This is a genomic window from Shinella sp. G-2 (genome assembly GCF_050172695.1).
Lineage (GTDB): Bacteria > Pseudomonadota > Alphaproteobacteria > Rhizobiales > Rhizobiaceae > Shinella.
The window spans coordinates 1-55,529 of the sequence record NZ_JBBEYH010000013.1; the positions used below are offsets into that span (position 1 = coordinate 1).

General features: G+C 65.5%; 56 protein-coding genes (1 of these 56 running past the window's edge). 27 read left to right on the plus strand and 29 right to left on the minus strand.

The genetic code is table 11. The annotated features are described in order from the left end of the window. A partial coding sequence (locus V8U06_RS18525) for an NAD(P)(+) transhydrogenase (Re/Si-specific) subunit beta (protein WP_427141930.1) occupies positions 1-1,183 on the plus strand: 1,183 nt, incomplete at its 5' end. 105 nt (positions 1,184-1,288) lie between these two features. Here the strand turns inward: V8U06_RS18525 and V8U06_RS18530 are convergent. Further along, positions 1,289-2,374 carry an extracellular solute-binding protein gene (locus tag V8U06_RS18530; protein ID WP_427141931.1) on the minus strand — a complete coding sequence of 362 codons (1,086 nt, stop codon included), beginning with the start codon at positions 2,372-2,374 and terminating at the stop codon, positions 1,289-1,291. Between the two features lie 41 nt (positions 2,375-2,415). Beyond that, on the minus strand, positions 2,416-3,438 hold the full coding sequence (locus tag V8U06_RS18535) for an agmatine deiminase family protein (RefSeq protein ID WP_427141932.1): 1,023 nt from the start codon (positions 3,436-3,438) through the stop codon (positions 2,416-2,418). 96 nt (positions 3,439-3,534) lie between these two features. Between V8U06_RS18535 and V8U06_RS18540 the strand changes: the two genes are divergently transcribed. Further along, positions 3,535-4,419: a LysR family transcriptional regulator gene (locus V8U06_RS18540; RefSeq protein ID WP_427141933.1), complete on the plus strand. Its 885-nt coding sequence runs from the start codon at positions 3,535-3,537 to the stop codon at positions 4,417-4,419. A gap of 110 nt (positions 4,420-4,529) precedes the next feature. On the opposite strand, the gene V8U06_RS18545 is transcribed toward V8U06_RS18540, so the two are convergent. From V8U06_RS18545 to V8U06_RS18565, 5 genes are read right to left on the minus strand one after another with little or no spacing between them, the layout of a single operon-like run. Then, complete coding sequence (locus V8U06_RS18545) at positions 4,530-6,191, minus strand: ABC transporter ATP-binding protein (protein WP_427141934.1); 1,662 nt, start codon at positions 6,189-6,191, stop codon at positions 4,530-4,532. Positions 6,192-6,198: 7 nt separating this feature from the next. Further along, positions 6,199-7,014, minus strand: a complete 816-nt coding sequence (locus V8U06_RS18550) for an ABC transporter permease (protein WP_427141935.1) — start codon at positions 7,012-7,014, stop codon at positions 6,199-6,201. A gap of 3 nt (positions 7,015-7,017) precedes the next feature. Continuing rightward, a complete protein-coding gene (locus tag V8U06_RS18555) occupies positions 7,018-7,965 on the minus strand; it encodes an ABC transporter permease (protein ID WP_427141936.1) in 948 nt (315 codons plus the stop codon). 36 nt (positions 7,966-8,001) lie between these two features. Further along, positions 8,002-9,561, minus strand: coding sequence for an ABC transporter substrate-binding protein (locus V8U06_RS18560; protein WP_427141937.1), 1,560 nt, complete (start codon positions 9,559-9,561; stop codon positions 8,002-8,004). 43 nt (positions 9,562-9,604) lie between these two features. Continuing rightward, entirely contained in the window at positions 9,605-10,738 is a 1,134-nt protein-coding gene (locus V8U06_RS18565; RefSeq protein ID WP_427141938.1) for a trans-sulfuration enzyme family protein, read from the minus strand. A gap of 232 nt (positions 10,739-10,970) precedes the next feature. On the opposite strand from V8U06_RS18565, the gene V8U06_RS18570 reads away from it, so the two are divergent. Together V8U06_RS18570 and V8U06_RS18575 are read left to right on the plus strand one after the other, a co-directional pair. After that, positions 10,971-11,453, plus strand: a complete 483-nt coding sequence (locus V8U06_RS18570; protein ID WP_226922048.1) for an Lrp/AsnC family transcriptional regulator — start codon at positions 10,971-10,973, stop codon at positions 11,451-11,453. Between the two features lie 154 nt (positions 11,454-11,607). After that, positions 11,608-12,096 (plus strand): hypothetical protein, encoded by a 489-nt coding sequence (locus V8U06_RS18575; protein ID WP_427141939.1) that lies wholly within the window; start codon positions 11,608-11,610, stop codon positions 12,094-12,096. 3 nt (positions 12,097-12,099) lie between these two features. Here V8U06_RS18575 and V8U06_RS18580 read toward each other — a convergent pair whose 3' ends face one another. Further along, entirely contained in the window at positions 12,100-12,741 is a 642-nt protein-coding gene (locus tag V8U06_RS18580) for a response regulator (RefSeq protein WP_226922046.1), read from the minus strand. Then, positions 12,738-14,108 (minus strand): sensor histidine kinase, encoded by a 1,371-nt coding sequence (locus V8U06_RS18585; RefSeq protein WP_427141940.1) that lies wholly within the window; start codon positions 14,106-14,108, stop codon positions 12,738-12,740. Before V8U06_RS18585 ends, V8U06_RS18580 begins: the two co-directional genes overlap by 4 nt. 273 nt (positions 14,109-14,381) lie before the next feature. Between V8U06_RS18585 and V8U06_RS18590 the strand changes: the two genes are divergently transcribed. Continuing rightward, positions 14,382-14,969, plus strand: a complete 588-nt coding sequence (locus tag V8U06_RS18590) for a hypothetical protein (protein WP_427141941.1) — start codon at positions 14,382-14,384, stop codon at positions 14,967-14,969. A 60-nt stretch (positions 14,970-15,029) separates the two neighbouring features. Further along, positions 15,030-15,818 carry an EAL domain-containing protein gene (locus tag V8U06_RS18595; protein ID WP_427141942.1) on the plus strand — a complete coding sequence of 263 codons (789 nt, stop codon included), beginning with the start codon at positions 15,030-15,032 and terminating at the stop codon, positions 15,816-15,818. Between the two features lie 86 nt (positions 15,819-15,904). Here V8U06_RS18595 and V8U06_RS18600 read toward each other — a convergent pair whose 3' ends face one another. Genes V8U06_RS18600 through V8U06_RS18610 form a run of 3 tightly spaced genes read right to left on the minus strand, consistent with a single transcriptional unit; the run spans position 15,905 to position 19,318 of the window. Further along, entirely contained in the window at positions 15,905-16,753 is an 849-nt protein-coding gene (locus V8U06_RS18600; protein WP_427141943.1) for a transporter substrate-binding domain-containing protein, read from the minus strand. A 54-nt stretch (positions 16,754-16,807) separates the two neighbouring features. Continuing rightward, a complete protein-coding gene (locus tag V8U06_RS18605; RefSeq protein WP_427141944.1) occupies positions 16,808-18,007 on the minus strand; it encodes an amidohydrolase family protein in 1,200 nt (399 codons plus the stop codon). Between the two features lie 24 nt (positions 18,008-18,031). Further along, positions 18,032-19,318, minus strand: a complete 1,287-nt coding sequence (locus tag V8U06_RS18610) for an NAD(P)/FAD-dependent oxidoreductase (RefSeq protein WP_427141945.1) — start codon at positions 19,316-19,318, stop codon at positions 18,032-18,034. Positions 19,319-19,420: 102 nt separating this feature from the next. Here V8U06_RS18610 and V8U06_RS18615 point away from each other — a divergent pair, with 102 nt between their 5' ends. After that, positions 19,421-20,305 carry a MurR/RpiR family transcriptional regulator gene (locus V8U06_RS18615; RefSeq protein WP_427141946.1) on the plus strand — a complete coding sequence of 295 codons (885 nt, stop codon included), beginning with the start codon at positions 19,421-19,423 and terminating at the stop codon, positions 20,303-20,305. A gap of 18 nt (positions 20,306-20,323) precedes the next feature. Here the strand turns inward: V8U06_RS18615 and V8U06_RS18620 are convergent, their stop codons facing one another. The 4 genes from V8U06_RS18620 to V8U06_RS18635 form a co-directional block, all read right to left on the minus strand. Further along, positions 20,324-21,103, minus strand: a complete 780-nt coding sequence (locus V8U06_RS18620) for an ABC transporter ATP-binding protein (RefSeq protein WP_427141947.1) — start codon at positions 21,101-21,103, stop codon at positions 20,324-20,326. Further along, on the minus strand, positions 21,096-21,824 hold the full coding sequence (locus V8U06_RS18625) for an ABC transporter permease (protein WP_427141948.1): 729 nt from the start codon (positions 21,822-21,824) through the stop codon (positions 21,096-21,098). The genes V8U06_RS18620 and V8U06_RS18625 overlap by 8 nt, the downstream gene beginning before the upstream one ends. Further along, positions 21,824-22,543: an ABC transporter permease gene (locus V8U06_RS18630; RefSeq protein ID WP_427141949.1), complete on the minus strand. Its 720-nt coding sequence runs from the start codon at positions 22,541-22,543 to the stop codon at positions 21,824-21,826. Before V8U06_RS18630 ends, V8U06_RS18625 begins: the two co-directional genes overlap by 1 nt. A 303-nt stretch (positions 22,544-22,846) precedes the next feature. Beyond that, positions 22,847-24,148 carry an MFS transporter gene (locus V8U06_RS18635; RefSeq protein WP_427141950.1) on the minus strand — a complete coding sequence of 434 codons (1,302 nt, stop codon included), beginning with the start codon at positions 24,146-24,148 and terminating at the stop codon, positions 22,847-22,849. Between the two features lie 317 nt (positions 24,149-24,465). On the opposite strand from V8U06_RS18635, the gene V8U06_RS18640 reads away from it, so the two are divergent. Genes V8U06_RS18640 through V8U06_RS18675 form a run of 8 tightly spaced genes read left to right on the plus strand, consistent with a single transcriptional unit; the run spans position 24,466 to position 30,627 of the window. Then, entirely contained in the window at positions 24,466-25,509 is a 1,044-nt protein-coding gene (locus V8U06_RS18640) for a hypothetical protein (protein ID WP_427141951.1), read from the plus strand. A gap of 20 nt (positions 25,510-25,529) precedes the next feature. Beyond that, the gene (locus V8U06_RS18645; protein ID WP_427141952.1) at positions 25,530-26,450 is read left to right on the plus strand and encodes a DUF6282 family protein; all 921 of its coding nucleotides are present in this window, start codon (positions 25,530-25,532) and stop codon (positions 26,448-26,450) included. Beyond that, positions 26,447-27,208, plus strand: coding sequence for an HpcH/HpaI aldolase family protein (locus V8U06_RS18650; protein ID WP_427141953.1), 762 nt, complete (start codon positions 26,447-26,449; stop codon positions 27,206-27,208). Before V8U06_RS18645 ends, V8U06_RS18650 begins: the two co-directional genes overlap by 4 nt. A gap of 11 nt (positions 27,209-27,219) precedes the next feature. Further along, positions 27,220-27,552, plus strand: coding sequence for a cupin domain-containing protein (locus tag V8U06_RS18655; protein ID WP_226922032.1), 333 nt, complete (start codon positions 27,220-27,222; stop codon positions 27,550-27,552). Between the two features lie 12 nt (positions 27,553-27,564). Beyond that, positions 27,565-28,992: an NAD-dependent succinate-semialdehyde dehydrogenase gene (locus V8U06_RS18660; protein WP_427141954.1), complete on the plus strand. Its 1,428-nt coding sequence runs from the start codon at positions 27,565-27,567 to the stop codon at positions 28,990-28,992. A gap of 20 nt (positions 28,993-29,012) precedes the next feature. Continuing rightward, positions 29,013-29,336, plus strand: a complete 324-nt coding sequence (locus V8U06_RS18665) for a hypothetical protein (RefSeq protein WP_427141955.1) — start codon at positions 29,013-29,015, stop codon at positions 29,334-29,336. Next, positions 29,333-29,731 carry a RidA family protein gene (locus V8U06_RS18670; RefSeq protein WP_427141956.1) on the plus strand — a complete coding sequence of 133 codons (399 nt, stop codon included), beginning with the start codon at positions 29,333-29,335 and terminating at the stop codon, positions 29,729-29,731. The genes V8U06_RS18665 and V8U06_RS18670 overlap by 4 nt, the downstream gene beginning before the upstream one ends. Next, the gene (locus V8U06_RS18675; protein ID WP_427141957.1) at positions 29,728-30,627 is read left to right on the plus strand and encodes an amidohydrolase family protein; all 900 of its coding nucleotides are present in this window, start codon (positions 29,728-29,730) and stop codon (positions 30,625-30,627) included. Before V8U06_RS18670 ends, V8U06_RS18675 begins: the two co-directional genes overlap by 4 nt. 72 nt (positions 30,628-30,699) lie before the next feature. On the opposite strand, the gene V8U06_RS18680 is transcribed toward V8U06_RS18675, so the two are convergent. Further along, positions 30,700-31,194, minus strand: a complete 495-nt coding sequence (locus tag V8U06_RS18680) for an IclR family transcriptional regulator domain-containing protein (protein ID WP_427141958.1) — start codon at positions 31,192-31,194, stop codon at positions 30,700-30,702. A 161-nt stretch (positions 31,195-31,355) separates the two neighbouring features. Between V8U06_RS18680 and V8U06_RS18685 the strand changes: the two genes are divergently transcribed. The 6 genes from V8U06_RS18685 (at position 31,356) to V8U06_RS18710 (ending at position 37,936) form a co-directional block, all read left to right on the plus strand. Continuing rightward, the gene (locus tag V8U06_RS18685) at positions 31,356-32,729 is read left to right on the plus strand and encodes an aminotransferase (protein ID WP_226922026.1); all 1,374 of its coding nucleotides are present in this window, start codon (positions 31,356-31,358) and stop codon (positions 32,727-32,729) included. Beyond that, the gene (locus V8U06_RS18690; RefSeq protein ID WP_226922025.1) at positions 32,726-33,823 is read left to right on the plus strand and encodes an ABC transporter ATP-binding protein; all 1,098 of its coding nucleotides are present in this window, start codon (positions 32,726-32,728) and stop codon (positions 33,821-33,823) included. The genes V8U06_RS18685 and V8U06_RS18690 overlap by 4 nt, the downstream gene beginning before the upstream one ends. A gap of 32 nt (positions 33,824-33,855) precedes the next feature. Next, entirely contained in the window at positions 33,856-34,890 is a 1,035-nt protein-coding gene (locus V8U06_RS18695) for an ABC transporter substrate-binding protein (RefSeq protein WP_226922024.1), read from the plus strand. A gap of 101 nt (positions 34,891-34,991) precedes the next feature. Continuing rightward, positions 34,992-36,140: an ABC transporter permease gene (locus V8U06_RS18700; protein ID WP_226922023.1), complete on the plus strand. Its 1,149-nt coding sequence runs from the start codon at positions 34,992-34,994 to the stop codon at positions 36,138-36,140. Positions 36,141-36,144: 4 nt separating this feature from the next. Next, positions 36,145-36,966: an ABC transporter permease gene (locus V8U06_RS18705; protein WP_427141959.1), complete on the plus strand. Its 822-nt coding sequence runs from the start codon at positions 36,145-36,147 to the stop codon at positions 36,964-36,966. Between the two features lie 337 nt (positions 36,967-37,303). Next, the gene (locus V8U06_RS18710; protein WP_427141960.1) at positions 37,304-37,936 is read left to right on the plus strand and encodes a DUF1062 domain-containing protein; all 633 of its coding nucleotides are present in this window, start codon (positions 37,304-37,306) and stop codon (positions 37,934-37,936) included. Positions 37,937-38,165: 229 nt separating this feature from the next. On the opposite strand, the gene V8U06_RS18715 is transcribed toward V8U06_RS18710, so the two are convergent. Further along, positions 38,166-38,387, minus strand: a complete 222-nt coding sequence (locus V8U06_RS18715) for a hypothetical protein (RefSeq protein ID WP_427141961.1) — start codon at positions 38,385-38,387, stop codon at positions 38,166-38,168. Positions 38,388-38,481: 94 nt separating this feature from the next. Beyond that, positions 38,482-39,900: a PLP-dependent aminotransferase family protein gene (locus V8U06_RS18720; RefSeq protein ID WP_427141962.1), complete on the minus strand. Its 1,419-nt coding sequence runs from the start codon at positions 39,898-39,900 to the stop codon at positions 38,482-38,484. A gap of 113 nt (positions 39,901-40,013) precedes the next feature. On the opposite strand from V8U06_RS18720, the gene V8U06_RS18725 reads away from it, so the two are divergent. Together V8U06_RS18725 and V8U06_RS18730 are read left to right on the plus strand one after the other, a co-directional pair. Further along, the gene (locus V8U06_RS18725; protein ID WP_427141963.1) at positions 40,014-40,877 is read left to right on the plus strand and encodes a DMT family transporter; all 864 of its coding nucleotides are present in this window, start codon (positions 40,014-40,016) and stop codon (positions 40,875-40,877) included. 43 nt (positions 40,878-40,920) lie between these two features. Next, positions 40,921-42,549 (plus strand): ABC transporter substrate-binding protein, encoded by a 1,629-nt coding sequence (locus V8U06_RS18730; protein WP_427142026.1) that lies wholly within the window; start codon positions 40,921-40,923, stop codon positions 42,547-42,549. 152 nt (positions 42,550-42,701) lie between these two features. Here V8U06_RS18730 and V8U06_RS18735 read toward each other — a convergent pair whose 3' ends face one another. The 7 genes from V8U06_RS18735 to V8U06_RS18765 all read right to left on the minus strand — a co-directional run bounded on the left by V8U06_RS18735 (position 42,702) and on the right by V8U06_RS18765 (position 51,506). Continuing rightward, a complete protein-coding gene (locus V8U06_RS18735; RefSeq protein ID WP_427141964.1) occupies positions 42,702-44,831 on the minus strand; it encodes a right-handed parallel beta-helix repeat-containing protein in 2,130 nt (709 codons plus the stop codon). Positions 44,832-44,979: 148 nt separating this feature from the next. After that, a complete protein-coding gene (locus V8U06_RS18740; protein ID WP_226922015.1) occupies positions 44,980-45,159 on the minus strand; it encodes a hypothetical protein in 180 nt (59 codons plus the stop codon). Positions 45,160-45,288: 129 nt separating this feature from the next. Further along, complete coding sequence (gene minE / locus V8U06_RS18745; protein WP_226922014.1) at positions 45,289-45,552, minus strand: cell division topological specificity factor MinE; 264 nt, start codon at positions 45,550-45,552, stop codon at positions 45,289-45,291. Next, entirely contained in the window at positions 45,549-46,364 is an 816-nt protein-coding gene (gene minD / locus V8U06_RS18750) for a septum site-determining protein MinD (protein ID WP_427141965.1), read from the minus strand. The genes minE and minD overlap by 4 nt, the downstream gene beginning before the upstream one ends. 26 nt (positions 46,365-46,390) lie before the next feature. Next, the gene (gene minC / locus V8U06_RS18755; RefSeq protein WP_427141966.1) at positions 46,391-47,152 is read right to left on the minus strand and encodes a septum site-determining protein MinC; all 762 of its coding nucleotides are present in this window, start codon (positions 47,150-47,152) and stop codon (positions 46,391-46,393) included. Between the two features lie 447 nt (positions 47,153-47,599). Continuing rightward, a complete protein-coding gene (putA, locus tag V8U06_RS18760) occupies positions 47,600-51,262 on the minus strand; it encodes a trifunctional transcriptional regulator/proline dehydrogenase/L-glutamate gamma-semialdehyde dehydrogenase (protein WP_427141967.1) in 3,663 nt (1,220 codons plus the stop codon). Positions 51,263-51,296: 34 nt separating this feature from the next. Further along, the gene (locus V8U06_RS18765) at positions 51,297-51,506 is read right to left on the minus strand and encodes a hypothetical protein (protein WP_226922010.1); all 210 of its coding nucleotides are present in this window, start codon (positions 51,504-51,506) and stop codon (positions 51,297-51,299) included. Between the two features lie 207 nt (positions 51,507-51,713). Here V8U06_RS18765 and V8U06_RS18770 point away from each other — a divergent pair, with 207 nt between their 5' ends. From V8U06_RS18770 to V8U06_RS18780, 3 genes are read left to right on the plus strand one after another with little or no spacing between them, the layout of a single operon-like run. Beyond that, complete coding sequence (locus V8U06_RS18770) at positions 51,714-52,154, plus strand: Lrp/AsnC family transcriptional regulator (RefSeq protein WP_371826662.1); 441 nt, start codon at positions 51,714-51,716, stop codon at positions 52,152-52,154. A 4-nt stretch (positions 52,155-52,158) separates the two neighbouring features. Further along, a complete protein-coding gene (locus V8U06_RS18775) occupies positions 52,159-52,683 on the plus strand; it encodes a cytochrome C oxidase subunit II (RefSeq protein ID WP_427141968.1) in 525 nt (174 codons plus the stop codon). Between the two features lie 55 nt (positions 52,684-52,738). Beyond that, complete coding sequence (locus V8U06_RS18780; RefSeq protein WP_427141969.1) at positions 52,739-52,930, plus strand: DUF3008 family protein; 192 nt, start codon at positions 52,739-52,741, stop codon at positions 52,928-52,930. Positions 52,931-52,933: 3 nt separating this feature from the next. Here the strand turns inward: V8U06_RS18780 and V8U06_RS18785 are convergent, their stop codons facing one another. Then, positions 52,934-53,188 (minus strand): WGR domain-containing protein, encoded by a 255-nt coding sequence (locus V8U06_RS18785; protein WP_427141970.1) that lies wholly within the window; start codon positions 53,186-53,188, stop codon positions 52,934-52,936. Between the two features lie 88 nt (positions 53,189-53,276). Next, the gene (locus tag V8U06_RS18790; RefSeq protein WP_427141971.1) at positions 53,277-53,735 is read right to left on the minus strand and encodes a MarR family winged helix-turn-helix transcriptional regulator; all 459 of its coding nucleotides are present in this window, start codon (positions 53,733-53,735) and stop codon (positions 53,277-53,279) included. A gap of 80 nt (positions 53,736-53,815) precedes the next feature. Here V8U06_RS18790 and hmgA point away from each other — a divergent pair, with 80 nt between their 5' ends. Further along, positions 53,816-55,144 carry a homogentisate 1,2-dioxygenase gene (gene hmgA, locus V8U06_RS18795; protein WP_427141972.1) on the plus strand — a complete coding sequence of 443 codons (1,329 nt, stop codon included), beginning with the start codon at positions 53,816-53,818 and terminating at the stop codon, positions 55,142-55,144. A 2-nt stretch (positions 55,145-55,146) separates the two neighbouring features. Here the strand turns inward: hmgA and V8U06_RS18800 are convergent, their stop codons facing one another. After that, on the minus strand, positions 55,147-55,529 hold the 3' portion of the coding sequence (locus V8U06_RS18800; RefSeq protein ID WP_427141973.1) for a DUF2585 domain-containing protein. Its footprint extends 178 nt past the window's final position; only the last 383 of its 561 coding nucleotides appear in the window; the start codon falls outside the window, past its right edge — the gene reads right to left on this strand; it ends in the stop codon at positions 55,147-55,149.

Genomic DNA, 55,529 nt, shown 5'->3' on the forward strand with positions numbered 1-55,529 from the left:
GCAGCTCGTCGCGGCGCTCCATTCCTTCGTCGGCCTTGCCGCCGTCTTCATCGGCTTCAACGCGCATATCGAGGCGGCGCATGTCGCCGGTCTCGACGAGGCCGCCCGCTCCGCGCTGACCGGGTTTGCGGCGATCCTCGCCCACAAGGAGCCGGTCGAATTGTCTATCATGAAGGTCGAGGTCTTCCTCGGCGTCTTCATCGGCGCCGTCACCTTCACCGGGTCGGTCATCGCCTTCGGCAAACTCGCCGGCAAGGTGGACGGCAAGGCGAAGAAGCTGCCCGGCGGCCATGCGCTCAATGCCGGCGCGGCGCTGCTTTCGCTTCTCCTGCTCATCCTCTACGTGAATGGCGCCGGCGCGTGGACGCTCATCCTGATGACGCTCGCCGCCTTCTTCATCGGCTATCACCTGATCATGGGCATCGGCGGCGCCGACATGCCTGTCGTGGTCTCCATGCTGAACAGCTATTCCGGCTGGGCGGCCGCCGCCATCGGCTTCACGCTGGGCAACGACCTTCTCATCGTCACCGGCGCGCTGGTCGGCTCCTCGGGTGCGATCCTCTCCTACATCATGTGCAAGGCGATGAACCGTTCGTTCATCTCGGTCATCCTCGGCGGCTTCGGCGGGACGACGGGTCCGGCGATGGAAATCACCGGCGAGCAGGTGGCGATCGATTCGGAAGGCGTCGCCGCCGCGCTCAACGATGCCGACAGCATCATCATCGTGCCGGGCTACGGCATGGCGGTGGCGCAGGCCCAGCAGTCGGTCTCCGAACTGACGCGCAAGCTGCGCGCGGCCGGCAAGACCGTGCGCTTCGCCATCCACCCCGTTGCCGGCCGCCTGCCGGGCCACATGAACGTGCTGCTCGCCGAGGCCAAGGTGCCCTACGACATCGTTCTGGAAATGGACGAGATCAACGAGGACTTCCCGAACACGGACGTCGTCATCGTCATCGGCTCGAACGACATCGTCAATCCGGCCGCCCAGGAAGACCCGAACTCACCGATCGCCGGCATGCCGGTGCTGGAAGTGTGGAAGGCCAAGCAGGTGTTCGTCTCCAAGCGCGGCCAGGGCACCGGCTATTCCGGCATCGAGAACCCGCTGTTCTACAAGGACAACACGCGCATGTTCTACGGTGACGCCAAGAAGAGCCTCGATCAGCTCCTGCCGTCCATCGCCTGACGGAAGACGGGCAACCGGCGGACGGCCGGCGCCAAGCCGGTCGTCATGAAAAATGCCCCCGCAGCGGCTGCTGCGGGGGCGTTCGCATGTCAGGGGCAAGGCTGCTTACCGCAGCCCCTTCGCCCGGTCCCAGGCCTGCGACCACATCTTCAGGGCCTTCTGGCTCAGCGCCTTGGGAAGGTGCAGCCGCTTCTGCGCCTCCTCGGAAGGATAGAGGTCGGCATTGGAGCGGAGCTTTTCGTCAAGCAGCGGGAGTGCGGCCCTGTTGGCGGTCGAAAAGCCCGTTTCCGTGGCGGCCACTGCGGCGATTTCCGGCCGCAGGAAGAAGTCGATGAAGGCATGCGCGGCCTCCGGATGCGCCGCATTGGCCGGAACGGCGAGCACGTCGGCCCAGACGAGATTGCCTTCCTTGGCGAGGCGGTAGGTGATGGTGAAGGGCTTGCCCGCCTCCTTCGCCCGGCTGCTGGCGATCAGCATGTCGCCGGAAAACCCGATGGCGAGGCAAAGGCCGCCGTCGGCGAGATCGTTGACATAGCTGGAGCTGTGGAACTTGCGCACATAGGGGCGAACCTTCGCGACGACCTCCACCGCCTTTTCAAGCTCGTCCCTGTCGGTCGTGTCGGGGTCCAGCCCCAGATAGATCAGCGCCAGGCCCAGCACCTGTTCGGCATCATCCAGCATGCCGACGCCGCAGGAGGCGAACTTTTCAACGATGGCGGGATCGAAGACCATGCGCAGCGAATCGACCGGCGCGTCCGGCATGATCGCCTGAACCTTCTCCACATTGTAGCCGACGCCGGTGGTGCCCCACATCCACGGCACGTTATGGGCGTTGCCGGGATCGACGCTTTCCCCGCGTGCAAGGGCCGCCGGATCGAGGTTGCCGAGATTGGGCAGGCGGGCGGGGTCGAGCGGCGCCCAGACGCCGACCGGCAGCTGGCGCAGGAAATGCGGGGAAAGGTTGACGGTCACGAGGTCGTAACCGGACTTCCCCGTCAGCATCTTCGTCTCCACGATATCGTTGGAATCGAAGAGATCGTAGGAGACCTTGATGCCCGTCTCCTTCTCGAACGCGGCGATGGACTGCGCGCTGAAATAGGATTCCCAGGAATAGAGGTAGAGCACCTTTTCTTCCGCCCCCGCGGGGGCCGCAAAAAGGCATGCCGTCGCAAGCGCGAGCCAGCGTTTCATCGTCTTTCTCCGTTGCTGTTGGTGGGGTGGTATCGGGCCGTTTACAGCGGCTGTTCCTGTGTAATGCAGTGGATCGCGCCGCCGGCGGGAACGACCGCGCCGACATCGACGGTCACGATGCGCCGGTCCGGGAAGGCGCGGGCTACGGCCGCCTTGGCCTCTTCGCCGGAGGGCGTGCCGTAGGTCGGCATCACCACGCCACCATTGGTCAGCGCGAAATTGATGTAGGAGCGGGCGAAGACCTCGCTGGTCGCTTCCACGTCATAGGCCTCGGGAATGGGAATGACCTCGAAACTGCGGCCGCGCGCGTCCGTCTGGCTGGCGAGCGCTGCCAGATTGTCGGCGAGGATGCGCCCGTGCAGGTCGTTCGGGTCGGGATTGTATTCGAACATCACGACGCCCGGGCGCACGAAGCAGCACATGCCGTCGACATGGCCGTCCGTCTCCAGATCGAGCGGATCGCCGGGCAGCCAGACCACCTTTTCAAGGCCGAGCATGCGCAGAAGCTCCGTTTCCACCCAGGCCTTGGACAGGCCGGGATTGCGATTGGGATGAAGCAGGCTCGTCTCGGTGACGATGAGCGTGCCGTCGCCGTCACAGGCGAGCGATCCGCCCTCGCAATGGAGGAAGGACTGAAAGATGTCCGCCTGTTGATGGGCGAGCACGCGGCCGGCGAGCGCATCGTCGGCGTCGAAGGGCGCGTGTTTTTCGCCCCAGGCATTGAACCGCCAGGAGACGCCGGCAAGGCCGCCATCGTCGCGCTTCAGGAAGGTCGGGCCGGAATCGCGGATCCAACAATCGTCGATCGGCAGGGCGACGACCTCGATGCCGGCACCGAGGCGGGCGCGGGCGCTTTCGGCGTGATCGGGATGGGCGACCATGCTGACGGGCTCGAAACCGGCGATGGCATGGGCGACCTCGACATAGGCCTCTCGCATGGCCGCAAGGCGCGAGCCATAGAGATCCTTGCGGTGCGGCCAGGCCATCCACGTCCTGGCATGCGGCTCGAATTCGCCCGGACGGCGCAGTTTCACATGCGGCCGCGGTCCCGTCTTCCTATCCATGATTGACTCCTATTCATGTATGGCGCTCATTATTGGCGGCGAAGAAGCGCGATACAAACGAGAAGCATTCCTGCTGAAAATGAATGGAATTCATGAATGGTGCGGTTTCGGCATATTCCCCCGACCCAGTTCCTGAAGGGTTTCGAGGCGGCCGCGCGGCTTGAAAGCTTCAGCCGTGCGGCGGAGGAAGTGGGGCTGACGCAGTCGGCCATCAGCCACCAGATGCGCCTTCTCGAAGGACTGATCGGACAGCCGCTTTTCCTGCGCATCGGTCGGGAGGTGCGGCTGACGGATGCCGGACGCGACTACCATCGCACCGTGCGGCGCTGCCTCGACCTTCTGGAAGAGGGCTATCGTCGACTGGAGCCCTATCGCAAGCCCGGCAGCGTCGTCATCTATGCGCCACGCGATTTCACCCGTCGCTGGCTGCTGCCGCGTCTGCCGGCTTTGAAGGCGGCCGCACCGGCCTGCGAGCCCTGGCTCGACACCAGCGGCTTGCCGGTGGATTTCGAGACGATGGAGGTGGATATCGCGGTGATCCATGCGGCCGAGCCGCCTGTGGGGTGCGAAAGCCTTCTCATCGCTCGCGATCGTCTCTCCCCCGTCGCCGATCCCGCCGGCGCCCGCGCCTTGCGGCAGCCCGCCGATCTTCTGGCGGCATCCCTGATCCACGAGGAGGGGCCAGTCGGCTGGGCCGAATGGTTCGCGCAGGCGGACGTCGATGCCGGCATGATCTGGAAGGGCACGAATTACAGCGACGGCGACATCGCCCTTGCCGCCGCCGAGCTGGGGCAGGGCATCGCCCTTGCCAGCCTGTTTCTCGCCGGAGCGGCGCTTGCCGCCGGCACGCTGGTCCAGCCGTTTACCACGACCGTCGCCTCCGGCCTCGGCTGGTATGCCCTTTCGAACACGGACCGGCTTTCGGACACGGACACGCAGGAGACCTGGCGCTGGCTGGAGCAGATGCAGGAAAAGGAATAGGCAATCACGGCGTCACGCTAGAACAATTCCGGTTCACCGGAATTGTTCTAGGCTCTTGTTTTGGAAGCGTTCTTAGACGCCGACGCGATGCCGCCTCGGCTGGAAATATTCTAGCCTTGCAAGGCCGCCGCAGGAGACCGGTCGCGCGTTTCGAGCAGCCCGTCCAGCCAGTCGCTGCGCATCTCCGGCACGGAGGAGAGCAGCAGTTCCGTATAGGGGTGGTAGGGCGGCGAAAAGATCTTCTGCGTCTCGCCATAGGCGACGACTTCGCCCTTGCGCATGACGGCGACCTGGTTGGCGATGCGCCGCACGGTGCCGAGATCGTGGGTGATGAAGAGGTAGGCAAGGCCCAGCGTCTCCTGCAGCTTGCGCAGAAGATTGAGGATGTCTTCGGCCACCAGCGGATCGAGGGCGGAGACGACCTCGTCGCAGATGACGATGTCGGGTTCGGCCGCCAGCGCGCGGGCAATGCAAACGCGCTGCTTCTGGCCGCCCGAGAGTTCCGGCGGCTTGCGCAGGAGATAGCTCTCCGGAAGCTCGATCTGGCGCAGCAGGTCGACAACCCGCTCGCGGACCTCCTTCCTGGATTTGCCGAGATAGAATTCGATCGGCCGGCCGATGATCTCCAGCAGCGTCTGCTTCGGGTTCAGCGCGAGATCCGGAATCTGGTAGATCATCTGGATGCGGCGCAGCGTATCGCGTGAGCGGGCATGCAGCGCCGGCGGAAGCGTTTCGCCCTTGAAGAGAATGTCGCCGCTCTCGCGCGGCAGGAGGCCGACGACGACACGCGCCAGCGTGCTCTTGCCGGAGCCGGATTCCCCGACGATGGCAAGCGTTTCGCCCCGCTTCAGATCGAGGCTGACATCGCTGACCGCACGGGTGAGGCCGCTATAGCTTGCCGCGACGGCCGTCAGGCTGAGGACCGGCTTTTCACCGGCGTGACTGTCGGTCACGAAATGCCCGGTCATGGCCGCGTTGCGTTCGGCGACGAGCCGCTTCGTATAGTCCTCCTGCGGGTTCTGCAGGATGTTGTCCGCTGCGCCGGTCTCGACCATCTTGCCGTGCCGGAGAACCATGATGCGATCGGCGATCTGGGCGACGACGGCGAGGTCGTGGGTGATGTAGAGCGCGGCCGTGCCGCGTTCGCGGATGAGCTTGCGGAAGGCGGCGAGCACTTCCACCTGGGTGGTGACGTCGAGCGCGGTCGTGGGTTCGTCGAAGACGAGCAGGTCGGGCTCGGCGATCATCGCCATGGCGGCCATGGCGCGCTGCAACTGGCCACCGGAGGCCTGGTGCGGGTAGCGGTTGCCGAAGGTCTCGGGGTCGGGCAGTTCCAGCGAGCGGAAGAGGGCGGCGGCGCGCGCCTTCGCGGCGGCCTTGCTCATCAGCTTGTGGCGGACCGCCACCTCGCAGACCTGTCGGCCGATGGTTAGGGCCGGATTGAACGAGGCGGCGGCACTCTGCGCGATATAGGCGATCCGCGCGCCGCGCAGCGACCGGCTCTCGGCGTCGGAAAGGCCGCGCAGGTCGCGTCCGTCGAAGAGGATCCTGCCGGCGGTGATCGCGCAGCCCGGCCGTGTGAAGTTCATGCTGGAAAGGCCGAGGGTGGATTTGCCCGCGCCCGATTCCCCGATCAGCCCCAGAACTTCGCCGCGCTTCAGGGTGAAGCTGGCATTCTCCACCAGAACCGAGCGGGCGCCGGAGGCGGCGATGGCCTCGATGCGCAGGCCCTCGATTTCGAGCAGCGTCGTGTCTTTTTGCCTGTCTGTCATGGGAGCCTCAGTGCTCGGCTGCGCTTGTGGAGGTCAGCCAGTCGACCAGGAGGTTGATCCCGATCGTCAGGAGGGCGATGGCGCCGGCGGGATAGAAGACGGTCGGCACGCCCAGCATGATCATGGTCGAATAGTCCTTCACCATGCTGCCCCAGTCGGCATAGGGCGGCTGGATGCCGAGGCCGAGGAAGCTGAGGGCGGAGATGAAGAGGAAAGTGAAGCAGAAACGCAGGCCGAATTCGGCGACAAGCGGCATCAGCGCATTCGGCAGAACCTCCCGGCGCACGATCCACCACAGCCCTTCGCCGCGCAGCCGCGCCGCCTCCACGAAATCGAGCGCGACGATGTTCATCGCCAGCGCCCGGCTGACACGGAAGATGCGGGTGGCGTCGAGAATGCAGATGGTCACCACCAGCACGACGAGGTCCGTTCCCAACACCGACAGGACGACCATGGCGAAGATCAGCGCGGGCATCGAGAGGAGAAGATCGACGATGCGCGAGAGGATCATGTCCGCCGTCCTGCCGAGCACGGCGGCGGAAAAGCCGCTAAAGACGCCGAGCGAGAAGGACAGGGACGTGATGAGCAGCGAAAGGCCGAGCGACAGGCGCGCGCCGTAGAGCAGGCGGGTGAGCACGTCGCGGCCGAGATTGTCGAGGCCGAGCCAGTGTTCGGCGCTCGATCCGGCCCAGGCGCGACCGACGACCTCGGCCTCCGGATAGGGGGCGATGACGGGCACCAGGATCGCCGCGAGCACGTTGACGACGACGATGGCGAGCCCGACCTGCGCCTTCAGGGGCATGTTATGACCGAACAGCCGCATGGATCACCTCGGATGCCGCAAACGCGGATTGCTGACGATCGCCAGGATGTCGGCAACCATGTTGAGGGTGATGAAGACGGTCGCGAAGATGAGGCCGCAAGCCTGAACGACGGGAACGTCGCGCTTGGAAACCGCATCCACCATCGACTGTCCGAGGCCCGGATAGACGAACACCACCTCGATGACCACGACGCCGACGATGAGATAGGCGAGGTTGAGGGCGATGACGTTGATGATCGGCGCCAGCGCGTTGGGCAGGGCATGTTCGACGACGACACGCCATTTCGGCAGGCCCTTGAGAAGGGCCATCTCGATATAGGGGCTGGACATGACGGAAATGACCGAGGCCCGCGTCATGCGCATCATATGCGCGACGATGACGAGCACCAGCGTCAGCATCGGCAGGAATGTCATGTAGAGCCGCTCGACCAGCGAGGTCTCGGGCGTCACGCTTGCCAGAACCGGGAAGAGACCCCACTGCACGGCCGCCCATTTGATCAGCAGGTAGCCAAGGAAATATTCCGGCAGCGAAATGGCGAGCAGGGTTATCGCATTGGCCGTGCTGTCGAAGAGGCTGCCCTGCCATGCCGCGGCGGCGACGCCGAGGCCCACGGCAAGCGGGACGGCGATGGCCGCGGCATAGAGCGCCAGGAACAGCGTGTTGTAGAGGCGGGGCGCCAGATCCTCGGCGACGTCCCGCCGGTTGACGAGGGACGTGCCGAGATCGCCGTGCAGCGCATTGCCGAGCCATTCGGTGTACCGTTCCACGGCCGGGCGGTCGAGGCCCAGCTCCTGGCGCAGCGCCGCGACGGTTTCGGGGGTCGCATTGTTCTGCAGCACCGCCTGGGCCAGATCCCCGGGAAGGATCTGGGTGCCGGCGAAGATCAGCACGGATGCGGCCCATAAGGTCATCAGCCCGAGCGCTGTTCGCCTTGCCACGAGATTGAACACAATTCCCCCCTGTCGTTGCTTTCGAGCCCGGCCGGATCAGGCGTCGAGCCAGACCTTCTCGCAAAGACGGCCATTGTTGAGGTCGAACTGCGTGTGCGGCGTGTGCCCCTTAACATGCGCGCGATGTGCGTCCAGCCAGTCGGAGAAGACGGGGATGAGGGCGCCGCCGTCATCGGACAGCATGGTCTGCATGTCGCCGATGATCGTCTTGCGCTTGGCCTCGTCCACCTCGGCCTTGGCCGCCTTCAGGAGCTGGTCGAAGCTGTCGTTCTTCCAGTGTGTCTCGTTCCAGTTCGCGCCGGAATAGTAGGCGGAGGCAAGCATGTCCGTGGCGGAAGCGCGGCCGGCCCAGTAGGAGGTGCAGAACGGCGCCTTCAGCCAGACATTGCTCCAGAAGCCGTCATGCGGTTCCTTCTTCACGTCCACGGTGATGCCGGCCTTCGCAGCCGACGCCTGGAAGAGCACGCTCATGTCGACCGCGCCGACATAGGCGGCGTCGGAGGCCGAAAGCGTGATGGCCGTGTCGCCGAGGCCCGACTTCTTCAGGTGGAACTTCGCCTTGTCGAGGTCGAAGGCCCGCTGCGGAAGGGCAGCATTGAAATAGGGGTCGGAAACCGGGATCGGATGGTCGTTGCCGATACGGCCGAAGCCGTTGAACAGCGCGTTCAGGATCTGCTCGCGGTCGCAGGCATATTTCAGCGCGAGGCGGAAATCGGCATTGTTGAACGGCGCGGCATCGATCTGCATCGCCATGATGGTGTGCCAGCCGCCCGGGGCCTGCACCAGTTCGATGCCCGGCGCATTGCGGAATAGATCGACGGCGCGCTTGTCGACGTCGTTGATCACGTCGACCTGGCCGGCAACGAGGGCGTTCATGCGCTGGACGATGTCGTTGACGACGGTGATCTCGATACGCTCGACATTGCCGCGATCCGTCTTCCAGTAGCTGCCGACATTGCGCAGCACGCAGCGCACGCCCGGATCGAAGCTCTCGACGGTGAAGGCGCCGGTGCCGACGGGCTTGGCCCAATCGGCAAAGCCTTCCGGCACGACCAGCAGGTGATAGTCGGCAAGGGCGTAGTGGAGGTCGACGTCGGAGCCGGACAGCACGACCTTGATCTGGTGCGTGCCGAGCTTCTTGACCTCGGCGACATGCTTGAGGCCGCCGGCTGCGGCCGACTTGCTATTCTCGCCGAGATGCAGGGAGAGGGAGTAGATCACGTCGTCGGCGGTCATTTCCTTCCCGTTGTGGAAGGTGATGCCCTTGCGGACGTTGAAGGTCCATTCCTTGGCCTCGGCGCCGATTTCCCAGCTTTCCAGCAGTTCCGGCTGCGGCACGCCCTTGTCGTCGATTTCGATCAGGCCGTTCATGACGGCGTAGCCGACGAGAAGCGGCACGGCGTTGGAATAGGAGGTGGGGTTCAGCGTGTCGGTGGTGCTGCCGCCGCGCATGCCGATGCGCAGGGTTCCACCCTTCTTGGGCGTTTCCTGCGCGAAGGCGGAGCGCGCCAGAAGGGGCGTCGCCGCTGCGGACAGGCCGAAGGCGGCGGCGGTTTTCATGAAGTCGCGCCGGGATTGCTGACCGATCAGTTTCATTCCATGTCCTCCCATGTTCATCTGTCTTGCGGGGGCGTCCGCGTCAAGCGAGCGCCGCCTTGAGGTCGTAGATAAGGTCCGTTGCGGCTTCCACTCCCACGGAAAGCCGCAACAGGCCGGGTTCGATATGCGAGTCGGGACCTTCGATCGCGCCGCGCCGTTCGATGAGGCTCTCGACGCCGCCGAGCGAGGTCGCTGGCTTGAAGATACGGGTGCGTGTCATGACGCGCTCGGCGGCTGCAGCCCCGCCGCGCACGACGATCGACACCATGCCGCCGAAGCCGCCGGTCATCTGGCGCGTGGCGAGTGCATGCCCCGGATGGGTCGGCAGGCCGGGATAGAAGACGGCTTCGACGTCGGGATGGTCGCTGCAGGCTTCCGCGATGGCCATGGCCGTCTCGCTTGCCCGTGCGACGCGCAGGTGCAGCGTGCGCATGCCGCGCATCAGAAGCGCGGCGGGAAACTGGCCGAGAATGCCGCCGTGATAGTCGCGGTTGAAACAGACGCGCTCCCAGAAATCGTCTTTCGCCGCCGTCAGGGCGGCGCCTGCCAGCACGTCGCTGTGGCCGTTCAGATATTTGGTGGCGGAATGCACGACGATATCGGCGCCGAAGGCGAGCGGCCGCGTCAGCAGCGGCGTCGCCACCGTGTTGTCCACGACGAGCCGCGCGCCGGCGGCATGGGCGATGTCGGAAAGCGCTGCGAGATCGTAGAGATACCAATGCGGATTGGAGGGCGTTTCGGCCCAGACGATCGTCGTGGTCCCCGGAATGACCGCCGCCCGGACCTGGTCGAGGTCGGTCATGTCGACATGGTCGATGCGGATGTTCCAATGGCTGGAGCAGTGCTTCAGCCAGGTGCGCATGCCGTGGTACATGTCGATGGGGAAGATGCAGTGCGCGCCGGGCTTCTGCGCCAGGATCACGGCGCTCATGGCCGACATGCCCGAACTGAAGAGACGGCAGTCCGCAGCGCCTTCCAGCGCTTTCAGCGTCGCCTCGGGCTGCTCGAGGCCCGGATAGCCATAGCGGCTGTAGCTCCAGCCGGTTTCGGAATAGCCTTCCGGCGGGCGCAGGAAGGTGGTCGCGAGATGGATGGGCGAAACGACGGCGCCCGTCGGATCATGCGCGTCGCAGATGCCTTGGGCGAGGATCGTATCGGGAATGTATTGAGCCATGCGAGCCGTCATCGAGCCTTGAAGATGCCGGGAACATCGCGCTTGCGGCCCCCTTCCTTCGGCGAGTATGGCACCCTTCCTTTTGATGGATTTCTCGTTCTCGGTGGCGACGGCGAGAAAATTATAACCGCGGGGCGGTTGCCGCGCATAAATCTCTCGCGCCGCCGCGAAAGGCTTGCCTTGCGGTCGCAAAGGGTTTCCCCTACAGCACAGACGTTGTTTGGAGCGCCGGATGTCCTCGTCGAAAGTGAGCCTCGATCGTATCGATCGCAAGCTGCTCAACCTGTTGCAGCAGTCCAGCATGCTCACCTTCCAGCAGCTTGCGGACCGGGTCGGTATCTCCCAACCCGCCTGCCATCGCCGTATCCACCGTCTGCGCGATGCCGGCGTGATCGCCGGGGACGTCTCGCTCGTCAATCCCGCCTATGCCGAACGGAAAATGGCGATCTGGATCGAGATGTCCCTTTCGTCGCATGAACTGAAAATGTTCAACGAGCTGATCGAGATGCTTCGGACCTCGCCCTATGTCTCGTGCTGCGACGTCATCACCGGCGATACGGATATTCTTGCCTGCATCACCGTCGCCGATATGGACGAATTCCGTGAAGTCACCCGTGAATTCATGCGCAGATGCCCGATCATCAAGACCTATCGTTCGATCACCGTGGCCCAGCGCGTGAAGCTGAACCCCGTCTATCTGTTCGATGAGACCTGACCGGTCAGACCTAAGTCCGGGCAAGATCGGACGATAGGCCCGATGGCGCGAGGGAAAGGTCCGGCGCCCTCGGCGAGCGAAGACAGGAGCGGGGAGGGCGTGTAAAACAGGGCATTCGAGCCCGGGCGATTTCCCGCTCGCCTGTGAGAGACCGATGGACCGCACACCGCCGAAGGAGACTTCCCTCACCATGCGCCGCATGTCGTTTTCCGCCGCTGTCTGCCTCCTCGCAATTCTGACGCCCGTATCGCTGGGACTGTCCCAGTCCGGCCTCACCCTTTCCATCGATGCTGCCCATGCCAAGAACGGGAACGGGGGCGGCAATGGCGGCGGAAACGGCGGCGGCAACGGTGGGAACAGCGGAGGCGGCGGAGGTGGCAACGGCAATAGTGGCAACAGCGGCAAGGAAAAGAGCAACGAGGGTCGCTCTTCCGGTAAGTCCGGTGCTGCTGGAAAGGCCACGGGCGCGGCAAGCGTCGCCGATGATGCCGCAGCGCCCGATGTCAGCGTTCGCCACAAGCGCGGCATCACGGAAGCGATCGTGAAGGGCCGTTATGTCATGAAGGATGCGCGTGGCCGCACCATCGCGAACCGGCCGGCGACATCGGCCGACCGGCGCAGGATCGTCAATCTTCTCGATTGAGGCTCATGCCTCCCGCGCGTCGCGCAGCGCCATGGCCGCTTCCGTGCGGTTGGCGACGCCGAGCTTGGTCAGGATCTGCGTCATGTGATGCTTGACGGTCTTTTCCTGCAGGTCGAGTTCAATGGCGACGTGCTTGTTGCTCATGCCCATGGCGACGCGTTCCAGCACCTGCCTCTCCCGTGGCGTGAGGCCGGCGACGAGGGCCGACTTGCTCGGCGTCGCCTGGCCGCGCGCGGTGATCAGCTTGGCCGAAAGGGTCGGCGCGACATAGCTTTCCCCCGAAGCGACGGTCCGGATCGCGTCGGCCAGCGCCCGCGCACCGACACCCTTGAGGATATAGCCCGCCGCACCGCGCTCCAGCGCCGCCGTCACGTCTTCGCTCGTTTCGGATACCGTCAGCATGACGATCTTCTGCGCCGGCGCTATCTTCAGGATGGCGGGGATGGCTTCCAGCCCGCTGCCGGGCATGGAGATGTCCATCAGAAGAATATCCGGCCGCAAGGTCTCGGCGATGCGGATCGCATCCGCGCTGGAGCTGCCTTCGGCGACGATCTCGAAGCCGTCGATCTCCGACAGGCTGCGGGTCACGCCCTCGCGGAACAGCGGATGATCGTCCACCACCGCCATCCGTATCATTCTCGTCATCTCGTTTCCTCGATGCTGGCCGTCATGCGCGCGATGGTGCCTTTCGCGGATGTGGCGATTTCAAATGTTCCGCCAAGACTTTCGATCCTTTCCCTGAGACCTGCAAGACCCAGGCTGGTGGGACGGATGCTGCCGGGCTCGAAACCGGGCCCGCTGTCGGCCACCTCGATGACGAGCTGCCCGTCTTCCATCCGCTGCGCAACCCGTTGTCCCCGTCCGCCGCCGTGGCGGAATGCGTTGTTCAGGGTTTCCTGCACGAAGCGGTAGATGCAGATCTTGATGGCGGGTGAAATCCGTTCCGGTGGGCCGGAAAGGGTGAGATCCACCTCGGATCCCGTGCGCTGCCGGTGCGCGGCAACACTCTGCTGCAGAAGATCGGAAAGGCCCGCCGCCTCGATCTGCGGCAGGACCAGACCGCCGCAGATCGTGCGGATTTCCCGCATGGCCTCGTCGAGGCTCTGCTTGATCGCGTCGACTTCCCGTTCGCGCGTCGCTTCCGGCGTCGCGGCGCTTCGCAGTGCCGTGCTGTCCAGGCGGAGCGAGGCGTAGGCGACGAGTTGGGCCGGCCCGTCATGCAGGTCGGCGCCGATGCGGCGAAGATAACTTTCGTTGAAGGCCGTTGCGCGCTGCGAGGCGCGTTGCACCCGGCCGCGCAACATCTCGTTCTGCGCCAGGAGTTCGGACAGGTCGTCGACGCGCTGGCTGAGCGCATGGCGTTGCTGTTCGATGGTCCGGCTGCCGCGCAGCACGATCACCGAGAGCAGCACGAAAAAGGCGAGCGTGAAGGCGGCGACGGCAAGCCAGGTGTGCAGGCGCGCGCGCCACAGGCTCTGCTGGAAATCGTCGGCGACCTCGTGGAATTCGGAAACGGCGACGACCTCGCCCGACCAGGGTTGCAGGACCGGATTGTAGATCTTCAGCACCGGCCGGTCGTTTGCGTCCGATGTCTCGAAGCGGGCCATCATCTGACCGGAAAAGGCGGTTTGCAGGGCCTCGTCGAGGGCGCGCCGGGTTCCGGTCACGGAGGGATCGTCGGCGTAGAGAACGGTTCCGTCCGCGCGCCACAGGCGGAAGAGGAGGAGGCGCTTGCCGAGGGCGCCCTGTCCCAGCGTTTCGTCGAGCGCCCGCGTCGTCGTGTCGTCCAGCACCTCGTTGCGCTGCATGTCCGGCAGGATCGGCGCGATGACGCTGTCGACATAAAGGGCGGTCGTGGCCGCGGCATTGCTTGTCACCACCTCTTCGATGCGACCGGAAAGAAAGGCCCCGATCGCCACCATGGCGCAGACCGAAACGATCCCGCCCATCGTCAGGAACTGCCTGGCGAGGGATTGGGAATTCCAGCGGGAAAGGACGTCTGAGGCGCGCACCGGAGGCTCTCGATCGATGCCGGCTGCGCGGCAACAAGGACGCGAAGGACGCTAGGGGAGCGGGGCCGCGCTGGCAAGCCGGTCCCGGCTCTATCCGCCGGGAAAGCACTGCCGGGGGACCTTTGATGCATGGTCCCCGGACTTAGGTCCTAACCCCGGCCGAAATGGTCGGGGGACGGTGTCACGGCCGCCGGGTGCCCACTATCGTTCCCCCAATCGGTTCGCTTCGCCGTTCGGGAAAGGCGAGCCATGCGCAAAAGCAAGGAGGCCCTCATGGCTATCAAGACAACCATCGCCCGGAGCATTCTGGCACTGACGCTCGCAACCACACCGCTCGCCGCCGGCCTCACCGGCATGGCGGGTATTGCCCACGCGAAGGGCGGCAATGGCGGCGGCGGCGATCATGGCGGCGGCTCCGGTCAGGGCAAATCCTCGAGCGGTGCGGAGAAGGAGCGCGGCAACAGCCGCGAGAAATCCCATCGCGGCAAGTCCGGCGAAGCCCATGCTGCGAAGGCCGCGCGGACCGAGACCGGCAGCCGCCATGCGCCGGGACTGCGCTCTCTCAATCGCAATTTCCACGCCTATCTCAACTCGAACGATCCGCGCATGACGGCCATCGCCGCCTACGCAGTCGCCTATGCCGAGTTTGAAGCGGCGAACGGCGTCGATGTGGAGCCGACCGATCCGGCGCTCGGCGACGAAGCGCTGCGTGACGCGCTGGCCGGTTTCACCAAGGATGGTGTGGTGACGGACGCGATGGTCGATGAGGCCAAGTCCATTCTCGGCGTCGGCGACGAGGTCGGCAAGATCGACCAGATCCGCGAGACGCTTCCGGAAACGGACACGGAAACCGCCGAGTAACACCGAAAAGGCAACCGCCGCGCAAGCGGTTGCCCATCGGCGAGGGGGCTGCCGCAAGACATGGACACCAACGCGCACACCGCCGATCTGGTCGACTGGGCGATCAAGCACAGCCGTATCGGCTTTTCGCTCCAGACGGTCACCACGGTCGCCGATGCCGGTGAAACGCTCTATGCGGAATGCCTCGGCCGCATCGTCCTGCCGCGCGGGCTGGTCCTGACGGCCGAGGAGTTTGTCGAGGACCTGGAGATGAGCGGGCGCACCGCCGCCTATGACCGGCATATGCTGTCGCTTGCCGCCGAGTGGCTTGCGCATCATCCGGACGGCGTGCTGGGCTGCGATGTCAACGTGAGCAGCATTCTGGACGAACGCGACTGCGGGCTGATGCTCGATCTCCTGAAGGCGCAACAGCCGTTTGCCGGCCGGCTCATTCTCGAATTGACGATAAACCGGCCGATCGGCACGCTCGCCATCGTCAAGACCTTCTGCCGCGAGGCGGCCGCCCTCGGCTACAGGATCGCGCTCGACCGTTTCGGGGTCGACCATTCGCCGGCCGAAACGCTTCTTGCCCACGCCTTCGATATCGTGAAGATCGATTCCGTCTTTCCGGTCGTTGCTCACGACCGGCCGTTCCGGCCGCTCTACCAACTGGTCGGCTTCGCCCTGGCCGCCGCGCCGCTCGTCGTCGTCGCCGGCGTCGAGACCTATGCGCAGCTCGATGTCGCCCATATGGCGGGTGCGACCCATGTCCAGGGCTTTCTCCTGTCGGAGCCGACGCTTGCACCCGTCTTCGGTTATGGCGCGTCGCTGTCGAGCGCCCCGCGGGGGCCGTTCGACGTCGTCCACTAGGCATTCCTGCCGAAGCGGAACCGCTTCGGCGTCGGGCAATGCGACGGAAAAGGCCGCGCGAATGCGCGGCCTCCCGGACCCTTGGCCTAGTGCTTCGGCGAAATGTCCCGCTTGAACCACTTGATGGCAAGGCGCGACAGGGTGCCGTCGGCAATGGCGGCGTTGATCGCGTCGTCGAACAGCGTCTTCAGTTCGGCATCGTCCTTGCGCAGGCCGACGGACTGGCCGCCGCCGAGCGGGCCGCCGGTGAACTCCGTGCCGGCGAAGGTCACCTGGTCGCCGCCGATCTTTTCGAGCGCCCGGTCGAGCGCGACGGGCGAGGCCATGACGCCGTCGACGCGGCCGGCTTCAAGATCGAGATCGTGCTGTTCGGTCGTCTTGTATTCGCGGAATTCGACGGTCGGGAAGAGCTCGGCCATGATTTGGCCTGCGGTCGTCGAGCCCTGGGCGCCGATCACCATGCCCTCCATGAAGGGCAGCATCTCGGCCGCGGCCGCCTTTGCGCCTTCCTTGTCCTTGCCCATGTCGACCTGCTTGCCGAGCGGCATCTTGGCGAGCGGCGAATCCTTGCGCACGAGGAAGGCGGCCGAGCCGGTGCCGTAGTTGCGCGAGAAGGCGATGACCTTCTCCCGCTCCTCGGTCTGCAGCATGCCGGCGACGATGGCGTCGAACTTGCCGGCATTGAGCGCCGGGATCAGGCCGTCCCAATCCTGCACGATGATGTCGCACTTGACCTTCATGCGCGGGCAGATGTCCTCGAGCATGTCGATCTCGTAGCCGGCAAGCTTGCCGCCGGCCTCCGTGAAGTTCCAGGGCGCATAGGCGCCTTCCGTCGCCACCGTGATGGTGCGCGTCGGTTCCTGCGCGAAGGCCGCGGATGCACCGAGTGCGATACCGAGCGCGGCGATGACTGTTTTACTGATTTTATTCAACATGTTGGCTGCTCCTCCTTGCCGATGTTTGAATGGCCGATTTCGAATGGAATTGTTTCAGGCGGCGACAAGCGCGCCGTTCCTGGCGACGGCGATGCCATTGCGGTAGACCGCGCGGCGTACGGGACGGGATGCGACGGCGTCGGCCCGTGTCTCGGCGGACACCAGAATGAAGGTGGCGGTGCAGCCGGGCTCCAGTCCGTAGTCTTCGAGCGCCATGGTGTTGGCGCCACCATAGGTGCACAGGTCGAGCGCCAGCTCGATGTGCACGTCGTTGATGAAGTCGTTACGCTGCGAGATGATGGCGGCGCGGTCGAGCATGTCGGCATTGCCGAAGGGCTGCCACGTGTCGCGCACGCCATCGCTGCCCGAGCAGATCCTTACGCCCATTTCGCTGAGGTCCAGCACCGGCGGGCGCGGGCTTGCCGCGCCGCCCTTGGTCATCAGGTGCACGCCGGCGTCCGCCATCATGCCGGCGAGCCGCGCCAGCGGCTTGTCGGCCAGCATGCCGAGGCAGAAGCCGTGGCTGACCGTGACGCGATCCGCCATGCCGAGCGCCCTGGTGCGTTCCACGATGAGTTCGATGGCGAAGACGCCGAGCGCGTCGGGCTCGTGCAGGTGAATGTCGACCGGCTTGCCGTAGCGTTCGGCCATGGCGAAGACGGTGTCAAGATGGCCCTTGGGGTCGCGGTCGACGCCCGACGGGTCGAGGCCGCCCACCACGTCCGCGCCTTCACGCATCGCCCTGTCCATCAGTTCGACCGTGCCGGGGCGGATCAGCATGCCGCTCTGGGGAAAGGCGACGATCTCGATGTCGACGATATCGCGGTAGCGTTCACGCGAGGCGAGCACGCCTTGGAGGCCGGCGAGGCCGTATTCCGTGTCGATATCGACATGGGTGCGGATATGGCATGTGCCGTTGGCGACGGAGCGCTCGATCTGCACGGCCGACTGGCGTGCGGGGTCGATGCCGAGTTCGCGCTTCATCAGGCGCTCGTTCTCGATGAGATCGATCAGCTCGAGACCGACATCATTGCGGTACCAGGGCATGCCGAGCAGCGTCTTGTCGAGATGGGTATGAGCATCGACGAGGCCGGGGAGCATGAGAAGGCTTTCGCCGTCGACGACGGACAAACCCGCCACGGCAGGCTGCGCGCCATGCGGAAGAATTTCGGCGATCCGCCCGCCGCGGATCACCACGTCGCTGGCCGCCGCTCCGTTGGGGCGCACATTGGTGAAAACAAAATCTGTCGACATCGGGTTTCTCCAGGGATCGGGATTTCAGCCGAAACGGCTCATGGCGTAGGGCGCGGGATCGGCGAAGGGCGTTTCGCCGGTCATCATTTCCGCCAGCAGCCGGCCTGTGGCCGGGCCGAGCGTCAGGCCGTGGTGGTTGTGGCCGAAGGCGAACCACAGGCCCTTGTGGCGCGGCGCCGGGCCGATGATCGGCCGCATGTCCGGCAGGCAGGGCCGCGCGCCCATCCACGGCGTCTGCTCGACGCGCCGGCCGAGCGGGAAGATCGCGCGGGCATGGGGTTCCGTCTGGTCCACCTGCACGGGGCTTGCCGCGTCGTCGCGGGCCGCAAATTCGATACCGGTCGTCAGGCGGATGCCGCGTGTCATGGGGGCGAGCAGATAACCGCGCTCCACGTCGACGACGGGATGGTTGAGCACGGCGTCGCCGGCCGGCTCGATGTGAACATGGTAGCCGCGCTTGACGGCAAGCGGGATGCGGTAGCCGAGCGGCTTGTAGATCGTGTCCGACCACGGCCCGAGGGCCACCACCGCCTCGCCGGCGGTGATGCGGCGACCATCCGCAAGGAGGCTCCAGCGGCCCGCCTGCGCTTCAAGGCCTGCCGCATCGCCGCGAACGATCGTGCCGCCCCGGCGCGTGAAGAGCGCGGCATAGTCCGCCACCAGCCCGCCGGGATCGGCAACGGTGGCGGGATCGAGCCAATGCACGGCCCCGGCAAAATGGCCGGTCAGATGCGGCTCGCGGGCGGAAAGCTCCTGCGGTCCGAGCAGGTCGTAGCGGATGCCGAACGCGTCCAGCGCGCGGGCGGCCTGCTTGGCGGCGGCAAAGGCCTTTTCGCTCCGGTAGGCTTCCACCCAGCCGGTCCGGCGCGCCCGGTGCGGAACGCCCGCTTCGCTCATCAGCGCCGTATGTTCGGTGACCGAACGCTCGATGAGCGGCAGCATGTCCGCGGCGGCGCGACGCAGCCGTCGGCTGGAGGATTCCAGCCAGAAGCGGGCCAGCCACGGCAGGACTTTCGGCAGGAAGGTCCAATGGAAACGCACATCGGCGGAGCGGTTCGTCGCATATTTCAGCAGCGTCGCGATTTCCCGCGGAAAGCCATAGGGAATGACGCTTGCCCGTTCGATCAGCCCGGCATTGCCATAGCTCGTTTCCTCGCCCGGAGCGCGGCGGTCGATCAGCACCACGGACTTGCCGCGCTTCTGCAGGTGCAACGCCACCGAAACGCCGATGATGCCGGCGCCGAGCACCAGCACATCCGCGTCGGATTGCTGGTTTTCCAAGGGGGAAAGTGGTCCGGGTGATTGAGACATGATGACAGTTTTCTGACTTTATTTTGCGTTGTGTTAATTATATAACATTACGGAAGGGCTTCCCGCCCGGTTGGCGGGCGGACGAAAGGCGACGGACAAACCATGCGGAACGGCAACTGGGTGGACGAAAGTTCGGTGCGGCAACGACTTGCCGTGGCTTCGACGGAGGCGACGGCCTCGGGCAAGGCGCTGGCGAATTTCATGCTGGCCCATATCGGCGACCTGCCCTTCGAGACCGCGCGCAGCCTCGCCGAGAAGGTGGGCGTCAGCGAATTGACGGTCGGCCGTTTCTGCCGGTCGATCGGCTACGATGGGTTCAAGGACCTCAAGGACCGGCTGAAGGACGACATCAGCGACAGCCCCTGGCTGCTCGGCGACCGGCTGAAGGACCTGCAGCAGAAGAGCGCCACCGACACGGCGCTGGCGCGCAGTCTCGAACTTGCCGTCGCCTCGGTCGTGCGCGTCTATGAATATGCCGAGACGGAGGCCTGGGATCGGGCGGCGCGGCGTATCGCCGGTGCGGACCGCGTCTTCGTTGCCGGTTTCCAGACCGAGCGCGGACTTGCCGAGGCCTTCGCCCATATGCTGCGTTACCTGCGGGACGAGGTGACGGTGGTTGATGTCGGCGGCGGCAATTTCGCCGAGGTGCTCCTGACCGATCCGGCCGGCTGCGCGCTCGTGCTGATCGACGCGCGGCGCTACTCGCACCAGTCCAAGCTGCTTGCCGCCATGGCGTCCGAGCGGGGCATGCCCGTCACCATCGTCACCGACCTCTACTGCGACTGGGCGGCGAGCCATGGCGACGAGGTCTTTGCCGTGCCGACGGACCTCAACCTCTTCTGGGACGCGACCTCCGGCATGTGGACGCTGCTGCAGCTTCTTCTCAACAGCGTCTTCGCCCATTGCGGCCCGTCCGTCGAGGCGCGGCTGAACGATGTCGCCGGCCTCTACGAGCGCTTCGTGGGCTATAGCCGCAGTCTGAAGTAGCGTCCTCATCCGCCTGTCTCAGCCGTGCGAGGAGATGAACTTGCGGAAGCGCTCGGAGCGCGGCGCGGTGAAGACGTCCGACGGCGCGCCGTCTTCCTCGATCTGGCCCTTGTGCAGGAAGATGACGCGGTTGGAGACGTCGCGAGCGAAGGCCATTTCATGGGTCACGACCAGCATGGTGCGTCCCTCGTCGGCCAGCGCCCGCATGACGCGCAGCACCTCGCCCACCAGTTCCGGATCGAGCGCCGAGGTCGGTTCGTCGAAGAGCATGACCTTCGGTTTCATGGCCAGGGCGCGGGCGATGGCGGCGCGCTGCTGCTGGCCGCCGGAAAGATGCGTCGGATAGAAGTCGCGCTTGTCGGCGATACCGACCTTGGCGAGCAGGTCGAGCGCCTCCTCGCGGCATTCCGCCTTCGGCCGTTTCTGCACGTAAACAGGGGCTTCCATGACGTTTTCGAGGATCGTCATGTGGGACCAGAGATTGAAGCTCTGGAACACCATGGCGACATTCGTGCACAGGCGGCTGAGCTGCCTGACATCCGCGGGCTGGCGGCCATGGCGGCCGTTCTTCAGGCGGATCGCCTCGCCCTCGATGTGGATCTCGCCGTCGGTCGGCACTTCCAGCATGTTGATGCAGCGAAGCATGGTCGACTTGCCGGAGCCCGAGGACCCGAGCACGGAAATAACCTCGCCCTCCTGCGCGTCGAAGGAAATGCCCTTCAGCACCTCCAGGGCGCCAAAACTCTTGCGCAGATTGCGGACGGAAACGGCAGGCGTGGTGGCGGCGGTCTCAGGCATGTTGCAGCGCAGCTCCGGGAGAGGCGGGTGTCGGGATGGGGCGAAGGTGCGGCGACAGCCGCCATTCGATGAACGCCACGAGGCGAGTGATGGCGAAGTTCAGCGCGAGATAGATGAGGCCCGCCACGATGAAGACTTCCAGGGCCCGGTAGGACTGGGAGATCAGCTTGGCGGCAAGGCCGGTGACCTCCAGCATGGTGATGACGGAGGCGAGCGAGGTCGCCTTGATCATCAGGATGATCTCGCTGGCATAGGCGGGCAGGGCCTGGCGCAGGGCGATGGGGAAGATGATGCGGCGATAGAGCAGCAGACCCCACATGCCGCTCGCCCGTGCCGCCTCGACCTGCTGGTGCGGCACGGCCTGCAGGCCGCCGCGCAGGATCTCGCTGGCATAGGCGGCGGTGTTGAGGCTGAGCGCGAAGATGGCGCACCAGTAGGGCTCGCGGAAGAAGCTCCAGAGGCCCCAGGCCTGCAGGGCCGGCCGGAACTGGCCGAGGCCGTAGTAGATGACGAACATCTGCACGAGCAGCGGCGTGCCGCGGAAGACGAAGACGTAGAACTGCGCGGTCCAGCCGAGCGGGCGGACGGGCGACAGGCGCATCAGTGTCAGCAAGACCGCCAGGATGCCGCCAAGAGCCGTGGAAACAAGGGCCAGATTGAGCGTGAGCGGCACGCCGGACAGAAGCTGCAGGAAGGTTTCGGAGAGAAAGGCGATGTCCATCATGCCCTCCTGACGCCACGCAGCGAGCGGGCTTCGGCCTGGCGGAAGAGATAGGAGGATGCGGCCGTGATCACGAGATAGAGCAGGGCGGCGGTGATGTAGAAGTCGAAGGGTCGGCTGGTGGAGCCGGCGGCTATCTGCGACTGGCGCAGCAGTTCGACGAGGCCGGTGACCGAGATGAGCGCCGATTCCTTCAGGACGAGCTGCCAGGTGTTGCCGAGACCGGGAATGGCGTAGCGCAGCACCTGCGGGGCGATGATGCGGCGAAAGCGCAGCCATGTGCCCATGCCGACGGAACGCGCCGCTTCGAGTTCGCCGCGGCTGATCGTGTTGAAGGCGCCGCGAAAGACCTCCGCCTGATAGGCGCCGGAGACGACGCCGATGGCGAGCACGCCCGTGATGAAGGCCGGCATGCCGACGAAGCCCTTTGCCCCGAAGAGGCGGGCGACCGCGCCTAGCGCCGCGCTGCCGCCGAAATAGAAGAGGTAGATGACGAGAAGGTCGGGAATACCGCGCAGTACGGTCGTGTAGCCGTCGCCGAAGGCGCGAAGGGCCCGGCTGCGCGAGAGCTTCGCGGCGGTGATGCCGGCGCCGATGATCGACCCGGCCGCAAAGCCGCCTGTCGCCACCGCGAGCGTCATGCCCGTCGCCGCCAGCAACGCAGCGCCCCAGCCTTCGGGGCCGAAACCGACGAGATCCAGGAAGAGTGCATCCTGCATCAGAGCGCTCCCTCGGGCGCAGGCACGCCCCTGCCGTCGGGGGCGAAACGCCACCGTTTGTCCGTCATCGATGTTCCTCCGTAAGCCCGCGCTCCTCAGGCGGGTGCGCCCATGGAAGGGCGTTGTCAGTTTTATAACTGTATACAATTATTCTGTCAATTAGCTGACAATATGGCTGTGTTGATTTCTGAAAACGCGCATTTTGACAGAAAAATCCCGCGCAGCTTTCCAGTTTGCACGGGATGGGACGGCTTACTTAAAGATGGCTTCCGCCTGTTGTATGCAACTTTGGCGGCGCGTGCGTCAGTCCACCCGTCCGCTGTAGCGCAGCAATGCAGGCACCCGAAGCGCCAGCAGAATGAGGCAGGCCGCCAGCGCGGCCCCGTTGATCAGCGCGACATGGACGATGCCGATGGCCTCGGCCGCCAGGCCGACGAGGAGGCTCGCCAGCGGCATCACGCCGATGGTCAGCTCCTGGATGCCCATGACGCGGCCCTGCACATGCGGCTCCGTCATCATCAGCAACAATGTCGTCTGGAGGATGCCGAAGGGCGAGGCGGCAAGGCCGATGAGAGCCATGAGCGTGAAGGAGAGCGGAACGGAGGAGGAGAGCGCGAAAAGTGCCCAGAGGGCGCCCCAGGTCGCGGTGCCGAGCACGAAGAGCCCGCCCTTGAACCGGAAGTCGCCGAGGCTGGCGATCAGCAGCGAACCGGTCAGGCCACCGGCGCCCGCGCAGGCGAGCAGCCAGCCGAGCCCTTGCGGCGACAGTCCGAGATGCTCCTTGGCGATGACGGGCATGAAGCCGTGATAGACCGGCCAGAGGAAGATGTTGGCGGCGAAGGTGATGCCGAGCACGCAGGTGAGCAGCCGGTTCGACCGGATGGTCCGGAAGCCGGTTGCGAGGAGCGCGCCGAGGCTTTCCTTGTGGATATCCCGACTGTTGCGGACGGAGCGCAGCGGCCAGAGCGCCAGGAAGGAGACCAGATACCACAGGGCCGAAATGGCGAGCGCCGCGGCCGCGCCGAAGGCCGCGATCATGGCGCCGCCAAGCGCCGGGCCGATCACCTGCGTCATGCTGAAGACGATGGAGTTGAGCGCATTGGCATTGCTGAGGCTCTTGCGGCCGACAAGTTCGGCGACCAGCGAGAAGCGCGCCGGCTGTGAGGGCGATTGCGCAAGGCCGATGCAGAAGCCGCCGAAGACGAGACCCCAGAAGGATATGCGGTCGAGCGCGACGAGGAGCGCCACGGTGGAAATGGCGCAAAAGGCCCAGCCGGAGGCGAAGAGCAGCAGTTTCGGCCGGTCGAACCGGTCCGAAACCACGCCCGCGATCGGTCCCAGCATCATCGGCAGGAGCCGCGCCGCCGTGAAGATGGCGACGGAAAATTCCGAATGGGTGATCTCGAAAACCAGCCAGCCGAGCACGAGCGTCTGCGTCCAGACGCCGGCGAAAAAGAAGAGGTTCGAAAGCCACAGCAGCCGGTAGCGCGGGTAGAGGATGAGCGATGCGGCGACCCGCCCGACAAGTCCGCCGGACGCGCGCGGCCCTTCGCCGGGCGCGCCGGGAACGGGCTTCGACAGGGTGGCGGTCTCGGGATGCGGCATGGCAGGGCTTTCCGGGCATGGCTGCGCGATCGCGCCAGGGCGCGGGCATCCTTCCCTTCGTCTCGATGGGGCGGCGGAGCGGGCAGTGTTGCCGGAAAGCCGGATGCGGCCTCGCCGGATCGGCGGCTGACGCTTCCTGTATACGGATCATCAGGTGAATTCCGAAATTAAATATCGGGATGTCTTCCATTGAAATCTCGAATGATTGGCGGTGGCAATCATCATCGGGATTTCTCCTGCGGTGTTTCGCAGAGGGATTAAAGCGTATTGCAAAATGAAACGATGTTTTGTAAATCAAAACGCGAGGAGATCGTTTCATGGACCGTCTGCATTGCCGCATCGGCGCGCTGGAGCTGAAAAATCCGCTGATTGCCGCGGCCGGGGAACACATGATCGACGCTTCCGGCGTCGAGCGGGCCATCCGGGCGGGCGCCGGTGCCGTCGTCGTCAAATCGACCAACGAGTCGCAGGCGGCCAAGGATCAGTTGCTGAGGGCCGAATACATGGCCTTCGGGCCGGACTGGCGGCCGGCTGCCTGGGGCCCCGATGCGCCGGCGGATGTAACACTGGCCAGCCGTTCGGGCCTGGCGCCGCAAGCCTTCGATCAATGGCTTTCCCAGGCGGTCGCGCTCGACAAGGTCGCGCGTCAGCACGATTGCCTGCTGGTTGCGAGCCTCATTCTCGCCGATCTCGATCAGGCGGAGGGGCTTGCCCGGCAGGTCGAGCAGGCGGGCTTGCGCGCGCTCGAATTCAATATCGGCACGCCCTATGCGAGCCAGGCCGCCAAGGGGGCTGTCTCGACGGAGCTTCTGCCAGAGCGCGTGCGGATGATCGTCTCGCGCATCCGCGCCACGGTCTCCCTGCCGCTCGCCATCAAGCTGACGGGGCAGAGCGAGCGGGTGCCCGAGCTTGCCGAGGCGGCCTTCGACAGCGGCGCGAACAGCGTCGTCATGGCTGGCCGATTGCTTGGATTCGTTCCGGATGTCGAAACGCTCGATCCGTTTCTCGGAACGAGCCTTGCGGTCGGCGGCTACTGGAATCTGCCGTTGACCTGCCAGTGGCTGGCGCTGACGCGCGCCCGGCTCGGCCGCGATGCGCCGCTCGTCGGCATCAATGGCGCACAGAGCGGGCTGGATATCGCCCGCATGCTTCTGTCCGGCGCCTCGGCGGTGGGCATGGCCTCGGCCGTGATGATGCGCGGCTATGCGGCAATCACCGAGAGCCTTGCCGATCTCGACCGCTGGCTCGCCGAAAAAGACCTGACCGCCATCGAGGCGATCGGCATCAGCGCGGACCGCCGCAAGAGTTTTGCCGAGATGCCGCTGATCGGCGAGCACTGGCGCAAGTTTATCCCGGCCTGAGACGCCGGCAGGAGGAGAAGATGAGCGAAACCGTTGACGCCAAGCGCGAGGCAGAGATTTCCGAACTGATGCAGGGGGCGGTGGATCTTCACGTCCACAGCGGCCCCTCGCTGATGCCGCGCATCGTGGACCATATCGAGGTGGTGGCGCAGGCGGCCGAGGCCGGCATGGCGAAGGTCCTGCTGAAGGACCACTACTACCCGACCATGCCCATCGCCCATCTCATCAACAAGCACTATCCGAGCCAGGTGAAGACGCTGGGCGCCATCGTGCTCAACAACCCGCTCGGCGGGCTCAATCCGAGCGCGGTCGACTATGCGCTGAAGCAGGGCGCGCGCATCGTCTGGATGGCGACCGCCCATGCGCAGAACCATCTCGACCACGACAAGAAGGACGCGGACTTCAAGAACAAGTTCCCCGTCAATAGCAAGAAGACCGTGGCGCCCGTCGGCTGCCGGCTGATCGACGACAAGGGCGTGGTGCTGGACGAGGTGAAGCTGATCCTCGACCTGGTGGCGCAGGCCGATGCGGCGGTCTCCGGTGGCCATCACCATATTGACGAGCTCTGGCCGTTCTACGAGGAGGCCAAGGCCCGCGGCGTCACGCGGCTCTTCCTCAACCACCCGACCTATGTGAACGACGGCTCCTTCGAGGACGTCGCGCAGCTCGCCCGCATGGGTGTGAAGATCGAGCATTCGATCTGCATGTTCGTGCCGTCCACCTTCTACCTCTTCGACCACGATCATCTGAGGAAGGTCATCGCCGCCGCCGGCGTCGACAACACCTTCTTCGGTTCCGATCTCGGGCAGAAGAACAACCCGACGCCCGTCGAGGGCTTCCGCCAGATGATCGGCCTGCTGCTCGATCTCGGTTACGCCAAGGCGGATATCCGCAAGATGGTCGCCACCAACGCCGCCGAGTTCATCGGGGACGCGGGATGAGCGACGCGTCCTTCACGGCGCGTGTGCGACGGGGCGATGTGCTGGTCGGCACGTTCCTCAAGACGCCGGCCTTCCATTCCGTCGAAATCCTCTCCCGCGCCGGACTGGATTTCGCCGTCGCGGACGGCGAGCATGCGCCCGTCACCGTGGCCGATATCGACCGCATGGTCGCCTGCTCGGGCGGCTGGCCGTTGCTGGTGCGCGTGGCGCGCAACGATGCCTCGGCCATCGCGTCCGTGCTGGATCTCGGCGCGCGCGGCGTGGTCGTGCCGCATGTGCGCGGACCGGAAGATGCGCTTGCCGTGCTGGAGGCCGCCGATTTCCACCGCGGCCGCCGGGGCTTCTCGCCCTCGGTGCGCGCGGGCGGTTATGGCACCGACATGCCCGCGGCCTACCGCGAGCGTGCCGACGGTGAGCGGGTGATCGCGGTGCAGATCGAGGATGCGGAGGCGGTCGAAGGCATCGACGCCATCGCCGCGATGGAGGGCGTCGACGTGCTCTTCATCGGCCCGGCCGACCTTGCCCTGTCGCTCGGCTGCAAGCCGGACGATCCGCGTCTTGCCCATGCCATCGAGACGGTGGCTGAGGCCGGACGCCGGCACGGCCGCACGGTCGGCATCTATGTCGGCGCGCCGGAGGCCATCGCAGCCTATCGGCGGCTCGGCATCACTTTCTTCATCTGCGGCTCGGACCAGAGCTTTCTCCTCGCCGAGGCCCGGCGTGTGAAGCGTCTGGCGGATGCCGCCTCACACGAATGACGGAGGCAGACATGAACATCCATACGGTCGATTGGGAAGCCATGGACTGGACGCCGGTGCGTCCGGGCATCGAGCGCAAGGCCTTTTCCGGTGACGGCGCGACGCTGGCGCTGCATCGGCTCTGGCCGGGCCACGAGACACGGCCGCATTCCCACCCCAACGAGCAGATCGTCTACATCCTTTCCGGCCTCGTCGATTTCCACATCGGCGACGACGTGGTGCGGCTGGGGCCGGGCGGTCTTGCCAAGATTCCGGGCGGCGTCACGCATTATGTCGAGGTGGTCGGCGACGAGCCGGCCTTCAACCTCGATGTCTTTACCCCCGCCCGCCCCGAATATGCCTGAGAGGATCAGCCCATGACCGCATCCCTGTTCATCGACGGCGCCTGGACCGCCGGCAGCGGCACGCGCCGCGGCAAAGTCGTCAATCCCGCGACCGGCCAGGAGATCGGTGACGTCGCCTTCGCTGAGGCCACCGATCTCGACCGGGCGCTTGCCGCCGCCGAGCGCAGCTTCGCCGCCTGGCGGCGCACCACCGCCTTCGAACGCTACCAGATCCTCGCCAAGGCCGCCGGCCTCGTGCGCGAGCGCGCCGAGACCATCGCCGCCGCCATTACCCGCGAGCAGGGCAAGCCGCTGGCCGAGGCGCGCATGGAAGCGGGCGCGACCGCCGATTTCATCGACTGGTATGCACAGGAAGGCCGCCGCGCCTATGGCCGCGTCATTCCCTCGCGCATTCCCGGCGCGCGGCAGATGACTGTCGCCGAACCCGTGGGCCCCGTTGCCGCCTTCAGCCCGTGGAACTTCCCCTGCGGGCAGCTGGTGCGCAAGATCGCGGCGGCGCTCGCCGCCGGCTGCACCATCATCGCCAAGGCGCCGGAGGAAACGCCGACCTGCGCCATCGAACTCGTCAAATGTTTCGCGGAGGCGGGCGTGCCGGCCGGCGTCGTCAATCTCGTCTTCGGCGTGCCGGCGGAGATTTCCGGCCACCTCATTCCGTCCCCTGTCATCCGCAAGATCTCCTTCACCGGTTCGGTCGCGGTCGGGCGGCAGCTTGCGGCGATGGCGGGCCAGCACCTCAAGCGCACGACCATGGAGCTTGGCGGCCATGCGCCGTTCATCGTCTGCGGCGACGTCGATGTGGCGGCCGTGGCGACGCTCGGAGCCGGCACGAAATTCCGGAATGCGGGCCAGATCTGCACCTCGCCGACGCGTTATCTCGTCGACAGCGCGGTGCATGAAAACTTCCTCGAACGCTTCACGACCATTGCCGAAGGCCTTGTCGTCGGCGACGGCGCGGCGGCGGGCACGCAGATGGGGCCACTCGCCCATGCACGGCGCATCGATGCCATCGACGGATTGGTGCGCGATGCGGTGGAAAAGGGCGCGAGGCTCGTCACCGGCGGCCGGCGCATCGGCAACCAGGGCAATTTCTATGCGCCGACGGTGCTGGCCGACGTGCCGCTGGCCGCGAGGGTGATGAGCGAAGAACCCTTCGGGCCGCTTGCCATCGTCAACCGCTTCGACGGGCTGGATGCGGCGATCGCGGAGGCGAACCGTCTGCCGGTCGGCCTCGGGGCCTATGCCTTCACTCGTTCCAGCGCGAATGCCGCCCGCCTTGCCGACGAGGTCGAGTCCGGCATGGTCTCGATCAACCATTTCGGCCTTGCTGCGTCCGAAACGCCCTTCGGCGGTGTCAAGGATAGCGGCCACGGCAGCGAAGGCGGCAGCGAGGGGCTGGAAGCCTATCTCGCGCACAAGTTCGTCAGCCAGATCGGCGCCTAGCGAAAGGGGCGGGGTGGGTCATGGAGTTCCGGCATCTCGTTACCGACCCCGTCGCCATCGCTGCCCTTGAGGGCGGCGAACCGGACTTCGCGGCCCGGCTCACGGAGGCGACCGGCTGCGTCGCCGACCGGGCGGCGATGACGCTAGATTTGGTCATCGCCGGGCGCGAGCACCGCTTCGCTTTTCCGCGTGCGGCGGAATTCGAGGCGGCGCTCGCCGCCGTCCGGCGGGCCGGCGTACCGCTCGCCGGACATCGGGCGCTGGTCGGCAGTGCCTGGCTCACCGTGCTGGCCGGTCTCATCCTCATCCTCGTCCTCTGGCTGCTGCAGGGAGTGATCCTGTGAGACGCGTTTCCATCCACATTCCGGGATTCCGGCACAAGAATCCCATCCCCAATGCCGCGCGGATCGGCAATCTCGTGATGTCGGGCATCATCAACGGCGTCGATCCCGAGACCGGCGAGGTCGCCGAGGGCATGGAGGCGCAGTGCCGTTTCCTGTTCGCGCATGTGCGCAGCATCGTGGAAACGGCCGGCGGCACGACGGACGATATCCTGAAAATCACCGTCTGGATGCGTGACCGGTCGCGGCGCGAGGCGCTGAACCGGGAATGGCTGGCAATGTTCCCGGATGAGGCGAGCCGCCCGGCGCGCCATAGCCTTCAGGCTGACCTTGAGGGGCGGCTGGAAATCCAATGCGATTTCGTCGCTGTTCTGCCCGAGAAGGAAACCGCGCCATGAGCGAGTATTTCCCCTTCGATCCCGCCCCGCACGGCCCCGCCTTTGCGGTGCCGGCCGGGGCGACGGATTGCCAGTTCCACGTCTTCGGTCCGCCGGAGACCTATCCCGTGCGGCCGGGCGCGGCCTACCAGATGCCGCGGGCGACCATTGCCGAGGCGCTGCGCATGCACGCGGTCCTCGGCATTGCGCGCGGCGTCATCGTGCAGGCGACCACCTACGGCACGGACAACAGCGCGATGCTGGATGCGCTTGCCATTGCCGGCCCAAACTATCGCGGCTGCACCATCGGCGCCTCGCTTCTCGACCTCGACGACCGTGCCATCGGCCTGCTCGATGCGGCGGGGGTGCGCGGCGCGCGGTTCAATTTCCTCGGCGCGGTCAATCTGCTGCCCGACGAGGCGGCCTTCGCGCGCGCCGTTGCGCGGGCGAAGGAGCTTGGCTGGTACATCAAGATCCAGCCGGGGCAGGCGGGCATTCTCGACAGCGTTTCGCTCTATGAGACGCTCGATCTGCCCGTCGTCATCGACCATATGGGCCGGCCGGATATCCGCGAGGGTCTGGACGGTCCGACCGTGGCGAAGGTCTGCGACCTCCTCCGGCGCGGCAATGTCTGGGTGCTGCTGTCCAACGGACACAAGATTTCGGCGGAAGGGCCGCCCTGGGCCGATGCGGCGGGGATCGCCCGCACCTATATCTCCGCCGCGCCCGACCGCGTGCTCTGGGCAAGCGACTGGCCGCATCCCCTGTCGAAGACACCGCCGCCCAATGACGGCGATCTTCTGGACCTCCTCAACCGCTACTGCGATGGCGACAAGGCCCTGCTGCGCACGATCCTCAGCGACAACCCCGCCGCCCTCTTCGGCTTTCCGGCCTGGAGCATGTCAGGCTCAGATTGAACCGGACATGCTCTCAATTCTTTTGTTTTCGTTTGTCAGGGAAAACCGGTTTCCACTTTTCCCTGACAAACTCTAGCGGTTGCCGATCGCCATCTTGTCGTAGCCGAGGTTCCAGGAGATGCGCAGGCTCGCCTTCAGGAGCGCCTGCACCTGGGCCTCGTCGGGCGTCGCCTTGATGTTCTGGATGGAGCCGACGATGGCGATGGTGCCGGCAAGGTCGCCGGTGCCGTCGAGCACCGGAGCGGCCACCGCATTGATGCCGAAGGTCTCTTCGTTGGCGGCGGTGATATAGCCCTGCCGGCGGGCGCGTTCGATATCGGCCTCCAGCGCCGCGGGATCCGTCAGCGTCTGATCGGTAAGCGCCGTAAGCGGCTTGCGCAGGATCTGCTGGAGCAGCGGCTTGCGGCTGAAGGCAAGCGCGATCTTGCCCTGCGCCGTGCCATGCAGCACCAGTTCGCTGCCCTGCCGCACGCCGATCTCGTCCGGCGCCGCCGCCACGGCCTCCAGCACATCGAACGCCATCTGAACGGATTTTACACCCCCGTCCGAGCGCATCTTTTCATTCATCGCGTGTTTCCCCGTTCGTTGATGCGTTCCGCCTGCATTCCGTTTCCAAGAGCTAACGCCCCGATGGCCGGTGCACAAGTCCGCTTTGCATTTGTACAAAATTTGTCTTGTAATGCAAAACGCAATTTTATAATGTGAAACGATAGACGGGAGGGCCTGTGATGAATCAGATTATTCCAAACTCCGCTTCGGGTCGCGATATCAAATTCCACGCCCATCCTCAGACCAATTTTCGCCTGCATGAGCAGGTAGGGCCGGCCATCGTCGATTCGGGTGACGGTGTTCGCATAAGCGATACGGACGGGCAGCAGCTCATCGACGGCATGGCGGGCCTGTGGTGCGCCTCGCTCGGCTATTCCGAGCGCCGTCTCGTCGAGGTCGCCCATGCCCAGATGCTCAAGCTGCCCTATATCCAGACCTTCGCCCATCGCACCAGCGAGCCGGTGATCGATCTTGCCGAGGCGCTGATCGCCCGCGCCCCGTCGCCGATGTCCAAGGCGCTGTTCCAGGCGTCCGGCTCGGAGGCGGTCGATACGGCAATCAAGCTTTCCTGGTTCTACCACGCGGCCATCGGCAAACCGGAAAAGCGCAAGATCATCGGTCGTCAGCGCGCCTATCACGGCACGACCATCGCCTCGGCCAGCCTCACGGGCCTGCCCAACATGCACAATGGCTGGGGCCTGCCGCTGCCGGGCTTCCTGCACGTCTCCTGCCCGGACACTTACCGCGGCATGCTGGCGGACGAGACGGAGGAGGCCTATTCGGCCCGCCTCGGCGAGGAGCTGGAGGCGCTGATCCTGCGCGAGGGGCCGGAGACGATCTCCGCCTTCTTCGCCGAGCCCGTCATGGGCACGGGCGGTGTCGTGGTGCCGCCGCGCGGCTATTTCGATCATGTCCAGCGCATCCTGCGCAAATACGAGATCCTGTTCGTCGCCGACGAGGTGATCTGCGGCTTCGGACGTACGGGCGCCTATTGGGGCTCGCAGCTCTATGGGCTGGAACCGGACATGCTGACCTGCGCCAAGGGTCTGTCCTCGGCCTATTTCCCCATCTCTGCGCTGATGATGACAGACCGCGTCTACCAGGCGGTCGCCGATTTCACCGCGCAACTCGGCGGCTTCGGCCACGGCTACACCTATGGCGGCCATCCGGTGGGTGCTGCCGTCGCGAACGAGACGCTGAAAATCTACGACGAGATCGACATCTGCGGCCAGGTGCGCGCCAAGGCGCCGATCCTGCAGGACGGGCTTCGGGCTCTCGCCGGCTCCTCCATCGTCGGCGACGTGCGCGGCATCGGCCTGATGGCCGCCGTTGAATTCGTCGAGGACAAGGCGGAAAAGCGGCCCTTCGCGCCGGCCGCCGGCATCGGGGCGAAGGTCGCCGACGCCGTGAAGGCGCGCGGCGTGCTGCTGCGGGCGCTGGGACCGACGCTGGTCTTCTCGCCGCCCCTCGTCGCCGCGCCCGGTGACATCGAGGCCATCGTCGCCGCCGTCAAGGGTGGCATCGAAGAGGTAGAGGGGCAGCTCGGCCGATGACGAGCCCGGAGCGCCAGACGGGAGAGGGGGCTCCCATCGTTTCCTTCCGGTCCGTCACCAAGCGGTACGACGGCAAGACGACCGTGGTCGACGGGCTGGATCTCGACATCGCCAGGGGCGAGTTCCTGACATTGCTCGGCCCCAGCGGCTCGGGCAAGACGACGACGCTGATGATGCTGGCCGGCTTCGAGTGGCCGGATGCCGGCACCATCACCTTCGAGGGCCGCGACATTACCGGCCTGCCGCCCTACCGGCGCGACATGGGCGTGGTGTTCCAGAGCTACGCGCTGTTCCCGCATATGAGCGTGGCGGAAAACATCGCCTTCCCGCTCGGCGTGCGCAAGGTCGATGCGGCCGAGCGGCGGCGGCGGGTGGAAGAGGCGCTGGCGCTGGTGCATCTCACCAGTTTCGCCGACCGCCATCCCGCTCAGCTTTCGGGCGGCCAGCAGCAGCGCGTGGCGCTTGCCCGCGCGCTCGTCTACCGGCCGCGCATGGTGCTGATGGACGAACCGCTCGGCGCGCTCGACAAGGCGCTGCGCGAGCAGATGCAGACCGAGATCAAGAACATCCACCGCCAGCTCGGCCTCACCTTCGTCTATGTCACGCATGACCAGGACGAGGCGCTGACCATGTCGGACCGCGTCGCGGTCTTCCATCAGGGCCGCATCCAGCAGATCACCTCGCCGACCGAGATCTACACCCGGCCGCGCAACCGCTTCGTCGCGAGCTTCCTCGGCGAAACCAACATGCTGGAAGGCACCGTGACGGCGCTTTCGGACGGCATGGCCGACATCCGCCTTGCCGGCGGCACCGTGCTTTCTGCGCGGGCGGGCGAGGGGCTTGCGGTGGGCGGCCCCGCCGTCTTCGTCGCGCGGCCGGAATCCATTTCGCCTGCTGCCGCCGGGCCGAACCGGCTCGACGGTACCGTCAGCGAAAGCGCCTTCCATGGCGACCATGTGCGGGTGCGCGTGGACATACCGGGCGGGCAATCGCTGCAGATCAAACTCAATCCGCAATCGGGCGCCTGCCTGCCGGGGGCCGGCGGGACGGTGTCGCTCTCCGTGCCGGCGGCCGATGCGCTGGTTCTCGCATAGTGCATGACTTCAAACGAAAAAGGGGAATAGACATGCTCAAGAAAACGCTTCTCGCCTTCCTCATGGCCAGCGTCGTGCCGCTTGCGGCCGCCAATGCCCGCGACCTCGTGATCGTCTCCAACGGTGGCACGTTCCAGGAAGCCCAGCACAACGCCATCTTCGTGCCCTACCAGGAAAAGAGCGGCAAGAAGGTGGTGGAAGACACCTGGGAGAACGGTATCGGCGTGCTGCGCACCAAGGTGGAAAGCGGCGACAGCGGCTGGGACATCGTGATCGCCGAGAGCGAGGAACTGCAGATCGCCTGCGAGGAAGGGCTGATCCTGCCGCTCGACGTTGACCGCCTCGGCGGCAAGGACAACTACGTGCAGGGCGCCGTCAGCGAATGCGGCATCGGCGCGGCGATCTACAATCACGTTCTCGCCTATGACAAGTCGCGCATCAGCGCGCCGCCGAGCTGGGCCGATTTCTTCGACCTTGCGAAATATCCGGGCAAGCGCTCCATGCGCAACTCGCCGAAGACCAGCCTGGAATTCGCCCTGCTCGCCGACGGCGTGAAGCCCGACGAGGTCTACCAGGTGCTCTCGACGCCCGAGGGTGTCGACCGGGCCTTCGCCAAGCTCGACACGATCAAGTCGTCGTTGGTCTTCTGGTCCTCCGGCGGCCAGCCGATGCAGCTGCTCTCCTCCGGCGAGGTGGTCATGACGACCTCCTTCAACGGTCGTGTCACCAACGCGATCAACAAGGAAAACAAGCCCTTCGGCATCGTCTGGGACCAGTCGCTGCAGACCGTGGACAGCTGGGTCATTCTCAAGACCTCGCCGAATGTCGACGCCGCCTACGATCTCCTGAAGTTCGCCGGCGAGGCGGAGCCGCAGAGCCACCTGCCGGAAGTCCAGCCGATCGGCATCACCTCCGCCAAGGCTTTCGACCTCATCGACGCCAAGCTGCGCGCCGATCTGCCGACCGCGCCGGAAAATGCCGGCAACGTGCTGAAGATCGACGATGCCTTCTGGATCGACAATATCGACACCCTGACCGCCCGCTGGGCGGAATGGTCGGCCAAGTAAAATGAAGACCCCCGCGCGCAGTCCTGCGCGCGGGGCTCGAACCGGGCAGGGAGCGGCCTATGGCGTCGGATGGCGGTTTGTTCGTGGGGAAGCGGGGAGCGATGTGGCGCGGTTATGCGCTGATCGCGCCGCTCCTGCTTTTCCTGATGGCGACATTTCTCGTGCCCGCCGGCCTGATCGTCTGGCGCTCCGTGGCCGATCCGGAAATGCAGGCCGCGCTTCCGGCGACATCAGCCGCGCTTGCTTCCTGGGACGGCAGGGGACTTCCCGGCGAGGAGGCCGAGACGGCGCTTGCCGCCGACCTCAAGGCGGCCGATCGTGCGGCGCTCGCATCGCTCAGCCGCCGGCTTTCCTATGAGGATGCGGGCTTCCGCGCCCTGCTGCAATCCACCAAGCGTGCGCTCGACGGCGGCAAGACGCTGCCGCTCGCCTCGATCAATCCGAAATGGGGCGACAACGGCAGTTGGCAGATCATGAAGCGTGCGGTGGGGCCGGCCGGCAGCTACCATCTTCTTTCCGCCTTCGACCTCAAGCACGACTACGTCGAAGGCGTCGTCCCCTCGCGGGATGGCGGGCTCTACCGATCGATCATCGTGCGCACTTTCGTGATCGCACTGGTAACGTCGGTGATCACGCTGCTCATCGCCTTTCCGCTTTGCGCCTTCCTGCTGCGGCAGACGCCGCGCGTGCATAATATCCTCCTGCTGATGGTGCTGCTGCCGTTCTGGACCTCGATCCTCGTGCGCACCACCTCCTGGCTCGCGCTCCTGCAGGATCGCGGCGTCATCAACACGCTGCTGATGGATCTCGGCCTCATCGATACGCCGTTCCAGCTGCTTTACAATCGCTTCGGCGTCATCGTCGCGCTGGTGCATGTCATGCTGCCCTTCATGATCTTCCCGCTGCTCAGCAACATGCGCTCCATCGATGCCCGGCTTTACCGCGCCGCGCTTTCCCTTGGCGCGACGCCCGTCCATGCCTTCTTCCGGGTCTATCTGCCGCAAGCCATGCCCGGCATGATGGCCGGCACGCTGATGGTCTTCGTGGTGACGCTCGGCTTCTACATCACGCCCATGCTCGTCGGCGGCCCGGCGGACCAGATGATCAGCTACTACATCGCGCTCTTCACCACGGGCACGCTCAACTGGGGTCTTGCCTCCTCGCTCGGCCTCATCCTGCTCACCGCGACCATGTCGCTCTATGCCCTCCAGAACTTCCTGGCGAGCGGCAGCAACGGCCAGCGCAGGTAGGACCATGACCGCGCGCGTGATCACCCCCGCCGCCCGCTTCGGCAATATCGCCCTTGCCACCGTCGCCATCCTGAGCCTCGTCTTCCTGATGGTGCCGCTGGTGGTGATCGTGCTGTTCTCGTTCAATTCGGGCGGTGACTTCAGCTACCCGATCAAAGGCTTCTCGCTGCGCTGGTATGTAGAGTTCTTCACCACGCCGACCTGGACCGACGCGCTCGCCAACAGCCTCATGGTGGCCGTGGCGACGACGGCGCTGGCAACGCCGCTCGGCACCATGGCAGCGCTCGGGCTTGCGACGCCCGGCCTGCCGGGCCGCCGGCTGATCAACGGTTTCCTGCTCATTCCCATGGTCGCACCGGTGGTGATCGTCGGTGTCGGCATGTACTTCCTTTTTTCGATGATCGGCCTCACCGCCACCTTCATCGGCCTCGTTCTGGCGCATACGGCGCTCGCCGTGCCCTTCGTGGTCGTCACCGTCTCCGCCGTGCTGACGGCGCTCGACCGCCGGCTGCTCTGGGCCGCGGCCAGCATGGGCGCGACGCCGCTCGAGAGCTTCCGGGCCGTCACGTTGCCGGCCATCCTGCCGGGCATCGGCTCCGGCGCCATCTTCGCCTTCGCCACGTCGCTCGACGAAGTCGTCGTCACCGTCTTCCTCGCCGGCCCCGGTCAGCGCACCCTGCCGCGCGAGATGTTCACCATCGCCCGCGACACGCTCACCCCCACCATCGCCGCGGCCGCGACCGTGGTGATGCTGCTCTCCATGCTGCTGCTCGGCGTGTCCGTGCTGCTCAACCGCCGTTCCCGTCGTACGGAAGCGACGGCCTAGGCGTCGCCGCGCTCCGAGCGCCGGCGCTTTTCATGTGTGCCGGCATTTGCTACGGCTGCGGCGAAGAGCTTTGGCGCACAGAGGTTCCGTTTTGCCGTCGTAAACACCGGTCTCACCCCGTTCACCCCACGGAGCAGCATGGCGCTTGCCGTGCCGAGCCGTGCCCTGTTCATCGGGTGGTGGTCTGAGACCGGTCTGGCATTGTCGACCTGTGCCATGCGCAGCCGTTTCCGGCTGCCTCAGCTCTTCCGCCTTCGAAGCAACCGCCACGCCGCGCCCGTAACGGGAACCTCATGACTTCCTCTTGGTGAACTTCCTTTCGGAAGACCAAGACGACATGCAAAATACTCTTGTGGTCCGCTGGACCATCGTACCCACCGCCGCGCCGCAGCCGATCATCGCCTGCAGCACCTGCGGCGGGCCAAGACCGTTCCGGTCGAGCGACAGGCTGAGGCTCAATGCCAATGGCAAGAAGCTCGATGCCTGGCTGATCTACAAATGCACCGTTTGCGACAGGACCTGGAACCGCACGCTCTTCGAGCGCCGGAACATCCGGGAGATCGACCCCGCGACCTTGCAGGCCCTGCAATCCAATGACGTGCAATGGGCGCGCCGCCACGCCTTCGATATCGAGGCGCTACGGCGGAAGGTGCCGCGCATCGAGACCTTCCCCGAAAGCAGGGTCCGGAAAACCGTGCTTTCGCAGGCCTCCGCCTGGAGCTGGATCGAGATCGTCCTTTCGGTTCCGGTGCAGGGTTCGCTGAGGCTCGACAGGCTTCTTGCCGCGGAACTGGACCTGTCCCGGTCACGGCTTCAGGCCTTGCAGGAAACGGGAAAACTGAAGGCCGCGCCGTTCCACAAGGACGCCCTGCGCCGGCCCGCGCGGGATGGCAGCCGCATCGTCATTGATGTCGGTGACTTGCCGGAACGGGCGGCGCTGTCCGGGGCGGCTCGCGGCGAGGATGGCTGATCGAAACCGTTGGCGCAGGGATGGAAAACGCCCTGCGCCAATGCAGGCTCTTGCCGGGATGCTGCCTGTCGTCGTTACGGCCTTCCCGGTGCTCGACGTTGCCGCGAAGCGGCGGTGATCCGAACGAGGCTAGCGCATTTCCAGCCGAAGCGGCATCGCCTCGGCGTTCGACGATGCGGAAACAAGAGGACAGGGAAATTCCGGTGAGCCGGCATTCGCCCGCATTGCCTTAGGCGGCGGCGCCGGTCTTGCGAACGGGGCCTCTTTCGAGCTTCTGCTGGATGAGTTCGACATGGCCGCGCACATAGAGCACCACGGGCTTTCCGCTGGCGCCGGTGATCGCCAGCGCAATGATGCTGACATCCTCCTCGAAGGACGTGACATAGGCCACGTGGTCCGGGTTGATGTAGACGACCTGATTGTGCGTGGTCCGGAAATCGATCAAAGCCATGCGGCTCTCCTTCGTATGCGACAGACAGCCAATGCCATGAAGGAATTGAGGGAGATTTAATGCGGCGCGATTCCGTGTCTCCCAGCGCCCGAATTTACGATTCCCGGCCCCTCGCGGCGCCCGCCCGCCGCATCGCGGCCGTCAGGGCCGTATAGACGCGCGGCTCCTGCATATGGGCGACATTGAAGCGCATGAAACCCGCTGCGCCCGCCGAAACGGAGAAGACGTTGCCGGGAGCGAGCACGACGCCCTCTGCGATTGCAGCCTGCGCGACCTCGCCGGATTCGAGCTCTTCCGGCAGGCGGCACCACAGGTTGAAGCCGCCGCGCGGCAGGAGCCAGGGTTCGATGCCGAGCCGGCGCAGCCGGTCCGCCGTTTCGCGCCGGGCACGCACCAGCCGCCGGCGCAGTTCCTCCATGTGCTTGCGGTAGCTGCCGCCGGACAGCATATGCGCGATGATCTCGCTGGAGATCGGGTTCGGTCCGCCGAAATTCGTGGCGATCTGCAAATCCACCAGTCCCTCGATCCAGTCCGGGCGTGCGGCGATATAGCCGCAGCGCGCCGAGGCGGAGAGGGTCTTGGAATAACTGCCGATGCGGATGACGCGGGAAAGCCCATCGAGAGCCGCGAGGCGGGTCGAAGGCTCCGGCTCGAAATCGGCGAAGATGTCGTCCTCCACGATCGTCATGTCGCCGCCCGTCGCGGCGTTCAGCAGACGATGGGCCACCTGCGGGGAAAGGGTCGCGCCGGTCGGATTGTGGATTGCCGAGTTGGTGATGTAGAGCCGTGGCCGCTCCGTGGCGAGCACGCTTTCAAGGGCCGCGATATCGGGGCCTGCGGGCGTATAGGGTACGCCGACGAGCCGGACCTGATGCGCTTTCAGCAAGGCCTGGAAGTTGAAGTAGCAGGGATCGTCGATGAGCACGCAATCGCCGGGCCGGAGCAGAAAGCGGCAGACGAGGTCGAGTGCCTGCGTGCCCGTATTTGTCAGCATCAGGTGCTCCGGCCCAGCCTCTATGCCGTCTTCCGCCAGCCGGGCGAGCAGAAGCCGTCGGAGCGCCGGGGAGCCGCGCGTGCTGCCGTAATAGGCAAGCAGGGTGCTGTCGCTGCGGGCGAGGCCGCGGATGGCGCGGCGCAGCGCCTCGTTCGGCATCCAGTCCGCCGGCAGCCAGCCGCAGCCCGGCTTCAGCGCGGCCTCGTCCGCGTCGAGCGACTGTCGCGACACCCAGAAGGGATCGACGGCCTGCGCTCTCGGCGTTTCGGCTGCCAGCTTCAGCGGCGGCTGGGCGCTATTGGCGACATAGAAGCCGGAGCCCCGTTGCGCCCGGATCAGGCCTTCTGCCGCAAGCCGGTCGTAGGCCTCGACCACCGTCGATGGCGAAACGCCCATGGTGGTCGCAAAACGGCGGATCGAAGGGAGCCGGTCGCCCGGGGCAAGCGCCCGCGCGGCGATGCGGTCACGAATGGCCGCCATGACCTCGAGGGTGCGTCCTCCGGCAGTTTCCACCGTCATGTCACTTCCTATCGTATGGGTCATCATACCAGTACAGTTCGCCAGAATTGTATGGCTTTGTCTCTGCCTTTGCCAATCCCCCGGATGTATCGAGAGGGGGAATGCGAGGGATCATGAAAACATCCATGGAAGGTTGGGGCAGCGGGCTGCTCGGCGTTGTCATCTTCAGCGGTTCGCTGCCGGCGACGCGCATTGCGGTGGCCGATTTTTCGCCGATGTTCCTGACATCGGCGCGGGCGGTCATTGCCGCCGTCCTGGCGGCGGCGCTGCTTCTGGCGCTCCGCCAGCAAAGGCCCTCGCGGGCGGATCTCAAGGCGCTCGTCATCGTCGCGCTCGGCGTCGTCGTCGGCTTTCCGCTGCTGACGGCGCTCGCGCTGCAATATATCACGGCCGCCCATTCCATCGTCTTCATCGGCCTTTTGCCACTGGCGACCGCCATCTTCGGCGTCTTGCGCGGCGGTGAGCGGCCAAAACCGCTGTTCTGGCTCTTCTCCTGCCTCGGTAGCGCCACCGTGGTGGGCTTCGCGCTGAATGCGGGCGCGGAAATCTCCGTCGTCGGCGATCTCCTGATGGTCGCGGCGGTCATCGCCTGCGGCCTCGGCTATGCGGAGGGGGCGAAGCTCTCACGCAGCCTTGGCGGCTGGCAGGTCATCTCCTGGGCGCTCGTACTGTCGCTACCGGCCATGGCGGCCATCATGCTCGCCACGCTTCCCGGCACCTTTGCGGGCATCGGCGGCGATGCGTGGATGGGGCTCGCCTATGTCTCGATCTTCAGCATGCTGGTCGGCTTCGTCTTCTGGTATCGCGGCCTTGCGCTCGGCGGCATCGCGGCGGTCGGGCAGTTGCAGCTTCTCCAGCCGTTCTTCGGCCTTCTGCTCGCCGCCGGCCTGCTGCACGAGAAGGTCAGTCCCCTGATGGTCGCGACGACGCTTGCCATCGTGCTCTGTGTCGCCGGCGCGCGAAAGTTCGCCCGCTGAGGGCTGTCGCGAGAAATGACCCTTGGCAACGAGGCTCGCCGGGATGCAGGATGGTCGCGTCAATTCTGGGAGGAATGCGACTGTGACCACCGAACTCGATCATCTGAGCCGTCTCGTCATCCATGGACGGCTTTCCCGCCGTGAATTTCTTGGCCGTGCCGCTTTGCTTGGCCTGTCGCTGACAGCGGCGAACGCACTTCTGACCAGCGCCGCCCGCGCGGAAGGCCCGGTCAAGGGCGGCGTGCTGCGCGCCGGTCTCGTCGGCGGGGCGGCCACCGACAGCCTCGACCCCGCGACCTGGGCAAGCCAGGTGCCCTACACGATCGGCCGCTGCTGGGGCGAGCAGCTGCTTGAGATTTCGCCGGCCGGCGAGATCGAATACCGCCTTGCCGAGTCCTACGAGGCCTCGTCCGACGCCAAGACCTGGACCTTCCGCATTCGGCAGGACGTCACTTTCCACAATGGCAAGCCGCTGACGCCGGAAGACGTCGTCGCCACCTTCGAGCGCCATGCGGACGCCAATTCCAAGTCGGCCGCGCTCGCCTTCGTCGCCGAGTTCGACACGGTGAAGGCCGATGGCCGCAACGTGGTGATCACGCTGAAGGAGGCCAATGCCGACCTTCCCTATGTGGTCAGCGACTATCATCTGATGATCCAGCCGAACGGCGGCCGCGACAATCCGAACGCCGGCATCGGCACGGGGCCGTACAAGGTCACCGTCAACGAGCCGGGCGTGCGTCATGTCGGCGAAAAGCATCCGGGCTACTGGGGCAGCGACCAGCGCGGCCATGCGGACAGCATCGAGATCATCGTCATCAACGATTCGACCGCCCGCACGGCGGCGTTGCAGGGCGGGCAGATCGACATGATCAACCGCGTCGAGCCGAAGGTGGTCGAGTTGATCAAGCGCCTTCCGGGCGTGACGATCCGCAACGTGCCGGGCAAGGGCCACTATGTGATGATCGCCCATTGCAACACGGCGCCCTTCGACAACAACGACCTGCGGCTGGCGCTGAAATATGCCGTCGACCGCGAGGAGATGGTGCAGAAGATCCTGAGCGGCTACGGCACGGTCGGCAACGACACGCCGATGATCAAGGGCTATCCGCTGTTCGACGACGACATCGAGCAGCGCAAGTTCGATCCGGAAAAAGCCGCCGAGCACTTCAAGAAATCGGGGCATAGCGGCCCGGTCACGCTGCGCACCTCCGATGTCGCCTTCCCCGGCGCGGTCGACGCGGCACAGCTCTTCCAGCAGAGCGCTGCCAAATGCGGCATCCCGATCGAGATCAAGCGCGAGCCCGGCGACGGCTACTGGTCGGACGTCTGGAACAAGCAGCCCTTCTCCATGTCCTACTGGACGGGACGGCCGACGCAGGACCAGGTCTATTCCATCGCCTATCTTTCCAAGGCGGAGTGGAACGACACCCGCTTCTTCCGCGAGGATTTCGACAAGCTGATCATCGGCGCGCGCTCGGAGCTGGACCAGACCAAGCGCAAGGCCATGTACCGGCAGGCGGCGATGATCCTGCGCGACGAGGGGGGCGTGATCGCGCCGATGTTCAACAACTATATCGACGCGACGAATGCTCGGGTCGGCGGCTGGGTGGACGACCCGAACGGCGAACTGATGGGCGGCCACGCCCTGACGAAATGCTGGGTCACCGCCTGAGGCTTTCGGAGACGGCAAGGGGCGTTGTATCGCCCCTTGCCGCTATCGCCTGGAGCATTTCCGGTGAAGTCCGTTTCACCGAAAATACTCCAGCTTTTTGTTATTACCGCATTATCCGACGCCGAAGCGGTCCCGCTTCGGCTGGAAATGCTCTAGCCGCAACGGGCCTCGAAGGTTGCCGCACCCAGCTCCTGTCCGTTGACGATGAAGACGGAGCCGTCCGTCTGGGTGATCGAGCCGCTGAGGCCGCCCATCCAGGAGGGATCGGATTTGCAATCGCGTGGGGTGTTGCGCACCGTGATATCGCCGGAGAGGTTTTCCGCCGGTCCCATGACGTAAAGCCCCGCCTCCTTCGCCGTGTCGACGACGAGGTTCTCGAAGCTGATATCGGCCACCGGACCGCCGAGGAAGCCCCATTCGTCGCCATAGATGAACAGGCCGTAGGTGCCTGCATTGCTTATCGTGACGTTCTTGAAATCGATGCCGGCGACGGGGTTGACGAAGATGCCGGCATTCTTCGTGCCGTCGATCTTCAAGCCGTTCACCGTGACATCCGTTGTCACCGCCTCGTCCGGCAGGGATGGTGCGGTCACCAGCATCAGGCCGTTGATGCCGCCCTTGAGCACCATGTCGGTGATGGAAACGTTCGAGCTGCCCTGCAGCACGACGAGATCCATGTCGCGACCCTGCGCGGAATTGTCGACCGTCACCGTGTCGAGGGTCACATCGTCGGCCGCAACGAGCAGGATGCCCTCGCGGCGCGAGCGGGAAATGCTGAGATTGTCGAGCGTGATGTTGCTGGCACGATCGGTGATGACGGGTGGCCAGCCGCTGTCGTCGATGGCGCTGCCGGCGAAGACGCCATAGGTGACGCTGTCGATCACCGTATCGCGGATGGCGAGGTTCTTCGTGCCATGCGCGCTGACAGCGGCATAGGGCGCGCGATTCGGATCGCCGACGGCGAATTCGCACAGCGTGCTGCTCTCGCAGATATAGAGATCGTGGATGCGGCTGTCCTGGATCAGCACGCCGTCCACCTGCGTCAGGCGAATGCCGTCATGGGCGGTGCGGGAGACGTCGACACGGTCGATGATCAGGCCGGCCGTGCCGGTGCTGCCGATGCCGGCACGCCCGCCGGTCATGGCGAGCGAGGACACCGCGCTGTTCGACGCCATGGTCACCACATCCTGCGCGGGGTCGTAGCCGGTGAGCGTGGTGGCCGCACCCGCATTGGTGAAAGTGCCGCGGCCGCCGCTCGATGCGCCGGTGAGGGCGAGCGTGCCGCCGCCGCCAAGCAGGGTCTGGCCTTCTGCAAGCATCAGGGAGCCGTCGAGACCGATATTGCCGTCGGACAGCGCGAGCGCACCGGTGCCGGCCGCCGCCAGCAGCGCGTTGATGGCAGCCGCATTGCCGCTGCCGGCCGAGATGTTGACGACATTGCCGGCGGTGCGTCCGGTGAGGTCGAGGACCGCGTCTTCGAGATCGCCCGTCGCGCCGACATGGGTCTTGATGGCGGAGGCGCGCCGGATGGCCTGGGTTGACCGGTCGAAGGGATCGTTCGCCGCGCCATTCGATGCGCCGAAGGGAATGCGCAGACGTGCCATCACGTTGCCGCCGAGCCGGTCCTGATTGTCGTAGGTCGCGCTTGCGCCAACGGAGACCGTCGAACCGGCGGGAAGACCGGCGACATTGGCGAAGGCGAGTTCCGCGCGCAGCCTGGCGCCGAACATGTCCTCGAGGTTCCGTCCGCCATACCAGTAGCTGCCGGCGAAGACCTTGAGTTCCGCATTGCCGTCTTCGGAAAGACCGGGAACCTTGAGGCCGGTCTCGGCGTCGATGCCCGGCCGCGCCTGCTCCCGTCCCTCGCGGAACTTCAGCATGCCGTTGCTGACGACGCCGTCGCCGGCACCGTCCACGGCATGACCGTTGCCGAGGGGAAGATAGATGTTGGCGCGCGTCTCGAGAACGGCGCCGAGCGCTTCGGCGCCCAGCGAAATCTGATGGAAGTCGTTGCCGAGCCGGGACTCGAAATAATCGTAGTAGCCGTAGAGACCGAGCGTCCATTCACCCGGCGTCGCGAGGCGGTAGCCCGCGCCGAAGGACCCCTGCCGGACGCCGCCCTGGACGAGGGACCCGTTGATGTCGATCAGGAAGGTCTGCGTTGCATCGAGCTGGAACGGCAGCAGGATGCCGAGGGCGCCCTGCGACTGCTCGCTCTGCCAGCGGCCCTCGAACTCCGTGAAGCCGCTGATCTCGGCGGCATGCGCATGCGAAATACCCACGGCCACCGCTGCCAGCGGCCCGACTAAGCCTTTAATAATATTCATAAATATCTCCAATTCGGCAATCCGCAGAGCGGATGCGAACGGCGATATTATACATGAGTTAAGGAGTCAACTTTATTGAATCGGGGCTGTGGACAGAGCTCCGTCACGCGCCTTGTGCGGCGTCGGCGGGTGGCATGATGCCGGCGGCCTGCTCGCAGACTTCCACATGGCGCGCAAGCGCCTGGTTCGACAGCACCGCACTGATCGTCATGATGTCCCGCCCCTGGTATTTGGGCATCTGTTGGGCTGCCTTCAGCCTCTCCAGAAGTGCAAAACGGCTCATGACATACTCCTTTTAGTGACGATTGCTGCGACATTCGGCCCCAAGGAGCCGGCGCGTGGATTCAAGGGTCCTTGTGCTGGGGAAGCGTCGCCGGGCATCGCCTTGGTGCCCGGCGTGGAGGAAAGGCCGTCAGGCGGCCTTCTTGCCGGCGTCGAAGGGAATCTCGATGTCGACGGCGAGGGTGGAGACCTGCGCGCCGCGTTCCATCTTGATGGTGACCTTCTCGTCGTCGATTTGCATGTGCTTGGAAATCGCCTTGAGGATTTCGTCGCGCAGCTTGTTGACGAGGTCGGAGTCGCCGGTGGCGGCGCGCTCGTGGGCGAGCAGCACCTGAAGCCGCTCGCGCGCGGCCGGGGCCGACTGGTTGCGGGAGAAGAAGCGGAACGGGTTCATGCCGCCTTCCTTCCGAAGATCTTGCCGAGGAAGCTGCGCTTGTCGCCGGGAATGGTGACGGGCAGGCTCTCGCCCTTCAGGCGGCGTGTTGCCTCGAAATAGGCAAGCGCCGGGGCGCTGCGTCCATCGGCCAGCGTCACCGGGGCGCCGACGTTGGAGGCGCGAAGCACGTCCATGCTCTCGGGGATGATGCCGAGCAGCGGGATCGAGAGGATTTCCAGGACGTCGTCGACCTTCAGCATGTCGCCTCGCTCGGCGCGGGCGGCGTCGTAGCGGGTCAGCAGCAAGTGCTTTTCGATGCGCTCGCCGTTTTCCGCCTTGAGGGTCTTGGAATCGAGAAGGCCGATGATGCGGTCCGAGTCGCGCACCGAGGAGACTTCCGGGTTGGTGACGACGATGGCGATGTCGGCATGGCGCATGGCAAGCGTCGCGCCGCGCTCGATACCGGCGGGGCTGTCGCAGATCACCCAGTCGAAGGCGTTCTTCAGGGCCGCAATGACCTTTTCGACACCTTCCGGCGTCAGGTTGTCCTTGTCGCGGGTCTGCGAGGCCGGCAGCAGGTAGAGCGTCTCGACGCGCTTGTCGCGGATCAGCGCCTGCGTGAGCTTGGCTTCTCCCTGGATGACGTTGACGAGGTCGTAGACGACCCGGCGCTCGGCACCCATGACGAGGTCGAGATTGCGCAGGCCGACGTCGAAGTCCACGACCACGACCTTCTCGCCATTCTGCGCCAGTGCGGCGCCCAGTGCAGCCGACGACGTCGTCTTGCCGACGCCGCCCTTGCCCGATGTGACAACGATTACCTTGCCCATATGTGTCTCCAGTGCGTTGGATTTCGTCAGCCGAGTGTCGCGGCCTTGATGATTTCGCCTTCGAGCCAGACCTGCCCGGGCTTGCCGCGCAGCTCGGGCTCCATGTCGTCGGCCGTCTTGTAGAACCCGTCGATGGCGATCAGCTCCGCTTCGAGCTTGCGGCAGAAGATGCGCGCCGAGGCATTGCCTGTCGTACCGGCCATCGCCCGGCCGCGCAGGGGGCCGTAGACGTGGATGGAGCCGCCGGCGACGATTTCCGCGCCCGAGGCGACCGAGCCGATGATGGTGACGTCTCCCTCGGGGAAGAAGATCGACTGGCCGGAGCGGACGGGTCGGGAAACGACGAGCGACGGCGTCGTGCCCGATACCGCCACGGCGGGAACCGCCGGTGCGACCGGGGCAACGGGTGCGGCCGATTCGGTCTGCTCCGCCGGGTCGTTCGCTGCATCCTTCGCCGGGGCCTCGATCTCGCCTGCCGGGCGACCGTCGGTCATGGCCGGCGGCATGTCGGGGCCGAGCAGGGAGGAGCGTGCGCCCTCGATACCCATGACGCGAACGTTGCGGGCGTTCAGCTGGTCGACGAGCTCGCGCAGTTCGGCGCGGTCGATGTCCAGTCCTTCCACGTCCAGCACCACCGGCCGACGAAGGAAGAAGCCGGCCGAGCGGGCCGCCAGGTCGTCAAGCCGCGTCAGCCAGTCCGCGAAGGGGAGCTCCGGAGTCAGCGCAAGCGCAAGGAAGGACCGCCCCTTGAGGCGGATCGGCCGGGGTTGAGTTAACACGTCAGTCATCTTGGTTAATTTTCGGTATCCCCGGTGTAGCGGTGAAATGGTTAACAAATGGTTAATTTGCAGGTCAGGCTGGCGCGAGGCATGCCTCGCCGCTGCCGATATCGACGAACCGGGGCGGAGAAGAAACGTAGAGGTAGACGCGCCATATTTTTCGCGTCCGAAGCGGGTGGCGGACGTGCCGGGAGCGCAGGAAATGGGGGGGCTGATTCGATGGGAAGAGTGGCCTGATCATTCCCATGAGGGAATCGCCCGCGAGGGTTTGGCCGTCACCCCGCTCCTCCCGAGCGGGGGAGGGACCTGCCCAAGAGGGCAGGTCCTGATCGCGGAAAACGATGTAGGGGTCTCTTCTCTCGCTTTCGGGGAGAAGGCGGCCGTTGGGCCGGATGAGGACGCCTCACGGAAGGCGTCCTCGTTCGGTGTCGCGGCGAAGCCCGCCGCGACGTTTCCTCAGCCGATGGCCATCAGGCTGGCATTGCCGCCGGCGGCGGCCGTGTTGATGGAGGTCGAGACCTCCTCCAGCAGCCAGTTGAGGCAATAGGCGTCCGGGTCTGCCGTGAGTTCCGCGGTGGTTGCCGCCTGCACGAGGACAAGCGGACCGGGAAGGCCGGCGATCTTGCGGTTGACGCGCTGCACGTCCTCCGCCTCGCCCTCGACGAGTGCGCCGGCGAACGGGCTGTCCTTTGCCCAGTCGGCCGTCCAGGAGAGGCGGGCGGCGACGGAGGCGGGGAGATCGGCGAGAACCGGCTTCAGCCCATCGACGCTGTCGATGACGATATGGTTGCCCGTTGCAAGCGCGGCCGCGATCTGGCGCAGCAGCCCCGCTTCGCTCTTCGGCACGAGGAGGATGCGGCCGCGCGGATGCAATGCATAGATGTTGCGCTCGCCGACCGGACCGGGCAGTTCCCGCTCGAGGCCCAGTGCGGAGCGGTTGGCGAAGCTGCGCGCCGTCTCGCCTTCCGCCGCCTTGCTCTTGCGGTCGAGCCAGGTGATGAAGTCGCGCAGCGCCGGGTCGGTGTGCACCGAATCCTGCTGCGGCGGGACCGGGGCCTTCTGCACGAGGCGGCCGATATAGAGCGGGCCGCCCGCCTTCGGGCCGGTGCCGGAAAGGCCGCGTCCGCCGAAGGGCTGTACGCCGACGACCGCACCGATGATGTTGCGGTTGACGTAGATGTTGCCGACCTTGATGCGGCTGACGACATGCGCGATCGTTTCATCGAGGCGCGTGTGCAGGCCGAAGGTGAGGCCGTAGCCCGAGGCGTTGATGTCGTCGATCAGCCGGTCGAGATCGGCGCGGCGGAAGCGGATGACATGCAGCACGGGGCCGAAGACTTCGCGCTTCAGGTCGGCGAGCGACTTCAGTTCGATGATCGTCGGCGGAACGAAGGTGCCGTTTTCCGTGCTGCCCGACAGGGCAAGCTGCTCCACCTTGTTGCCGAGGCTGCGCATGTGCTCGATATGCTTGACGATACCGTCACGCGCTTCGGCCGTGATGACCGGGCCGATATCGACATTGAGGCTGTCGGTGCGGCCGAGCGTCAGTTCCTTGAGGGCGCCCTTCAGCATGGTGAGGGTCCGGTCGGCCACGTCTTCCTGCAGGCAGAGCACGCGCAGCGCCGAGCAGCGCTGGCCGGCACTGTCGAAGGCCGAGGCGATGACGTCGCCGACGACCTGTTCGGCAAGGGCGGAGGAATCGACGATCATGCCGTTCTGGCCGCCGGTTTCGGCGATCAGCGGGATCGGCTTGCCGGTGTCCGAAAGGCGTTCGGCAAGCTGCGCCTGGATGAGGCGGGCGACTTCCGTCGAGCCGGTGAACATGACGCCGGCCGTCTTCGACGCGCCGACAAGCGCCGCACCGACGCGGCCTGCGCCGGGCACGAACTGCAGCGCGCCGGCGGGAACGCCGGCCTCATGCAGGATCTTCACGCTTTCATGCGCGATGACCGGCGTCTCCTCCGCGGGCTTCGCCAGTACGGCATTGCCCGCGACGAGCGCGGCGGCGACCTGGCCGGTGAAGATGGCGAGCGGGAAGTTCCACGGGCTGATGCAGACGATCGGGCCGAGCGGCAGGTGGGACGGTCCGAGCGTGCGGCGCGCCTGTTCGGCATAGTAGCGCAGGAAGTCGACCGCTTCGCGCACTTCGCCGATGGCGTTGGCTGCCGATTTTCCGGCTTCGCGCATGATGATGCCCATCAGCGGCTCGATGCGGGCTTCCATGAGATCGGCGGCGCGGTCGAGGCAGGCGGCGCGCTCGGCCGGGGAAACGGCGGCCCAGGCGGCGACGCTGTCTGCCGCCATGGCGACGATGCGCTCGGCATCTTCAGCCCTGATCTCGGTGACGCTGCCGACGACGTCGCGGTGGTCGGCGGGGTTCCGCACGTCGCTGGTCTCGCCGGCGGTGGAGCCGTCGGCGAGGAGCGGGGCGGCATGCCATTGCCTGGCGGCCGTGCTGGCGAGCGCGCCGGCGAGTTCGGCAAGCGTCGTCTCGTTGGAAAGATCGAGACCCTTGGAATTTTCGCGATTCTTGCCGAAGAGGTCGCCCGGCAGGGCGATCTGGTCGTGCTGTGCGCCGACGACGGGCATCGCTGCGACGATGTCGACCGGATCGGCGATCAGCGATTCCACCGAAACCTTCGGGTCGGAGATGCGGTTGACGAAGGAGGAGTTCGCACCGTTTTCGAGAAGGCGGCGGACGAGATAGGCCAGCAGCGTCTCATGGGTGCCGACAGGTGCATAGATGCGGCAGGGCCGGTCCAGCTTGTCCTTGCCGACGACCTCGTCATAGAGCGGCTCGCCCATGCCGTGCAGGCACTGGAACTCATACTTGCCGACGGAGAAATCGGGGCCGGCGAGCTGGTAGATCGTCGCAAGGCTCTGCGCATTGTGCGTGGCGAATTGCGGGAAGACGGCGTCCGGCGCAGCCAGCAGCTTTCGCGCGCAGGCGACATAGGCGACGTCGGTGTAGATCTTGCGCGTATAGACCGGGAACCCTTCCAGGCCGTCGAGCTGCGCGCGCTTGATCTCGGCATCCCAATAGGCGCCCTTGACGAGGCGCACCATCACGCGGCGGCCGGAGCGGCGGGCAAGGTCGATGATGAAATCGAGCACGAAGGGGCAGCGCTTGCCATAGGCCTGCACCACGAAGCCGAGGCCGTTCCAGCCCTTGAGGTCCTCGTCGAAGCAGAGGCCTTCGAGAAGGTCGAGCGACAGTTCCAGCCGGTCCGCTTCCTCGGCGTCGATGTTGAGGCCGATATCGTAGCTCTTGGCGATGGCGGCGAGCGCCTTCACCTTCGGCAGCAACTCGCCCATGACCCGTTCGGCCTGTGCGCGGACATAGCGCGGATGCAGAGCCGAGAGCTTGATGGAGATGCCGGGGCCATCATAGATGCCGCGGCCGTCCGAGGCCTTGCCGATGGCGTGGATCGCCTTCTCGTAGTCGCGGTAGTAGCGTTCGGCGTCGGCGGCCGTGGTCGCCGCCTCGCCGAGCATGTCGTAGGAATAACGGAACCCGCGGGCTTCCAGCGGCTTGGAGCGCTTCAGCGCTTCCTCGATGGTCTCGCCGGTGACGAACTGCTCGCCCATCATGCGCATCGCCATGTCGACGCCGCGGCGGATGACCGGCTCGCCGGCGCGCGCGATGAGGCGTGTCAGCGCGGCGGAAAGGCCGCGGTCGTTGACGGTGGAGGTCAGCTTGCCGGTGACGACGAGACCCCAGGTGGCGGCGTTGACGAAGAGCGACTTGCCGCCGCCGATATGCGAGGTCCAGTCGCCTTCGGCGATCTTGTCGCGGATCAGCGCGTCGCGCGTGTCGGTATCGGGAATGCGCAGCAGCGCTTCGGCAAGGCACATCAGCGCCACGCCTTCCTGGCTCGACAGCGAATATTCCTGCACCAGACCCTCGACGCCGGTGCCCTTGTGCTTGGCGCGCAGCGCCTCGATCAGCGTGCGGGCGGTGCTGCGGATATCGTAGCGCTGCGCCTCGGTGACGCGCGCGGCGGCGACCAGCGGCGGCAGGCACTCGGTCTCGGGGCGGCGATAGGCGGCGGTGATCGCCTGACGCAGTTCGCTCTGCGGGCGGATCGGCGGTGCGAAATGGGCGAAGGGGTTCTGCATGGAAGGACCTATGAGACGCGGGTTCGGTGGGAAATCAGCGGATGAAGGTGACGGCAGGCTCGTCCCATTCGGGAACGTCATGGAACTCCGGCGCGTGATGGAGCAGGATGCTCGGCTCGACGCCCCCGGACCGCTCCGCCTTGATGCTGCAGGCCGCAACGAGCGCCCTTATGCCGAGCGGCTTGTAGTGGCTGAGAAGGTCCGTCGGCATGCTATCATCGAAGCTCTTGTCGTGCACCATCATCCCCCTGTTCGTGGTGCCGGATCGCCGCTTGCGCCGGCCGTATCGAAGACGGCCGGATTGCCTGTGGTCGATCCGGGAAACTGGCGCGGACAATATCATGATGCTAAAAAACAAATGGACTTCAAATTGCTTTCGATTAGGCTGTTCGTATCTATTTTTTGAAGATTGGAGGGTGATTTGCCCGATATTTCCCACTCGGATGGGTCGTTGGATGCATTCGACCGTAAAATTCTCGAGGAACTCACGGAAAACGGCCGCATTCCGGTGGCCGAGCTTGCCGAAAAGGTGGGTCTCTCCAAGACACCCTGCCAGAACCGCTTCAAGCGGCTGATCGCCGAAGGCTTCATCCAGGGCTTCAAGGCCGTCCTCAATCCGTCGAAAATGAACCTCGACCATATCGCCTTCGCCGAGGTGAAGCTGACCAATACCCATGAGGAGGCCCTGAACAGCTTCAACGCTGCGGTGAAGAAGATCAGGGAAGTGGAGGAGTGCCACATGATCGCCGGCCGCTTCGACTATCTCCTGAAGATCCGTACCCGCGACATCAAGAAATACCGTCTCGTTCTCGGCGAACGCATCTCGAACCTGCCCTATGTTGCCAACACCTCGACCAACGTGGCGATGGAAACGGTGAAGGAGCGGGGATAACGGCATGTCCTTCAAGGCAATCGCGGTCGCACTGGCCGCGCTATCCTGCGCGGCCGGTGCGGCGGTGGCCGAAGAAGACAGGACGGCTTCGGAGGGCGGACCGCTGGATCTGCTCGTCCCCGACGTCCTGCTGCAGGATCATGCCACGCCTGGGGACCTTGCGATCGCCATCGTCGGTTATCGATACGGCTGGCGGTACGACTACCCCGATCCGACACGGGGCGCGGCTGTCCGGTGCCGGGCGGATGCGCTTGTCCTGCCACAGGGCAAGGTGGTCGAGCTTACCCTCACCGCGGACGACGTCATTCACGAATGGCGGGTGCCGGCGCTGGGGCTTCAATCGGATGCCATTCCCGGCCTGTTGAACGTTGTCCGCGTCGAGACGGGGAAGGCGGGCGCATTCGAGGGTGGAGCGACGAGCATATCTGGCGATGGCTATCGGCAAATGGCGTTCGAACTGCGCATTCTGACCCCGGAGGCCTATGAAGCCTGGCGGCAAACCGCGTTGACGCCCTGCCGAACGCCCTGAACGGAACCTCCGCCGGTTCAAAGGGTTTCCCGTGATATCGTCAAGGGAGGCCGTCATGCCGGCAAAATCGAAAGCGCAGCAGAAGGCCGCCGGTGCGGCCTTGGCCGCAAAGCGCGGCGACATGAAGAAGAGCGAGCTCAAGGGCGCTTCGAAGAGCATGGAGAAATCCATGTCGGAAAAGGAGTTGGAGGACATGGCGTCCACCAAGCGCAAGGGCAAGCCGGAACACGCCGCGAAAGCCGGCTGACGTTCAGGCTTCCGCATAGCCCCGCTTCAGGCGGCGGGCGATCTGGCGGGCCAGCGCGCTTTCGGCGTGGGCCAGCGTGGCATGCAGGCTCAGCGCCTGCCGGCCGCGCGTGCCGATGCGGCCCCAATGCCGAAGGATCGCCACCTCGCCGAACAGCGTCGGCTCCAGGGAAAGCATGTAAAAGCGGGCCATGTTCCGGGACGCGTCGATACGGCGGAAATGGCGGAGGTCGGGTGGATCTGGCGGCAAGGTCTGCATGCCCGTGAGTCTGCCGAACCCCGGAATCGCCGTCCAATGACGAGTTTGAATCGGTCCCGCCGGACCGATTCATTCGCGTGATGCATCGTCAGTCATTCGGCCCGCGCCGCGCCGGCAGGGCGGGCAGGCTTGCTTCGATGGCCGCAAGCCCGGCCTCCAGCTGCAGGAGATTGCCTGCGCCGAGAAGCGCGGCCATGTCGCGCTCGTAATCCCGCGCCAGTTCGATCATCTCGCCGTAGATGCGCGTGCCCGCAGCCGTCAGTTCGAGATGTTCGACGCGGCGGTCGTTGGCATCTTCGCTGCGCTTCAGCCAGCGTTTGTCCTCCAGCGCCCGCACTGCGCGGGACACCTTCGTCTTGTGCATGCTGGAATTGGCGCCGATCTCCGTCGCCGTCATGCGCCCATAGGCGCCGAGGGCGGCGAGCGCTCGCCATTCCGGCCGGGTCATCCGGTAGCGGCTGCGATATTGCGCGGCAAAACGCTGGCTTACCCGCTCGGCCGCCTGATTCAGCCGGTAGGGCAGGAAGGTTTCGAGCCTGAACTCCATGACGCCCGCCTTGATGGTTACAAAATGGACAGTTACACCCGTAACTATCTGATAGACAGCCTTGCAGAGGAGGGCAAGCCATGGCCGAGAGCACCAACAGCCTGAAATACATGCCGGGCTTCGGAAACGACTTCGAGACCGAATCCCTGCCCGGCGCACTGCCGCAAGGCCAGAACAGCCCGCAGAAGTGCAATTACGGTCTCTACGCCGAGCAGCTCTCCGGTTCGCCTTTCACCGCCCCGCGCGGCACCAACGAGCGCTCCTGGCTCTACCGCATCCGTCCGAGCGTGCGCCACACGCGCCGTTTCTCCAACGCCAGCTACCCGCACTGGAAGACCGCGCCCTGCCTCGACGATCATTCCCTGCCGCTCGGCCAGCTGCGCTGGAATCCGCTACCGGCGCCGGAGGAGACGCAGAATTTCCTTGAGGGTCTGCGCACCATGACGACGGCCGGCGACGTGCTGACCCAGGTCGGCATGGCCGCGCATGCCTATACGTTCAACGCCGACATGGTGGACGACTATTTCTTCAATGCCGATGGCGAGCTGCTGGTCGTGCCGCAACTGGGCGCGATCCGCGTCTTCACCGAAATGGGCATCATGGATGTCGAGCCGCTGGAAATCTGCCTCATCCCGCGCGGCATGATGTTCAAGGTTTCGCGCATTGGCGAGGGTGACATCTGGCGCGGCTATGTCTGCGAGAACTACGGCGCGAAGTTCACCCTGCCCGATCGCGGTCCGATCGGCGCCAACTGCCTTGCCAATCCGCGCGACTTCAAGACGCCCGTCGCCGCCTATGAGGACAAGGAGACGCCCTGCCGCGTTCATGTCAAATGGTGCGGCAAGTTCTACGTCACCGAAATCGGTCATTCGCCGCTCGACGTCGTCGCCTGGCACGGCAACTACACGCCGTTCAAATATGACCTCAGGACCTATTCGCCTGTTGGCGCGATCCTCTTCGATCATCCCGACCCGTCGATCTTCACGGTGCTGACCGCCCCGACCGAGGAAGCCGGCACGGCGAATATCGACTTCGTCATCTTCCCGCCGCGCTGGATGGTCGCCGAACACACCTTCCGTCCGCCCTGGTACCACCGCAACATCATGAGCGAGTTCATGGGCCTCATCCATGGCCAGTACGACGCCAAGGAGGAAGGTTTCGTGCCCGGCGGCATGAGCCTGCACAACATGATGCTGCCGCACGGGCCGGATGCGACCGGCTTCGAGAAGGCATCCAACACCGAGTTGAAGCCGGTGAAGCTCGACCACACCATGGCCTTCATGTTCGAGACGCGTTTCCCGCAACAGCTGACGAAATTCGCCGCCGAGCTGGAGACGCTGCAGGACAACTATCTCGAATGCTGGGACGGGCTGGAGCGCAAGTTCGACGGCACGCCGGGCATCAAGTGATTCTAGCCGGCCTGCCAGACCTTCACGGCCTCGACCGGCCAGACGAGCATCAGAATGTTCAGCGTCAGTCCGTCGCGGATGAGCCAGGTGGTCGTCGCCTCGAAGATCACGATCAGCGCCACGCTTGCCCAGACGGGCAGGCGTGCGGCGAGGAAGAAGCCGACGACCATCGCCAGGATATCCGCGCTGGAATTGATCACGCTGTCGCCGAAATAGTCGAGCGAGATCGTCGCTTCGCGATAGCGGTTGATGATCATGTCGGTGTTTTCGAGGATTTCCCACGCACATTCGACGACGAGCGACAGCGCCAGCCGCACGGGGATGCTCGCCTTGCGGAAGAGCAGCGTGAAGAGGCCGAAGAACAGAATGCCGTGGATGATGTGGC

Coding starts and splice junctions, on each gene's coding strand:
- V8U06_RS18765 (WP_226922010.1), bottom strand. CDS start 51,506: ATGATGGTGCACGACAAGAGCTTCGATGATAGCATGCCGACGGACCTT.
- V8U06_RS18570 (WP_226922048.1), top strand. CDS start 10,971: ATGTCCTCGTCGAAAGTGAGCCTCGATCGTATCGATCGCAAGCTGCTC.
- V8U06_RS18625 (WP_427141948.1), bottom strand. CDS start 21,824: ATGGACATCGCCTTTCTCTCCGAAACCTTCCTGCAGCTTCTGTCCGGC.
- V8U06_RS18560 (WP_427141937.1), bottom strand. CDS start 9,561: ATGAAACTGATCGGTCAGCAATCCCGGCGCGACTTCATGAAAACCGCC.
- V8U06_RS18575 (WP_427141939.1), top strand. CDS start 11,608: ATGGACCGCACACCGCCGAAGGAGACTTCCCTCACCATGCGCCGCATG.
- V8U06_RS18545 (WP_427141934.1), bottom strand. CDS start 6,191: ATGACAGACAGGCAAAAAGACACGACGCTGCTCGAAATCGAGGGCCTG.
- V8U06_RS18535 (WP_427141932.1), bottom strand. CDS start 3,438: ATGGATAGGAAGACGGGACCGCGGCCGCATGTGAAACTGCGCCGTCCG.
- V8U06_RS18605 (WP_427141944.1), bottom strand. CDS start 18,007: ATGTCGACAGATTTTGTTTTCACCAATGTGCGCCCCAACGGAGCGGCG.
- V8U06_RS18725 (WP_427141963.1), top strand. CDS start 40,014: ATGAAAACATCCATGGAAGGTTGGGGCAGCGGGCTGCTCGGCGTTGTC.
- V8U06_RS18635 (WP_427141950.1), bottom strand. CDS start 24,148: ATGCCGCATCCCGAGACCGCCACCCTGTCGAAGCCCGTTCCCGGCGCG.
- V8U06_RS18615 (WP_427141946.1), top strand. CDS start 19,421: ATGCGGAACGGCAACTGGGTGGACGAAAGTTCGGTGCGGCAACGACTT.
- V8U06_RS18730 (WP_427142026.1), top strand. CDS start 40,921: ATGCAGGATGGTCGCGTCAATTCTGGGAGGAATGCGACTGTGACCACC.
- putA (WP_427141967.1), bottom strand. CDS start 51,262: ATGCAGAACCCCTTCGCCCATTTCGCACCGCCGATCCGCCCGCAGAGC.
- V8U06_RS18720 (WP_427141962.1), bottom strand. CDS start 39,900: ATGACGGTGGAAACTGCCGGAGGACGCACCCTCGAGGTCATGGCGGCC.
- V8U06_RS18620 (WP_427141947.1), bottom strand. CDS start 21,103: ATGCCTGAGACCGCCGCCACCACGCCTGCCGTTTCCGTCCGCAATCTG.
- minE (WP_226922014.1), bottom strand. CDS start 45,552: ATGAACCCGTTCCGCTTCTTCTCCCGCAACCAGTCGGCCCCGGCCGCG.
- V8U06_RS18655 (WP_226922032.1), top strand. CDS start 27,220: ATGAACATCCATACGGTCGATTGGGAAGCCATGGACTGGACGCCGGTG.
- V8U06_RS18540 (WP_427141933.1), top strand. CDS start 3,535: ATGGTGCGGTTTCGGCATATTCCCCCGACCCAGTTCCTGAAGGGTTTC.
- V8U06_RS18740 (WP_226922015.1), bottom strand. CDS start 45,159: ATGAGCCGTTTTGCACTTCTGGAGAGGCTGAAGGCAGCCCAACAGATG.
- V8U06_RS18680 (WP_427141958.1), bottom strand. CDS start 31,194: ATGAATGAAAAGATGCGCTCGGACGGGGGTGTAAAATCCGTTCAGATG.
- V8U06_RS18705 (WP_427141959.1), top strand. CDS start 36,145: ATGACCGCGCGCGTGATCACCCCCGCCGCCCGCTTCGGCAATATCGCC.
- V8U06_RS18530 (WP_427141931.1), bottom strand. CDS start 2,374: ATGAAACGCTGGCTCGCGCTTGCGACGGCATGCCTTTTTGCGGCCCCC.
- V8U06_RS18640 (WP_427141951.1), top strand. CDS start 24,466: ATGGACCGTCTGCATTGCCGCATCGGCGCGCTGGAGCTGAAAAATCCG.
- minD (WP_427141965.1), bottom strand. CDS start 46,364: ATGGGCAAGGTAATCGTTGTCACATCGGGCAAGGGCGGCGTCGGCAAG.
- V8U06_RS18710 (WP_427141960.1), top strand. CDS start 37,304: ATGCAAAATACTCTTGTGGTCCGCTGGACCATCGTACCCACCGCCGCG.
- V8U06_RS18685 (WP_226922026.1), top strand. CDS start 31,356: ATGAATCAGATTATTCCAAACTCCGCTTCGGGTCGCGATATCAAATTC.
- V8U06_RS18660 (WP_427141954.1), top strand. CDS start 27,565: ATGACCGCATCCCTGTTCATCGACGGCGCCTGGACCGCCGGCAGCGGC.
- V8U06_RS18785 (WP_427141970.1), bottom strand. CDS start 53,188: ATGCAGACCTTGCCGCCAGATCCACCCGACCTCCGCCATTTCCGCCGT.
- V8U06_RS18695 (WP_226922024.1), top strand. CDS start 33,856: ATGCTCAAGAAAACGCTTCTCGCCTTCCTCATGGCCAGCGTCGTGCCG.
- V8U06_RS18645 (WP_427141952.1), top strand. CDS start 25,530: ATGAGCGAAACCGTTGACGCCAAGCGCGAGGCAGAGATTTCCGAACTG.
- V8U06_RS18630 (WP_427141949.1), bottom strand. CDS start 22,543: ATGCAGGATGCACTCTTCCTGGATCTCGTCGGTTTCGGCCCCGAAGGC.
- V8U06_RS18715 (WP_427141961.1), bottom strand. CDS start 38,387: ATGGCTTTGATCGATTTCCGGACCACGCACAATCAGGTCGTCTACATC.
- hmgA (WP_427141972.1), top strand. CDS start 53,816: ATGGCCGAGAGCACCAACAGCCTGAAATACATGCCGGGCTTCGGAAAC.
- V8U06_RS18580 (WP_226922046.1), bottom strand. CDS start 12,741: ATGACGAGAATGATACGGATGGCGGTGGTGGACGATCATCCGCTGTTC.
- V8U06_RS18775 (WP_427141968.1), top strand. CDS start 52,159: ATGTCCTTCAAGGCAATCGCGGTCGCACTGGCCGCGCTATCCTGCGCG.
- V8U06_RS18700 (WP_226922023.1), top strand. CDS start 34,992: ATGTGGCGCGGTTATGCGCTGATCGCGCCGCTCCTGCTTTTCCTGATG.
- V8U06_RS18780 (WP_427141969.1), top strand. CDS start 52,739: ATGCCGGCAAAATCGAAAGCGCAGCAGAAGGCCGCCGGTGCGGCCTTG.
- V8U06_RS18665 (WP_427141955.1), top strand. CDS start 29,013: ATGGAGTTCCGGCATCTCGTTACCGACCCCGTCGCCATCGCTGCCCTT.
- V8U06_RS18590 (WP_427141941.1), top strand. CDS start 14,382: ATGGCTATCAAGACAACCATCGCCCGGAGCATTCTGGCACTGACGCTC.
- V8U06_RS18675 (WP_427141957.1), top strand. CDS start 29,728: ATGAGCGAGTATTTCCCCTTCGATCCCGCCCCGCACGGCCCCGCCTTT.
- minC (WP_427141966.1), bottom strand. CDS start 47,152: ATGACTGACGTGTTAACTCAACCCCGGCCGATCCGCCTCAAGGGGCGG.
- V8U06_RS18650 (WP_427141953.1), top strand. CDS start 26,447: ATGAGCGACGCGTCCTTCACGGCGCGTGTGCGACGGGGCGATGTGCTG.
- V8U06_RS18610 (WP_427141945.1), bottom strand. CDS start 19,318: ATGTCTCAATCACCCGGACCACTTTCCCCCTTGGAAAACCAGCAATCC.
- V8U06_RS18595 (WP_427141942.1), top strand. CDS start 15,030: ATGGACACCAACGCGCACACCGCCGATCTGGTCGACTGGGCGATCAAG.
- V8U06_RS18790 (WP_427141971.1), bottom strand. CDS start 53,735: ATGGAGTTCAGGCTCGAAACCTTCCTGCCCTACCGGCTGAATCAGGCG.
- V8U06_RS18600 (WP_427141943.1), bottom strand. CDS start 16,753: ATGTTGAATAAAATCAGTAAAACAGTCATCGCCGCGCTCGGTATCGCA.
- V8U06_RS18565 (WP_427141938.1), bottom strand. CDS start 10,738: ATGGCTCAATACATTCCCGATACGATCCTCGCCCAAGGCATCTGCGAC.
- V8U06_RS18550 (WP_427141935.1), bottom strand. CDS start 7,014: ATGCGGCTGTTCGGTCATAACATGCCCCTGAAGGCGCAGGTCGGGCTC.
- V8U06_RS18690 (WP_226922025.1), top strand. CDS start 32,726: ATGACGAGCCCGGAGCGCCAGACGGGAGAGGGGGCTCCCATCGTTTCC.